The organism is Psychrobacter sp. NPDC064578 (assembly GCF_044901245.1).
Taxonomy (GTDB): domain Bacteria; phylum Pseudomonadota; class Gammaproteobacteria; order Pseudomonadales; family Moraxellaceae; genus Psychrobacter; species Psychrobacter cibarius_C.
This window is the reverse complement of sequence record NZ_JBJDPI010000006.1, coordinates 115,344-173,014: the sequence shown is the minus strand read 5'-3', so window position 1 is coordinate 173,014 and position 57,671 is coordinate 115,344. Positions and strand designations below refer to the sequence as shown.

The window sequence follows — 57,671 nt, the reverse complement described above, 5'->3', positions numbered from 1 at the left end:
GCTGATCCACCCCTAACTGTTCTAGCACCTTTACAATGCTTGCCAGTGTCATTAGTTCTGTCTGCTGATGAAGCACCCCGTAAAGACGCAACTTATCAATGGGATAACCTTGCTGAGTGAGCAAAGTGTGCAGCGAGAAAGCCAATTGCTCAATCTCATTACTGACTTGCTCTTTCACCTGTTCATCAGTTTCAGGCGTCAAAAATTGCAAAGTAGAATTTTCCATCAGCTCACTATCAGAGGCTTGGTCACTCGAAGCTGGAATAGGGTTATTCATGATAAGTACATCCTACTGATTAACGGGTTTTTAGATAAACAAGTGCAAAAAATACAAGACAGCTTATTTATTCATAGAGGCTTTGCGATAGGCTCAAGGGCTCTCTATCAGCAAACCTGTATTGGAATCAATCATATCAGGGTCATTAGAGATGGTATTCGAAAACCCATCAGATGCATCTTTAATAGAGTAGGTCACCATCTCTTGATTTTTCATACCTACAGGTTGAATCACCGCTCTATTGGATGTTTGCTGCGCAACATGCTGACCATTAAGCCATTTCTTTACGGGATCTATTGGGTGGAATATAGGTTCAGGCTGGCGACTTTGGTTAAACTGTTGCCATGACATCATGCCAAAATCAACTTGCAGTTTATAATAAGCAGCAATGATAGATGCTCGGGTGTCAACCAATTGTGCCTGATACTGGGAGTGCTCACGAACCGCATTCAGCACCTCAAGCCAAGACTTACGACCAGCGATGAATTGACGACGGTACGAGCTGACCACAATCTGAGCACCTGCAACTGCTGCTATCAATGAGCGCTCTTGATCTTTAGCACTGGCAAACTGTTGATACTGGGTCTGTATGGTCTCAAGTACCAAGCGCCTAGAAGCCTCTTTTGATTGAACAAGACTATTGACGCGTGATTCTGATGCTCTTGCAAGGGCTAAGTTAGATAGCCCTGCCCCTGGATCATAACTGAGCCCTACTGAGAACTCTCCACCATTATCCTTATCTTTATCACTCTCATGATAATAATCATACTCGTATTGTGCGTATATTATCGGATAGCGAGAGGACTGCAAAGACTTCAGCCCTTGCTTGGCCGCCTCAACTTGATAACTCTCTTTTACCACAGTAGGATTATAAAAACTGGCTTGATCAAAGGCTAGCTTCTCAAAAGTTTGGGAATAACTTCTGGCGCGTGCAACCATTTCACTTAAGTTTGGAACGGGTAGTTCTATCGCTGACACCTTACGACCGGTAATTTGCTCTAAACGAGCCATAGCGATACGTTGCTGCTCGACAGCAGACTGATAGGAGTTTTGTTCTTGCAAAATACGGTTAGTCACCAAGTCCATCTCAATGCGAGCGGAGACTCCTTGGCTAACACGCCGTTGCATCATGGCTTCAAACTCAGCAAGCAACTGCAAATTGTCATAATAGACTTGTTGTTTTGATAAAGCCGTAATATAGCTTTGCCACGCCTCTATCGTCGTTTTAGCCACTTGGTTTTGTTGCTCGTAGACATATTCTGTCGCCGCTTTATCATCAAATATCGCTTGATTAACATTGGCGGTCAGCTTGCCTCCTGTCCATAATGACTGGCGGAGCTGAAACTGGGAGACCATGCCGTCATCACGATCATAACCTGATGAAAAAGTAGGAGCAGGCAACAAACTAAGCTTCGCTGCACTAATGCTTTCAGTAGTCGCCTGTTGCTCTGCTCTTGCTGAACCCACCATAGGGTGAGTTTGAATCGCTTGATTAATAAGTGCATCCATATGCGCATCAGCGCTTGCTAACGCAGCACTGGATACCGTCATAAGTAGCAAACTTACATGTATACTATGGCATATTTTTTTTATGATATAACACCTCTTAGGCAACATATTTTTTGACAAGTTATTTTGGTAAACAGTCATCCAGTTACCTCAGTTTTATTTTGAGAGAATAAAAATTTTAGATGTTATATAGTAAGGTATGAAAATACTATCGTTAAATTTAGACATATTAAATACACGCTTTGTCAAAGCCTTAACTCATGATTGTAAGACAACTAAATCTAAGCATAAATTTAAAAATATTTCCAACTAACTGCCAACATAGATTCTTTTTTTATATTGATAGTTGAATACTCGCAGACAGCTTTAATGATTATAATCGCTGAAAAGGCCCTGCTCGCACATCCACAAACTACGAGTATGATGTTTAATTAATGGATTAAAAACTAGTGATGCCTTCATTACCACCTATTTCAACTAAAAAACAAAAAAACAGGAGCATGATAGCAATTGTGATGGCTATCATGCTCCATATTTTGATTGCAGTTATTGTCTATTTCAGTGTTTTTGATAAAAAAATTTCATCAACACTAGGGTCTGTATCAGATACTAATAGGCACCCTATATTAAAAGCTACAGAAGTAAAGCCACAAATATTACCTGCACTAATAGAAAACAAAAAGTCGCAAGCTCCCCAGTCTTCTGAACCGATAAGTAACTACGATACAACCAACTCTTATAAAGTAGCAACTGATACTCAACGTAAATTAATAAATACAACTGTGGAGATAACCACTAAGGAAGCAATACCCGTAAATAACACTCAAAGCCAAGCACAAGAAAAAAAATCAGTAGTGAGTCCGACAGACGAATCATCTATAGGGTCAATACCTGACAATCAAAACAATCGTGCTGAGTATACGCTTAAGCAGACCAAAGAATATGAAGCTCTAGATGCTGAGATCGATAAAGACAATGAACAGCTCTCAAAGTTGATCATTGAAGTCAAAAAGCATAATCAAAGTCAAATTCAACAATATCAGCTTCCTAGTGGCAATATTAATAATCAACCAACAGTTGAGTACGGTTACCCTATTACTCCCATCACCCCTTAACTGCCAAAAAAAGAACTCGGCTGTTGAGGCTTCAAACGCAGATAGATAAAAGTTTGCATCATTCACACTAAAAGCCTTGATTATCTAAAGCTTTTAGTGTGAATGATGCCATATTAATGCAAGAATTAATAATATAAGGTGCGCTTTGATAGCCGCACCTTATATCCATATTTTCAAGTTTCAGTCATCGTTTATAAAATCGTAATGTCGGTCTGAATCAATAACTCATGAGTGCCATTGGTATCAGAGAAGCTATAGACATTGTAACTATTGCCCCCTTGAGTAGTAGTACCGCTGTTCGTCCAATCGTTACCAGTTAGACTCACGCTATCAGCACTATCACCGTTGATAACCAAGCCTTTATTGCTCATCACCGTGTCATTGATTATATCTAGCACATCACTGGTACTAAGGTTGGTCAGCGTCTGCGCACCGTTACCAGTCATATCGATGGTTTCAATACTCTCAAATACAGTCGCATCAAAGCTGCTAAAGTCGATACTGGTATCAGCAACGTTAATGAGGAGCGTATCATTACCAGCACCACCATCCATTAAGGCGTTATCTACAGAGAATACAATTTTATCGTTACCTGCACCACCTTTCAGCGTATTGACACCAGTGCCACCATCGATTAAGTCATTACCGCTACCTCCAATCAAGATATCATCACCAGCGCCGCCTTTATAATTCACAGCTACAGACTGTCCAGAGGCATCAACGATATCATTCTCTGCTGTACCTACAAAGGTTTTGCTAAAAGCAATATCGACAGATATAGACGGTAATTCACCATTGTTATCTGTATAAACGCCAGACGTATCCGTCATAGCCCCTACGGTATCGGTAGTACTAAGAGCGAAGTCCAGATCGCCTTTTAGTGGTACAGAAGACTGAATTTGTAAATCATTGATTTGCTCAGGGGTGATACCAGTTATGGTATAGCTGTTAGCGGCATCATCCCACACGGCAGTCAACATTTCACCTGTACTTTTTACTCTAAAGCGTAAGACATCATCGGTCAAGCTAACGCCATTATCAGTGATGGCTATATTAACAGTCTCACTACCATCCGTGTCTTGCATAACTGCGTTTAGATTAAGTGTGGTCCACTTACCCTGATTACCGAGGATAGTAGAAGGATTAGCTGTTACCCCATCAGCGACTGGCGTCACATCGAGATCAATCACTAGAGGATCACTGATCATACCGCTGTCATTAACCACCTTCATCTCGATCCCTGTTACTTTATCGCTGCTATTTTCAGGTGGCATAATGAATATATTAGGCGTTTCACCCGCTGCGCCACTGTTAATATTATTCAGTTTAGAGGTGTCGATAGACCATGAGTTATTACCACCAGAATTACCATTATTGCTTGCCAACACTGTATCACCATTAGTATCAGTATAATAAACTAGATAGCCATTAGGGATATTGTCTAAGGTAATAGCGCTTGCCATATCACCTTCATCGATATTGGAGATTTTATAATCGATAGCAATCATGCTATCTTCGTCACCAATAGCTGTGGCTATTGACTCACCACTATTACTAGTGATATCTAGATTATCCGGCTGCGCTGAGACTTCAACGGTATATTCATGCTCATAGGTTAGCGTACCACTGTCATATCCTGCCTCATCTGTCGTTTCTTTGTGAGCAGCTTTTACGGTGATAGTGGCATTACCATCGGCGTTTTCGGCAGGCGTATATTTGACCGTAACGCTATCAGGAGAGTTAGTACCAACCTCTAGCTCATAGTAAGTGCCAGCAGGAATATCACCGACTTCGTTATCATTCAATACCACCTCGTTTAGGGGATTACCATTGGCATCAGTCAGCACTCCAGCAGGACCAGTACCTGTCAATAAACTAGATTCATCTACTTGAATATAGAGCTTGCCATTGATTAGTAGGACGTAATCACCATCAGCACTGTTTTTTAGGTTGATATTGATATCGATGCTAGTATCTTCATCCGTTGCCACCGTGGTTGATTTGCCATCAGCATCCATAGGATCAGTAACTGGCTTGATTTCGACATTGACGTCACTGACCTGCTCCCTTTCCTCGCCACCATCTTTATCCAAGACGGTAAAGTTGGCATTAAAGGTAAAATCTTGGGTGCCATCTGTCACGTTGGTACTAAAGTCTTTCGGCGGAGTCACTGTCACTCCATTAAGTGCTGCTTCTGGATTAAGATTACTGGCATCATTCACGCTAATAATCCATTTACCACCAATCTGCTGCACACTCACCGCTGGATTGGTACTCTCTAATACAGTACCTGTTGGCAAATCAGTCAATGAGAAAGTATAGGAGTCGACAGTATCAGCGGTCGCAGGGTTCAGAGTCGCATCTAATATATCGCCAAGAGTGAAACCAGTATCCTCTAATTGTGCTGGTATTTCTACCTTACTAGTAAAGCTATCTATTAAGTCAGGCTTGACAGGCGCATCACCCCCGCCCGTTCTGTCTAAGGTAATCTCAAAGTTCCCCTCTACACGCGCTTCGCTACCGTCACTACCTTGACCATTAATATCCTGCGTAATACCCGTCACTTTAATATTGAAAGAACCTTTAGGTATATTGACCGTGCTGTCATTACGCTCAAGCACTAACTCATAAGTCGGCGCCATAGTAATGATGACTGGGTCATTGGGCACATCAACGTACCAGATACCATCTGATAAGATACCACCCACTACATTCAGACCCTCTGGAACATCAGTAACTTCTAGGCGAGTAAAGCTCTCTGAGCCATCTTGGTCAGGTGACGATAGTGATACGGTGACAGAAGCAGTATTATCCGTACCGCTATTATTAATAGTGTCATCTGTCACATCCAAGGTCATGCTTGGTGCATCAGTGACCGCTTGGAAGGTCACATCTACCACTGCACTGCCTGTGTTAGATGTGCTAATCTCTGAACCATCAGTCAGTTCAGTGGTGTCAGTATAAGTGTAGTCAAATTCTATACTGACATCATCATCGCTATGGCGTTTATCGTCATCGTACATAATTTCGATTGTTTGATCGGGCGTAAATTTCAAAGTTGGTGGTGGATTAGTCGTTAAGTCCACTTCAATACCGTCGACACGTAAAATGAAGTCTTTAGCCATTAGATCAGTTACTGATAGTGTGATACTCTCAAGTGATTCTGTTCCTGTCGCTGAGTCACCCTTATCTGTCGTTGTAAAGGCCGATTCAAAGTCCATGGTCGCCCATAGATCTTCAGTAGCAACGACTTGAGGATCATTCATATTGCCATCAGCAGCATCAGGGGTCACTAGAATAGAAACGTCTTTACCATCATGAGTCACACTGTCACCAGATACTGTCTCTGTCGTGGTACCCGTGATCGTAAAGTTAATTTCACCAGCGAAGTTATCTGGTGTCTTTAATTGTGCAGTATTATTCTGTAGCGCCTCTAGGGTCACTGACCATACTCGATCAGAACCACTGCCACCTAAGAAGGTAACCCCTGCACCAGTTAAGTTGAAACCAGTAGGTAAGTTTTCAACTCGATACACTATCTGCTCAACAGCTGGGCTATCACCATCATATGCCTCGATATCCGCAACAGTAGCAAATAGGCTGGATAAGGCAATCTGATGGTTGCCCGTACTATCTAGCGTTGCCTCGTCAGTGACATAAGTATAGTCCTTACCATTGATAAGAGCTGTGCCGGTTGCCAATTTGTCATTTATTATCAGATCTGCCTTGCCAATGACCTTAACAGGTAGGTTGAGCATAGGACTTGCAGCACCGGTAGTTCCACCCTCTTGACTTACTGCCTGTACTTTTAGATTTACCGTACCGCTGAAGTTCTCGGCAGGCACAAAGTACAACCCAGTTACGCTATTATTGTAATCTTCAATCACTACCGTACCACCAGTAGTATCAAGTAAGAGTGTATCACCGTCTTTATTGGTGTAATAAAGCTGCCCATCTGCTGGTATCTCTGAGATGGTCACATCATAAGTCTCAGACCCGTCGTTATCACGCGAGCTTGGGCGGATATTGAGTACAATGCCGTCGGTAGGAATGACGTCAGTTGTCATGTCCGCAGCAGTATCACGATTATTACCACCGTTTATCGCCTGATCTTCGACCCCTTCGGCAGGATCAACAGCTAAAGTGGCTGGGTCGGCTACGCCTTTAACTTCAAAGGTTAAGTAACTTTCGCCACTGATGGCTTCATCTTTTGCGCCACCATCTTCGTCAACATCAACCGTTTTTGCCTCAACTTTTACTGCTGTCTCAGCACCACTGGTAAGGTTATAGTCGCTATAGTCTTGCGGCGGGGTCACTGTAACTGTATCTAAATACTCCATCGGGATATCGACACCGTTGCCGTTATCAGTCAGGCTAACTAAACCATTGCCGTCATTATAAGTAAATACCGCACCTTCAACTGAAGTGAAGCCGCTGTCACTCTTATTACCAAATGTCATATGAGCGAAAGTTTGTTCAGAGGTGTCCTGATTATTCCAATAGCCTTTTAGGTCAAACCCATCACTATTAAGATCAAATGCTGCATCTTCATTAGCGTTGGCTGCGTAAGTATGACTTGGATTGATGGTAAGGTCATCTATGGCATCACTATCACTACGTCCTCCAACGACTTCAGCAACGGGCGTTACGACTACCGTTTGCGTTAAATCTTGACTACCTGTTGCTGGTAGATCAATACCACCATCATCATCCGGATCTACCGTAGTTACTGTGAAGGTAAAATCAGCATCTCTGGATGAGTGTGCAGGCGGTGTAATAGAGAAGTCTTCCAAATAAGCATCTAAATCAGCATTATCTGCCGGCGTAATACCACTGATAATAATCGGTGTCCCGCCACTGCTACCTACTGTCGTTGTCCCTGCACTGTCCTTATAAGTCCAGCCTTCAGGTAAAACAAACTGTATCGTTGTAATGGTTTCTGGTAATAGACCGTTATCATCTTGTTTGTCCTGCACGGTAAAGCCAAATTTATCAAGGGTGACAACTGTGTCTTCTTTGGTTTCAACACCTTTATTAACAAGCTCAACTTGACCAGCTACTGGGGTGACGGTTAGGTCTACTTTGACGGTACCGATAAGATCTACAGATGTATTTTTAATAGCCGAATCAGGGTCATGGTCCTGAGTATATAGCGATATTTCTACACCATTCATATCTAGGGAATCAAACTTCCCAGTTTGAATAGTGATTTTAGGCTCTGAGTTACCACTGACTACAAAATCAGTAGAAGTTAAGCCAGCATTAATACCGATCAATACCTGACCATTCTCATCGGCGATGAATGGGGGAAGCGGCTCAGAGCTGCCAGCAGGTGTGAAATTAATAATGGCGCCAGGGACTAGACCTGTAATCACAAAGCCATAAGTCTCAGCATCGCCTTTAGCGGCATTACCTACTAAATCTCCAAATGTTGTGGTTATTGGTAACTCAATAGATTCACCTTCTTTAAGAGTTACGGTTAAAGTATCCCCAACAACTTCACTTTGATCATAACCAAACTTACTAGCATCATCTCCAGCGTCATGAGGGTTATCTGGATCATTAGGGTCGTTTTTATCTACGCTATCAGTGACGGCTTGGACATCAACCTCAATTTTAACTGTGCTAGTTGCACCCGCCACATCAACACCACCTACCTGTGCAACATTGCCGTTACTATCCATTTCATACTCAGTAACTGACATATCAAAAGATATATTAGTAGCATCGTTTGCAGGTGGCGTTAATGTGATTCCTTGAAAGTCTTCGCTAGTCATACTGGCAGTAGGTGTACCGTCAGCAACCAAAGACCCCGTATCAGTCAGCTGAATAACGATATTACCGTCTGCATTTGGAGTAAGAATATTACCTGAACCATCTTTTAACACTGCGCCTGCTGGAATATCGGATAAAGTGATGTAGCCAAGACGCTCAGGCGTATCATTGTCACTGCTCGTATCAAGATCAGTGCTATCGGTGATCGTAGGTACTTTTAGACCTAGTAAAACGGAGGTGTCTTCTTTGGTCTCGACTGAAACATCCTTTAACCCAGGGACATCTGATACTGGGTTGACGGTGATGGTTAGGGTCTCTGATCCTGTTTGTTGGGTAGTCGCATCAGGGCCATTCGAGACGTTAATAGTAATATCTGGTACTTGGCCACTATAATTGTCAGCAGGCACAAAAGTATAGCTGCCATCGCTATTAACCGTAATGTTACCAATAGAGTTTGTACCGTCAACTAAGATATCGCTACTTTCACCTGCATTTTTGGTTATCGTTGTACCATCAGCAAGCTCAAAAGTATAACTGTCAACAGTAAGCTCTTCATCATCATCAGCATCGGGAGTACCATTTTCGAAAATATTATCCGATATGTCAGTATCTTCTGGTGTAAACACTTCATCATCGACCAGTACAAACTTATTATCTGTCCCAGTAATGGTTACTTCTACATAACGGATTTCACTATTACTAAGCTCATTACCGTTGCCTGCGCTATCAATACCTGCATTGTCTGAAACCTGTACGGCATAACGAATGGTGATGGTTTCGCCAGCAGGGATGAAATCAAGCGCATTTTCTGGTGCATTAAATGTCCAGTCGGCGCTATTACCTATTCCATTGACATCACTGGGAGTACCATCTACATAGAACAAAGCCTTTAGTGCGGTTTCTTGAGGCTCGCTAAGTGTATAGCCGCTAGTGCCATTTACTGTAACAGTAGTAGAAGCACTTACGTGTTCAAGTTTTACTTGATCATTAAGGTCGATATCTTTGAAGGTTACCGTTCCAGTTTTGTTGACTACTGTATCAGGAGCTGGCTCAGAGAAGCTTTCTGAAGCAATAACATCCGTCCCAGTGACAGCATTAGTAATCACTGGTCTATCATTAGTGCCAGTGATGGTGATAGTTAAGGTTGCACTGCTGCTATCACCATCAGCGTCAGTGATGGTATAGGTAAAGGTTTCGGTTAGTTTGTCGTTAACTCCTAAAGCCTGTACTTCTGGATTATTATTAATAACATCATAGATGTAAGTGCCATTAGCATTTAGCGTTAGTTCGCCAAAATCGCCTTGAATTAGAGTCGGTGCTGTGCCATTAACTGTACTGGCAGTACTCCCAAACTCTACTGCCGTTACCATGGTTGCATCTGCACCTAAATCATCCGCTTGATCAGGAGCTGTACCTTTGATTACGTTACCAGTTGCTGTGATTTTGCCAGATGGCTGATCTACACTTACATCTTCTGTGACGCTATTCTTATCATTATTAGCATTAGGTGCGGTATCAATAATCTCAATATCTAAGGTGTCAGTGATGGTATCACCAATGCTATTGGTTAGTATTACATTAAACTGATCAACTACTGAACCAGCGCTATGATCCTCTGCATTGCCGTTTTCTGTATATTCGTAAGTGAGTTCACCTGTTGCTGCGTTGTAGTTAGTGATTACCAGCTTACCTAAACTAGTATTAATAGTGACCGATGTATTGGAAGCATTAGTAACGTCTAGACCGCCAACAGTTAGATCGGTGACGCTTTGTGGGTTGGTGATATTAATGGTGCCAGTTATTGTGTTACCCGTACCTTCGATGACGCTGTTGTCAGCAGGTGTTAATGCTACGTCTTCATCGACGATATCGATAGTTGGTGGTACGTCATTATCAATAATCGTACCAGTGGCAGTGCCCTGGGTTGGACTGACCGTAGCAAAGTCATCATCGGTGCTGATATCGAACACTAGGTCTTCGCTGTTCTCGAAGATGTCATCGTCTTTGGCGGTGACGGTGATGACTGGGGTAAAGCTGCTACCTGCTGGAATAGTCACGGTGCCAGTAGCTAAGAAGTCAGCTATCTCTTGTGTATCGGTGATGACCACATCAGGGCCGCCCTCAACGGTGTAAGAGATTTGATCAATGTCATCAGCATCTACGGTAGTGCCTGTGCCAAGGTTGACCGTGACGACGGTGTCAAAGTTGCTGACATTGTCTTGAGAGATGGTGAATTCTAAGGTGTCATTGCCCGTCTCGCCTTCAACGGCTGACGGTTCTGTAGCAATGATACTAACAACTGGTTTGTCGCCATCGGTGGTGCTGCCGTCATTAGGGTTGCCATTGTCTTCATCTAAGATGGTACCAGTGGCAGTGCCCTGGGTTGGACTGACCGTAGCAAAGTCATCATCGGTGCTGATATCGAACACTAGGTCTTCGCTGTTCTCGAAGATGTCATCGTCTTTGGCGGTGACGGTGATGACTGGGGTAAAGCTGCTACCTGCTGGAATAGTCACGGTGCCAGTAGCTAAGAAGTCAGCTATCTCTTGTGTATCGGTGATGACCACATCAGGGCCGCCCTCAACGGTGTAAGAGATTTGATCAATGTCATCAGCATCTACGGTAGTGCCTGTGCCAAGGTTGACCGTGACGACGGTGTCAAAGTTGCTGACATTGTCTTGAGAGATGGTGAATTCTAAGGTGTCATTGCCCGTCTCGCCTTCAACGGCTTGTGGTTTGGTTGCAATAATGCCAACCAAAGGTTTGTCGTCACCCACTGACGGATCATTAGGATCAACTGGTGTTTTACCGTCTGTGGTACCATCGTCATAGATTGTGGTATTGACGCTGTTTTCAGGACCAATTGTTGCGTTACCTGAAGTAATATCAGTAACGGTAACGGTAAAGTTCTCAGGGCCTTCAAATAGGTTGTCGTCCACAATCGGTACTTTGATGTCAACAGAGGTTTGACCCGCTGGAATCGTCACGTCTTGAGTGACAGGAGCGGTATAGTCAGCTGAACCCTCGGTACTGCCATCACTAATCGTGATAGTAACCACAGTGTCTTCCGTGCTTGGGTTGCTAATGCTAACCGTATAAGTCGCTTCATTAGCACTGCCATCAGCCGCGGTTTCATTCAAGCTTTTGGTGCCACTAATACTCACTATTCCTGGATAATCAACGGTGATCGTCGCTTGGTTAGATTTCTCACCTGTTTTATCAGACACCACATAATCCACTGGCGTTGGATCCGCTGTAAAGCCTGCTTCTGGCGTAAAGGTCACTTTGCCTGTACTGCCATCAACTGACCAAGTACCTTCGCCATCTACTACTACATTGGTGACTTCATTACCTGTTACAGGGTCGATTAGCTTGACTGTCGTTGGGTCTAAGTCGTTTTCAGGATCGCTGTCATTCGCTACTACGTCGATGATAACAGGCTGACCTGTTTCACCTTTGACTGTATCGTTTTCAGCTACTGGTGCCTCATTAACAGGAGGAGTGGTTGACGAGCTATTACTACTGCTACCAGCTACTATACCTATCAGTCCTAGACCAGCAGCAGCAGGCATCCACCAAGGTATAGCAGCAGCATACTCTTGGCCACCCAAAGCCTGCCCTTCAACCGCACCTTCTTCTAACTGCGTTACATAGTCATAGGTTTCGCCAGTGTCTGGTATATAATAATAATACTCTCCATCTTCAGAAATTCCAAGCAGCGCACTATCTGCATTATCGTAGAAACCTTCTATAATAAGGTCACTCTCTTTACCGTCTTCTTCAAATGAGACGTGTAAATCATTTTTCAAACGTTTAGTGATAATGTGGTTTGGTGCACGGCCTATAGCAGTATCATGAAACTCGTAATTCACTTTATCCATAGCTGTGATAATTGTAGGCTTTCCATTCTTAATCACTACTTGTACTTGATCTATGGTCTTAGTCGCATCATTGGTTTTCACTGTAATCGTATTCATTTTCTTACCTTCTATTTTTTCAAGTCAAATAATACAGATTGGCATATATTCATATTAAGCAGCTTTATTTGCCCGCAGATAGCATTATTAGTTATTTATGTACGCGCTCTTCAACTACGGCAACAACTCGACGATTGAGCTGGCGACCTTCTACAGTATCATTGCTTGCTCTCGGCTGCGACTCCCCATAGCCAACTGCATTTAAGCGCTCAACTGCCATACCGAATTGAGTAATTAACACCTCTTTTACTGCGTTTACTCGGCGTTGGGATAGGGCCTGATTATAAGCATCTTTACCGCGATTATCGGTATGACCTTCTATAACCACAACTGTGTTGGGGTACTTTTTCATAAATTCTGCTACTTCAATGATTTTTGAGTAATATTCTGGACGCACGATAGCTTTATCGGTTTCGAATAATACTTCAAGATCAATAACAATCTTTTCGGTTAAAACTGGCGGTTGCGTTTCTACAATAACTGGAGATACAATTTTGAGTTCTTCAGATACGATAGGTAGTGCACAGTTTGGAATAACTCGACTGACTTGATGATTTTGATAACGCTTATTAGCTAGGAATGTTAATGCACTTTCAGAGGTAATTTGCTTTAAGGTACTTTGTCCTTCTTTATTCATACTAATATGAAAAAAATAAGTTTGACCACCTGTTAGCTCATAGTCTTGTTTATCTGCTAATAAATTATTATTTTTAAAACCTGTTGCATGAGCACTTAGCTGATTCGTACCAACACATGAGTTAACAACAGTATAGTTGTCGGCATGTAAACTGACTTGGAATCTATTATTGACAGAAACATTAGCACTTGTTTGTTCAGAATAATCATCATTACTTCGAATGAATACTAACCGAGTTTTGTCTTTAGCGACTTCTTTTTCTAACACTTCGTTGATATCGGCTTTGACTTGATTGTTCCACACAACACCATCGACACGACGTGTGTCTCCTTCGTTTTGGACACCACTAACGGTAATACAAGAAGACATACCGAATAAGGTGATTGGGACAATCATAGCAATAATATTTCTCTTAACTACTTTCTTCATAGTATTATCCTGACTTCTAGCATTATTTAGTGGTTGATATTTTTTAATTAGAGATGATGTAAATCAAAGTTTTAATAATTTTTTATGAAATCTTATAAGCTTCACTCTAGTCATGTCTTTATCGTATCTTTACTATAATTATATTACATGATTTCAGTAACTTTCTGTAACCGCTCATACCTTGTTTCCGACCACTTATCAAACTCAGTCGTAATGACTTGTATAAATCACTTGAAAATTTCTTGGCAGTATATAGAAGATACTATTACTGAATATTTTGTAAACATAAATTAACTCTTAAGCGAACACGGCAACATAATACTGACCCAAAATGCAACATAACAACCGAGAAACTTGAAATCATCAAATATGATAATGGAGCTCATGTGAATCATACTTTTCATTTATGATGCAAGTAGACCTTTTTAGCATCAGAAGACCATTAAAAAAGCCACTTAAAGCTAAGTGGCTTTTTTAATGGTTTGAGCTATGCTTCAATTTTAGTACACCAAGCCGGCCCTGATATGAAGATACTACCTATATAAGTAGCCAATTTAAATTATCGCTCTACATGAATAGTAAGGTTTTGATAGGTTTTCGGTGTCATACCGAACCAAATTTTGAAAGCTTTGAAAAACTGACTATGAGATTTGTAGCCTAGTAAATGTGCAACATCCGTTGTTGATAATTTTTTTTCTATCAAATACAATTTGGCTAGTCGCTTTCTAATGTCCTCTAAAATCTCTTGGAATGAAGTACCCTCTTCACTAAGCCTCCTTTGTAGAGTACTCACACTCAGATTCATTGAAGTTGCTACATGAGTACGAGTTGGTGGGCTTACACCCATCACTGTATCAATGATAATCTCACAGCGGTGTCTGTAACTAAGCCCAGAAAACTGTGTGGATAGCATGTTAAATAGAGGGTTAATAAAAAACCTTCTACCAAGCTCTTCTTCAGAGTTTATCAATAAGCCCATGGCATTTTTATAGTGCTCTCTACACTTTAGGTCATATATTAAACTCGTTGTACTAGTAAGCTCAACAGGCACACCAAAGATAGATTGATAGTATTCTAATTCATAGGATGTCTTCCGATGTGCAACAGTTACTCTTTTTAATACACCAGGGCAAAAATCCTCTACGATTCTATAAAATAATACCATAGCACCATCAATTTGATTTTTATTCATAATTTCTGGTGCACTGGATATAAAGTCAAATCGAACCAAGCCTCTTTCTGCAATGAGTTTAAGATTGATAGACTGTGTAATCATAAAGAAAAAATGAAACACGATTCGGCTAACTAATAAGAAAGGCAATTCATTATTGGTATTGGAAAAAGGTCTTAAACATTCACTAATGGCTTTATAAAAAGGCAAAGATTCAATATTTACCAGCATGTTTAAATTTAAGCCTAAATAATTATCTTGTAGTGCATCAGATAAGGCTTGAACTTCCTTAATGACCTCTGCTGTAGGCACTCTTTCACCTTGATAATCGTCCAAAGATAAAAAGACCGCTGCAATTTTAGGGATGTCTTTTTCACGGTTTCTATCGAATAGGTATAAAGCGGCTGCTTCTCTTATGGCAAACAGTATACTTTTATGTGTACTTTTTTCAGCTTCTATCATTTTTCTCAACTCAATTACGATCAACGGTTACTTATTTTTGCTGACCTTCAAATGAATAGAATAAAAGGAGTTATTCTAGATAACTGGTTCAAACATGGAGATTTTACTACGCTTAAGCTAGCTGAGCTTCCTACTATTCTAGCTATGTGTTGTGCAAAAATTAGTTCAATTAATTTATCTATTTAGAAAAATCTATCTAACAATTTATATTAACTCAAATAATTAATCATTACGAGTTTTATTGAACCAATCTACCCACTCAAGGGTTGCCAGTTCAACATCGTTCACACCAGTCCAGCTCTCCTTTAGATACTCAATCACCTCAGACTTATAGAGTCCATTGACCGTTTCAGCCAGTGCATTGTCGTATGAATCGCCTGTTGTACCAACAGAAGCAATTACGCCAGAGTCCGTCATCTTATCGGTATAGCGAATAGATAAGTACTGAACGCCTCGATCACTATGATGAATCACGTCTTTGGGATTATTTCTATCTGTTATCGCTTGATTTAATGCTGCCATTACCATATCAGTGTTCATACGATTCGATACTTTCCAGCCGACAATAGCGCGAGCAAATGCATCGATGATAAAAGCGGTATAAACCCAGCCGCTCAATGTCTTGATATAAGTAAAATCTGCAACCCACAGCTGATTAGGACGATAGGCATTAAAGTTACGATTGACCAAGTCGTCAGCACGCTTTTGATCATCACGGCTGTTGGTGGTAATCTTACCCTTACCGCGCCAGACACCTTTTAAGCCGTGCTGTCTCATTAAGCGCTCTACGGTGCAGCGTGCGATATAAATGCCATCTGCCTTCATCTGCCGCCAGACTTTGCGAGCACCATAACGGCATTTGCTGACCTGCCAGATGCGTCTGATTTCACTGAGGTAAAAGTCGTCATGCTGACTGCGCAGTGAACGCTTTTCAGGGCAGCACTCTAGGTCTTGAGCACGATAATAAGTTGACGGGGCAATCGGTAGTACTCTACAAATCAGCTCGATCCCATAACTACCTCTATAGTCATCAATAAACTGAACCATTATCTGGGTGGACGGCCCTTCTCCGCCTGGGCGAAAAAAGCCGCAGCCTTTCTGATGATTTCATTAGCTTGTTTAAGCTCTTTATTCTCGCGTTCAAGCTCTTTGATGCGCTCTTTATCACTTTGAGCCTGCACTGAGGCGGGAATGGTTTGGTCTATGTGCTTTTTATGCCAAGATCGCAGTGTCTCAGGCGTACAGCCAATCTTTGACGCTATTGCTTGAATGGCTGACCATGTAGAAGGATAGTCGCTCGACGCTTCAATCAGCATGCGAACGGCGCGTTCTTTAATCTCAGGAGTGTAGTTTCGTGTTTTCATTGTCGTATTCTCTCAGAATGTTGAGTCTCCGACAATCCCGGGGCGGTTCACCTTTCGACCCAGTTGCTTTTATCTAGGCTTGGAATTGACAAACGTATCAATCCTGAGCAATCCTTTATCCAATACCAATAAGATCTCTTATGATTCGTAAAAACCCATCCGGCGACCTTCCTATCATCGATCAAACAGCCTATGTCGACCAAACCGCTATTATTTGTGGCAAAGTTATGATTGATGCTAATGTCCTTATTCGCCTGACCCCTACCCTGCTGTTAATCCCGTAGACTTAAACTTGGGAGATTCTGATCAGACAACTGGCGGAAGTTTTTTAGGTATACCTCACTGGAACCCATTAACAGACCACTCAAAATAGAATGTTATCGTGGAACTGCTTATGTTAGATCACTGAATTGATTGTACTTATTACAGCTTATTCGAATACTTTCTTGCTGTCATAGCAGACTTGAAAAATATGATGTTTATCATAAAACCAACTCATAACTCGTACTACGCCCAGAAGCCTCAGACTTTTTCAGCATCCCCTTCTCTATCAAATCATTGATATCTCTTAGTGCTGTGTCTATAGAACACTTAGTCTTCACTGACCATTTCTTCGTAGTTAGTTTGCCATAAAAGTCCGTTAGCAAAATATTGAGCATAGTGACTTGTCTGGTGTTCAAAGCATGCTGTCGATGGGTTTGCCAAAAACTCGCTTTATGAATAATTTTATCTGTGGTCATTTGAGCAGTAATAAGTGCTTGTTCTAGTGTTTGTAGAAACCAGACCAACCAATTCGTGATATCAGTATCGCCTTTTTGCGTGCGCTCCAGTATTTTGTAGTATTCATTGCGCTGTTTAAGAATCTGCGCTGACATACTATAAAAGCGCTGGGCACTGTTATCGCTTTGCGCTAGCATTCGTTCTGTGATTGCTCGTGTTAGTCGTCCATTTCCATCATCAAATGGATGCAAAGTCACAAACCATAAATGAGCAATACCTGCTTTTATGACCAAATCTATATCGTCTTGCTCATTTGACGAAGTATTAAACCACAATAAAAATTTGTCTAACTCATCTGGCAACCTATTCGCACTCGGGGCAACAAAATGAACCCGCTCGCGACCATACCCACCAGACACTACTTGCATTGGCCCTTTACTATCATCACGGATACTACCTGCTTGAATGCGATATAGCCCACTATATCCATCTGGAAATAATGCTCGATGCCATCCAAGTAAATCATCTAACAATAGCGGCTGTTGATAACGATAGGTAGCACTTAGCATCATCTCTACCACTACATCGATCTCACGAGTAGTGGTTGGCATACTGGCGTTATCTAACCCTAAATGCCGCGCAACTGAGGAATGCACTTGCTCGTTATTTAGCGTCTCACCTTCTATTTCAGAAGTTTTTATAATCTCCAAGGTCACCGCATCTAACTGTGCCTCAACATTCAGATCAAACCCTATTGTTAGCAGCTTTCCTAGTAAATGGCCTTGTAATATCCGCACACGACTCACCAATGGCAATAGTTTTTTATCTGACCATTGCCACTCAGTCCAGTCTTTATTTTCATGAATATAGGTAATATGCTTCATATTTTTCTCAGTTATATGCAGGGATTAAAAACCCTAATCTCCTTATATTATGCAGAAAAAAAACAAATAAGACAATTCATGCTAATTGAAAGAAGAAGAAAGCACCTTGAAAAACAGAATTAAAGAAGAGTATTTTGGATAGAAAACGCACTGATTTTGTCATAACCGAAGCTAAAGTGGAGGTAAAAATACTATAAAATTATAGTGCCCAAATACGTGCTAAACTTTATCTTATACTCATTCACCTTGCCCTTTTTTAAATATAGAATAGATAAAAGCCAATAGAATCAATACATGTAAGATAATGTCATATCATAATATTTGGTTGACCTACCTTGACATGGTAGGTTACCTATGCTATCAATCCTGTAGAAACTAGCTTGAGAGAGTCTAACTAACCAACTGGACAGTAAAATTCAAACCCCTAGCAAGTTTGTTCACAAGGCAACCTCGTAATTTGTACTACGCCCAGAAGCATCATATTTTTCCAACATCCCCTTCTCTATCAAGTCATTGATACTTCGTAGTACTGGGTCTATAGAACACTTGGTCATCACTGCCCATTTCTTAGTACTCAGCTTGCAATAAAAATCAGTGAATAAAGTATGACCTCTACCGTCAAATTCGTAGATTTAAACCTGAGATAATATTGATTTTAATAGGTACAAATACGATACTGGATATATTTCTAAGGTTTTGCCCTTCTCTCCCGAAATGGATATTGAATTTCCTATATAATGTGAACCATCTCTTTGTTGATAACCCCTTTAATTTAGGCTTTTTTCTTAGTAAAAAAATGCTTCTTATCAGGTAAAACGGTGCTTTATGTTTAACGCTTCCTCAACTCGTTTAAATAAATACATCAGCGAAAGCGGTATTTGCTCCAGGCGAGACGCTGACCGCTTTGTTGAACAAGGTAATGTATACATCAATGGTAAGCGCGGTCAAGTAGGCGATCAAGTGGTTGCTGGAGATACGGTAAAAGTCAACGGGCAACTCATTGAGCCGAGAGAGGCGGATGATTTTGTTTTTATTGTCTTGAATAAACCCGTGGGTATTGTGAGCACTACGGAAGCTTCAGAAAAAGATAATATTGTTGATTTCGTTAGACATAGTACACGTATTTTTCCGATTGGACGTTTGGATAAAGACTCTCAAGGTTTAATCTTTTTGACCAGTAATGGTGATCTGGTTAATAAGGTACTTCGTGCTGGTAATAACCACGAGAAAGAATATTTGGTGACGGTGAACAAGCCGATAACAGATAGTTTTATTGAGGGTTTAGCTGGTGGCGTGCCAATGCTTGGGAAGATGACCAAGAAATGTCCAGTTACTAAGGTGGCACCCACCGTGTTTAACATCACGCTAGTGCAGGGTTTAAACCGTCAAATTCGTCGTATGTGTGAGCATTTTGGCTATGAAGTGGTGAAGCTTGAGCGTACGCGGATTATGAATGTCAGTCTTAAAGGTACTCCCGTTGGAGACTGGCGAGATTTAACCGAAAAAGAGTTGTCTGTTTTACTTAAGTCCATAGAAGGTTCTTCTTCAGATGCCAGTAATCCGGGCAAGAAATCTCGTAATGCGCCACGAAAAAATGCTCGTACTGATGATTCATTAAAGACAAAAACGTCTTCGAAATCAGCGGGGGCAGCAAAGGGCAATAAAAAACACGCCAAGGATGATGCTAGAAAACCAGCGGGTTCTAAAGGTAAAGATAGACGTCCTTTTGGTAATAGCAAGAAGGCTGTAGGCAATGGCAAACCTGCTGCAAATGGTAAGCGCCCTGCAAAAGGTCGAAGTTCTAAGCGGTAGTGCAACCATAGATTGATGGTTAATGGTTAGCTAATTAGGATAGCTGATAAAAGATTCTGCACAAAAAGCCAGACAATTTCAGTTGTCTGGCTTTTTGTTGCCTGCAGATTTTCTCAACCAAATAATTTTTATTATAAATTCAACTCATAACTCGTACTAAACACTGAGGCTTGAAATTCTTGCGGCATCCCCTGCTCTATTAAGTCATTAATCTCTCTTAATGCGGTATCGATAGAACATTTGGTCATAATTGCTGCAGTGCAGCCATACTATAAAATCGTTGGCTACTATCATCGCTTTGTACCAAGACTCTCTCAGTAATCTCTCGTTAATTTCACGAAGTACCGTTGGTATGGGCGGACTAAAAATAGCAAAGTCTAAGACAGTTAGCAGATGTCATTATTTAAAAATTCGATTATAGTAGATATCGAATCATACATTTAAAAGTTGAGGACAAAATAATGAAGACACTAAGTTTATGTATTGCAGCAGGACTGGGTTTAAGTGCTTGTGCTGGTGGAATGACAGGGAACACGGGTCAAAACAACAATGTCAATGGCATCGTCACTCAATACCCTGTTGAGACTGCCATGCTCAACATCTATACCAAACAACGCAGTGATAAATTAGTTGCAGTTGTCGGCAGTCAAAGCGTGTCAGCAGAGATTCAAGTGACGCCTAAAGGCAGTATGGTATTTAATAATAAGTCTGTACAAGGTACCGAAATAAACACCATCAATAAGATGAATAATCAAATCACCAATCAATCAGTCGCTATCAATTACTTCACCCTGAATCCACTGATATTCCATGGTTTTACAGACGGTACAGGTAAATACTCACTATCTAACCAGACGACCACCATTCCTAAAATGGCGACGGTGGGCGCTTCTAGTAAGCTACTGATGGAAAATGTCTATGCCGATAGCAGTATGCGTAACAAGATAGGGACTTATAACCAAGACTGGTCTTTGTCGCGTGATACGAATAATACCGCATGGTTCTGTATAGAAACCTCAGGCAATCTATTACTCAGTTTTGACCCTGCAGGTACTTCATCAGAATGCTACAAAATCAATGCCAAAGGCGATATCTTAGCAAGCAAAGTGACACTGAGCCAGCCTAGTAGTAATGGTAGTACTAAGACGGTTACTTTAAACAGTCAGTAGTTATTATCATGGTGACATGCCCTTTATCATATAGCCTTGTTACATAGCTTTCGTCACATAGCAGTTGTTACATAACAACGAAACAAAAAAATAGCGCCTAGTATGGGCGCTATTTTTATATCAGTAAGCTGAACGATTAAGAACGATGTCCATGAGTATACTTAGCTTGATATTTGCTTTTTGCTTTGAGATGAGCCGCTGGTTTTTTTGATTGATGCTTTGACACTACTGCCTTTTTTTTAACATGCTGATGTTTATTATCAAACTTTGCATTGACCTTTTGATGCTTCACTTGAGCAACATGATGTTTAACAATTTGCGGCGCAGCACTTGCTTGGCTAACCATTGTGAAGCAAGCAGTAATGGCTAGCATTGAACTTATCATTATTTTTTTCATTATTTTTTCTCGTATAAAGTCATATTAGTTATGAGGTGTGGTTGAAACTGCCTTACTCAATATCAAGTAAAGCATTCACGTGATAAAAAGTATCGTGATAAAAATTTTCTCTATCGACAACGAGAATGATAAATGATTCAAACGTTAAGTAGATTTATGAAGATTAAAGAAAGGTAACCTTAATGAGGCAAGGTTTCTTAAGTGGTACGCTATAAGCGTCATATTGGCGCTTTTCTAGACGGACAAGTAATAGCGAATGAAAAGATATCTTATATATAAATTAGGATGACTGGCTTTGGCATATTTTTTATAAAACGTAGACGTTGTCACGATACTTTCATTTTCACCCTATAAAATGCGTTGATTATTCAAAGCCATTGACGATATGCCGCATCACAATAAAGACTTTTAAAGAGTAAATACCAAACTAAGTAGGCTAGATAAGTATTCTGCAAGGGTCGTTGGCATATGGATTTTTTTAAAGTAGCCAACTGATGGCCTTCTGAATAGTAATTTTGAAATAACTGAGAATCGATGTAATGAACCATTACTTATGTTTGACAGATTATGAAAAAAACTTGATTGATAGTGCTTTGCTCATTCTGATGAAAAAAAACATCCAATATAGCGATCAATCAAAAGAAAACTCAGTGCAGCAATACTATCAAGATTTTAATCTCACACTTTTTGAGCTATGTGCAAAAATAAAAGCACCTGATTTTGATAAGCAAATGGATTTATCCTCAAGAGAAATCAAAGCAATTAAAAAAGCCCTAACATCACTGTACAACCGTATCTATCAAAGAACCCTTAAGGATATAGAGGGCAATCAAGAAGATCACTATAAGAGCTGTAAATTACAGATTATAGAATTAGAGAGAAAAATCGATATTATCGAGAAAAACAATATAGAGAGCAATAGTTGTTAAATTGTTCTCTTTTACCGAAAAATTTCACTATTTTTAAGTCGCTACCACCATCAACATTGGTCACGTAAAACAAAAAATCGCACTCCGCATTACATTAGCCGATCTTTTCCGCTGGGTTTTATTAGCTCTTTCCCATTTGCTTGGTTATCGTCTAGCTACTTCAGTCATATAGTCTTCTCAGTACAAGATGAATAGGTACAGCAAAGGATAATACGGCAAATAGCAGGCTGAGCAAACATGACGACGCTGTGACCGATTTCTCTAGAATGCCCGATATATCTCTATACAAGACTTGTAAAGAGCATACCCCTTGTCTTAGAATGGCATTGTTAATGATAATGTCTATTTTGTTAAGTATTCTTTCTAAAATGCTTTAAACTGACGTTTCAAGTTAGCACACCTTCTTACTTATAAATGTTACCTATGCATCATCAGCATAGTAGTAATACGATGACCCTATCATGTCTACTAAGCGCCGTAAGCTTGTTTTACGATATTCATCACCGGTAACGATGTGGTTCGGCATGTTGGTCGCATGTTTTGCTTGGATCATGCACATCACGCTGTTGCTCACACCTCTATGGGATGATAATGCCCACTTAGGTCATGGTATCTGTGCAGAGCTTGCACCGATTGTATCGGCAGCTAAGCAGTATGAGCAAATACAGACTGATATTGCGCAAACGAATCACAACATACCCATTGATAGTGCCGCTCGTCATTTACTTCATCATAATGCATCCCTATCTTTAGCATCGCCTGCGACCGTTGAGCCAATCATAACGGTTGACGCAGCACCTTCACAGGAAGCCTTATATAGCAAAGATAAGGTTGCAAGCTCTGAATCTAACCCTGATGCCGTAAAATACACTGGCTGTGACCTTTGCACTGCCATGTCTGCGGCACTATTGCCAGTCGCTTTTACACATACTGACTCGGCTTTGATTGAGCTGTCTACTGTCTCAGTCACGTTTTTGTATCACTCACATACCTATTCTCCTAGTAATTTTTTACGACCCCTCGCACGCGCTCCTCCAGTCACACCCACATAACTATCTACATTTATAGTCCAATATTTTTAGGGCGTGTCCTCATTTTAAAAATGGTGATAAACATGAGATAAATTGCCGTCAAACAAGGAAAGTAGCGCAAATAATATCGAGATATTAATAAGCTATTTGATGATGTTTGGCAAAATTTAGCCATTTTTAGCCCATTTCAAAAGTAATCGATTGAATTGAGGACACGCCTTAGAGCATTAGTGACAATGCTCTCAATCAACGCGCTCATTTGACGCTCTGATTGAGGCACTTGTATGCGTTTGCCTAAAACATTGCGCTCAAAACTGTGCTCATAATATTGTGCTCAAAATACTATCTATTTATATCGGAAAATATTCGGCAAGTGCTTAGTCTAAGTCCATAAATGGCTTGGCTTACCTTGGCTTACATTGCCTCTTAGTAAAAACTGAATAACCGATTTCATAAAATATTTTTGCGAATTTCTAGGAAAGTAAGATGTTATCTTCATCAATGAACGCTGTACCTATTTTAAAACTAAGTGTTTTAGCTTTGTCTTTATTGCATATCAGTAGCGCTTATGCGGATTCCACAACTGTAAAGGCGCACATGCCTACTACTAATGATGAGCCACATATTCAATTGCCAGAAATCGTCGTTTATGCGACAGCAGCGGATAAGCGCTCTAGTACCAATGCACTCGGGACAGCAACCACCCTTGATCAAAAACTTCTTAACAGTAAACAAGTGGCAAGCAGTGATACGGCCACCATACTGACAAAAATACCCGGTCTAAATGTCCAAAGTGCCGGTGGTATCTCGAACTTGCCCGTGATAAGAGGCTTGGCGGACAACCGTCTGCGTATCTTAGTAGATGGCGTTGACTCAATCGCCTCCTGTCCAAACAGTATGAACTCACCCCTGTCTTATATTGCGCCAAGCGCTATAGAGAAGACCACCGTCTATGCAGGTGTGACGCCTGTGAGTGTCGGTGGTAATAGTATTGGCGGTACCATCGTCGTCGAAACAGCAGAGCCTATGTTTTCAACGGATAGCGACATATTAACTTCAGGTGAAATCGGCACATTTTATCGTAGTAATGGTGACGCTTATGGTGCCAATGTATCTACCACAGCAGCAAACGAGCAGCTTAGCCTCACCTATAAAGGCAGCTTTGCGCAGGCGGATAATTATAAAGCTGGTGGTGATTTTAAATCTTATACAGAGACAGGGAACGCTGGTAAAACCTTAGCAAAAGACGAAGTTGGTTCAACCGCCTATGAAAGCAAAAACCAGTCAGTAGATGTGGCTTATAAGAACAGCAATCATCTACTACAAGGCACTTATTTTTGGCAAAACGTCCCAAAAGAGTTATATCCAAATCAGCGGATGGACATGCTCGACAATCAGCTTGACCGCATTAATTTGCGCTACAAAAGCGAGTTAAATTGGGGACAGTTAGAAGCACAGGCCTATCATGAAGATGTCGATCACTATATGAATTTTGGGGAAGACAAACAGTTCGTGTACGGTAATGCCAAAGGTATGCCGATGTACACCAGTAGCGAGACCATCGGTGCCAATCTTAAAGGTATTATCGATCTAACCAACCAAGGCACGCTCAATATAGGTGCTGAATATCAAGACTACACGCTCGATGACACGTGGGCGGCATCTGGCGACGGTATGATGTCGCCAAACGACTTTCAAAATATCAACAATGGTGAGCGTCAGCGTATCGGTATCTATGGCGAGTGGGAAAAAGACATCTCATCTGACTGGAGCACCCAGCTTGGCGCTCGCTATGAAAACGTACGTAGCAGTGCTGATGAAGTACATGGCTATCAAATCGATGGTCAAAACAATATGACCAATCAGCTGCGAGATAGCGCTAACTTTAATGCTAGTAACCGCCGAACCACGGATAACAACGTTGATATTACTGCACTCGCACGCTACGACATTGATTCACAAAAAAATCTAGCCTTAGGTCTATCGCACAAAGAGCGCACGCCAAGCTTATATGAACGCTATACCTGGTCCACTTGGAAAATGGCGGCTATCATGAATAATACCGTTGGTGACGGTAATGGCTATTTTGGTGATCCTAATCTACGCCCAGAAAAATCTAACACCCTATCTGCCACCTTAGACTGGCGCGGTGCTGATGATAGCTGGGGCGTTAAAGCCACTCCTTACTATTCAAAAATTGATGACTATGTCGATGCCGTACAGTGGAACCCCATGGCAAACACAGCAGCTAGCACTCAAACAGCGAATCAATATAATGTGCTGCGCTATACCAACCAAGATGCTGAGATATATGGCATAGATATCTCAGCCAATCGGCAGCTGGCAGCAAATGCTTGGGGATACTGGGATATAGTAGGCTCCTTAAGCTATACCAAAGGGGAAAATAAAGACAGCGGCTCAGACTTATATAACATCATGCCATTCAATGGCAGTGTTGCCCTGAATCGGGAAAATAACGGTTGGACAAACCAAATCGAAGTGGTGGGCGTCGCGGCTAAAAATGATATCTCAACTCCTCGCAACGAAATTAAAACGGCGGGTTATGGTCTCTTAAATCTCAGTACAGGCTATCAGTTTAAAGAGGTAGCGATTGAGGCTGGTATCGATAACGTATTCGATAAAAACTATGCCCTACCTCTAGGGGGCGCATACATGGGTCAAGGCAAAACCATGTCGATGAATGGCGAAATAGGTAGCGGTTCTAATTGGGGTACTGCCGTTCCTGGCGCGGGACGATCATTGTATGTGGGTGTCAACTATAAGTTTTAGGTGTCATTAAGATAGGTCATTAACTGACTAGCATAACGATTAAACCTTCAACAGATTTTATTTATTTTATATCTTAGGAAGCACCTTCATGACTATGGCACTATTAATTGCAGCATTTTTAATGGGATTTTTTGGTTCGCCGCATTGCTTAGGTATGTGTGGCGGTATCGTCACCGCATTCGGACTATCGATGAAAGAAACCAGTCCAGCAAAAAAACGCGGCCTCATTGCGACTTACCATTTGGGGCGCTTACTCAGTTATGCCCTATTGGGCTTAATTGCTGGCGTGATTGGCACCACGGTATTAACCCCTCTGATGGTTGGCAATAGCACACCTCGCATTCTACTAGGGTTGGTCTTGGTATTTGTAGGATTAACCATGCTAGGGTTGCCTTTTTTAAACAGGCTTGAACGTCTTGGTATGCATTTTTGGCAAGCTTTATCACCTCTGCGGCAGAAAGTCTTCCCCTTAAACACCTTTCCTCGAGCATTGACGGCAGGTTTATTATGGGGATTTTTACCCTGTGGTCTCGTTTATGGCGCATTACTTATTGCGGTCGTCGGTCATGACCCGCTCACGGGTGCCGTATTAATGTTTGTCTTTGGTCTAGGAACCGTACCCATGCTCGTCGCCACGCACGAAACGGTCAACTGGATGCGCAATCAAATCGGGCGTTTTCGCCTAAGGCAAGTGAATGGCGCAATCATGATGCTATCTGGCTTAGCCGTCATAGCGGTGCCGATGGTCATGGCCAATATGCATGGTGGACACGGGCAAATGAACCATGAGCAAATGAACCATGAGCAAATGAACCATGAGCAAATGAACCATGAGCAAATGAACCATGAGCAAATGAACCATGAGCAAATGAATCACGAGCAAATGAATCACGAGCAAATGAATCACGAGCAAATGAATCACGAGCAATAAAAACGTCTCTCATGTACATAGGAGGCAATGATATTTTAAATTATGGATAGGGCATTTTTAGCGTGCCCTATTTTTTTATCTACTAATGCGCCAACCTCTGAATTTAGCAAAGAAACCTTTTAGCCTTTCAGAAAAGTTAAAAGCCTCTGACTCCGGCACTTCTTCAACATGATGACGAGCTGCCAGTATCGGCTGCTGCACCAATCTTTCGTGATGATCAAAAGCCCGATCAAGACTGATACTCATGATAGAGAAGTTAGTCGGACGTGGTAGACAGCGATATACCTGACCCTTATTAATTAAATCAATGACCATATGAGCATCTTTGAACTCAGTCAACATCAGCACCATCAGATCGGGCTGGATATTTTTTAAGGCATAAACGATGGGCGTAATATTTTCTTTATTGAGCGTCGAATCTGTAATCGTGACACCAAAGCGTTTTTTTTGTAATAACTTTGCGGCCTGTTCAAGGTTACTCGCCCAGCTCACGGTATAAGCGCTCTTAAAATGACTTTTTATTTGTTGATAGACACTCTCATCATCGTCTAGTACCAATATATTGCGATTGCTAACCGTGCCACTATTAACACGGTTTTGAGTTGCATCATTTTTCATAAAATTTTGTGTGATTTCTTGCGTTTGCTGAGCAATTTCTGTGGCTTTATTAACAATTTTTTTGAGTTCGTCATTTTGCCATGGCTTAGTGATATAGCGATAAATTTCGCCCTCATTCACAGAATCCATCACGGCATTCAGATCCGCATAACCAGTTAACAAGATACGAATAGTATTTGGTGAAGCTGCTTTGATGTCACTCAATACTTCTGTACCTTGCTTATCTGGCATGCGTTGGTCACTGATGACCACTTGTACTTCATTTGTGCTGACATATTCCATTAGCTCAGTGGCATCGGTAGTAATAAATACGTCATGTGACTGGCGAAAATGCATTTTTAAGCTGCGCAAGATACGCGGCTCATCATCGATAAAAGCGATTTTTGGTTTTTGCATGACGCTCTCTTTAAATAAATGGTTGGAAGTCTCTCAACTTTCAAATAAGGCTTGCGAAGGTTTCTTTTCATGAACGATAGACTGTATCGGTAGCATGAGGGTAAACGTCGTGCCCGCACTAATGACTGAGCTAACCTCAATGCGTCCACCATGTTGTTCGATAATTTGTGCCGTAATAGCCAATCCTAACCCTGTGCCATCGCCTGCTTTTTTAGTGGTAAAAAACGGCTCAAAGATATGCGTTAAAATATGCTCTGCGATACCGACACCATTGTCTATAATGCGTACCACGATATATTGCTGCGCCTCATCGACAGACGAGCTGACTTGCAATGTCCCTTTATGATCTGGCGGCATGGCTTGCGCGGCATTATTAAATAGGTTTAGTAATACTTGGTTAATTTGTGAAGGATTACACTGAATGAGCGGCAGCTCGGCTAGATTGGTTTTGACGTCTAAGGTTTTTAAATTATTGCGAGCCATAATCAATGAGGTATTGATGCAATCATTGATATCGATATCTTTTACTTTGGATTCGTCCAGTCGAGAAAAGTCGCGCAAGCTGACGACCAGTTCAGCAATTTGGTCGACGCCATAAAGTCCATCTTTGATTAAATCTGCCAAATCTTCACTGACTTCATCTTCTTTAATCTTTTCACAGCATTGTAAAGTCTCTTCTATCAGTATCTTGACTTGCTCTTGATTAATAGTTGGCGCTTTTAACGCCTGCAATAATTGATCGGTATGCTGTAGCAATTCATCAAAACGCACGAGATTATCACCGACCAGCTCCATATTACTACGCACATAGCCCAGCGGTGTGTTGACCTCATGAGCGACACCTGCCACCATTTGGCCTAATGTAGCCATTTTTTCAGAACGCACTAGATGCACTTGTGAGGCTTTTAACTCATCCATGGCTTGCTGCAAGTCTTGCGTACGGGCAGCGACTTGTTTTTCTAGATGGACATTGATTTCGGCAAGTGCGCCTTCATTTTCGACGACGCGGTCGATCAGTTGATTGGTCTGCTCGCTGATGATTTGAATCTCGCTGACATTTGAGTGTGGCAGTTTAAGCGCGCTTAATTGTTGATATTTTTTTTGCTCAATTAATGCGCCCATATCAGCCACTGCTAGTGCCATATATTTTAGCGGTCGCGTAAAGTAGCGACGGAACACCCACGCGGTCAACAACAGGATAGGAATAAAACCCAGTAGCATGGTTTGAATCAGTTGGTTCGACAACGCATTTGCTACGCTCATCATGTCATTATTGGGCTTGACGATGACCATCTTCCAATAGGTAAATGGCATACGAAACACAAAGGCGGTGGCGGACTGCTGCAACACAAAATCATTGGGCACAGCGATGGTCTCAATCAAGTGACTGTCTACCAGATTAAACGTTTGGTCAATATTCAATAGCAGCAATGCTGACAGCAACTTGGATTCTTGTTCGCTGATTTTATTCAGATTGGTCGTACTTAGAATACTACGTGCCGCGAGCGTATAACGACTTTCATCTTTGGCAACTGCCTCATCGATGAGTGTTTGATTAATGCTATCTAGGCTGTCCGCAATAGGGGCAAAGCTTGAATGTTTCTCGGCCAATTGATGCGCGGTTACCATTTCTCCTTGGGGATTATCTTCAGTCGCTTGCGTGACCATAGATTGATCAGGAAAGGTCAAAAATCGATTGTCCAAGTCTACCAAAAAGACATAACCACCCAGCTTATCTTGCCACTTTTTCATAGCGTCATCGAGGTTATCTAATAGCAGATTAAAACTCACTACCCCATCAAAAGCCTGATTGCGACTGTCATACAATGCCTTGGCACACGTCATCATCGGCTGATTGCTTTGCGGATCGACATACGCACGGCTCCAGACACAGTGGTCATGGCGTGCGTACATCGCAGGAATGTACCACCACTCTCTATAATAGGGACTCAGCGTTTGGCGCACTTGATTATACTGCTCTAACGGCTGCATGTTGCCTGCGTCATCACGCGCCCACACAAACGACTGACGCTCTCGGTTTTTAGCGTACATATTTGGATCAAACCACACGCCGCCGCCCACAATCCGTTGATCGGTCTGTTGCATGAGATTACCAAAGGTTTCTCTATAAAGACCGTCTTCTTTTGGCAAGCCGCCCGCCATCGCACTGGTTGCCTTTGCCAGTCCGTCGACATGGCTGATATTCGCCATAATGCTATTAATGGCTTCGTTACCCGTTTCAACCACTGTCTCTGAAGTCATCTCCAATATACGAGGCTTAGCTTGAGTCTCAATAACCCAATACACCATCAGGATAATTAGTAAAAAAGCCAATGCTAAAATAATCAGCATGCGTGTGGAAATACTACCAAGCCGACCAGCAACACTCATAGATAAACCTTATATTGATGCGTCTACCACCATCAATGCATCACTTAATGAATAAAGACATCAGTGATACGCAACCACCATTTATAGTGGGCTCAAGGATACGATGCCATCATGACAATATGATGACAAAAGTTTTGTTTTCTTATCTGTTGACCAGCACCTTTTAATTAACAACAGTTAGCTTGCCGTTGGTAAATACAACCTTGTACTCATTTAGCGCTGCTCTCTTTTTACCATCAATAACATCATGCAGCTTATTGAGCGCATATAGTCAGAGCACTTTTAAACCGCTACGGTGTTACCCGCCCTATATGTACTCAGTGTACTATCTGCGGTCGGTCGCCTTGTAGCGATTCTAAAATTCCTTGACTATAGCTGTACTATCAGCCATTGCAAGGCACAAAAAAGCCACTTATTTTTTAAGTGGCTTCTTCATATTCAAGTCAGTCGCTAATTTTTTTATTTATGTCATCAATATCTCTATGATTATAGAGTCTGCCAAGTTTATCTTGTTCTGTACTGTGAAATTTTATACATATGTTATATTAATAATACTAATATAGAGGGTGTGTTTGTATTTTATATAATATCGCGGATCACCGTCACTTATCACTGATTGCAAAGCTTATCTGTTGTACACTCAAAGCTTGATATCACTCGCTCATACAGCTATTCAACTAACCCTAAAGAAAGGCGCTCACAAAGTCTTTCTCTTTTAAATATTAAAGGAAAAGCGATGCGTCCTTTGTTTTTTAGTACTTTGTGCTTAGCAAGCAGTCTTTCACTAATGGCTTGTAGTAGTCATCAACCAACCACAGCAAAAGAATCAACAGCTATCATTACCAACACGGCAAAAGAGAACTCTGACGAACAGCTAAGCGTGGAGCCGTCCAGCCCCGAAGAACCGTTATCAGCGTTCACCGCTTTTGGTAATACAGAAAAAAGTTGGCGCACAGTAATTAATGGCAACCAACTTAGCATTGAAGCAGATTTTTTGAAACCAACAACCATCGTTGTCTCTCGTTCGACCTATGCCGAAGGTGTGGAATACGTGAGTACCGTTAGCGGCAAACCTATTATTATGAATATAAATAGCCAGATTTGTACCGATGATAATGGCTATCAAAATGAATTTACAGTGACGTTGACTTATGATAATAAAAGCTATCAAGGTTGCGCCGTTGCTGGAGCATATGAAACAGCGCCTACGTAATGGCATAGAATTTATTGTGGTTAGCAACCATCATAAATAGCCAGCCATTAGCCAATGGATAACGCATAATTTGGCAAATAAGTACTTATGTTCTTTTCAACCGATGTCATTATTGTTTAATAAAAACACACTATAGTCTGTCTATAAACCCTTCATTTTAGTCAAATAACCTTTTATATCAGTCTTACTAAATAAGGATGAACCTATGAAAATTATAAAGACTCAAATCAATAATCCGGTAGACCACGACACATTTATCCATCAGCCTGATGCCAGTAAAACCCGTGTAGCAAACATACCAGGCAAACGCTTACCCTTCCCTGATCAAATTGGTAATTATCAGCGCAATATTGGGACGCCCACTGACGCTTATCAGGACAGTAAGGTTTATATCGTTGGGGGCGGTATTGCAGGTTTGGCCAGTGCTTATTACTGCATCCGAGATGGCAAAGTATCTGCTGAAAACATTACTATTTTAGAGCATCTTGACGTGGCAGGTGGCTCCTTAGATGGTAGCGGCAATCCTGAGACAGGTTATATGGTGCGCGGCGGTCGTGAAATGGATTTCACTTACGAAAACTTTTGGGATTTATTCCAAGATATCCCCGCTCTTGAAATGCCTGCGCCTTATAGCACCTTGGATGAGTATCGCATAGCAAATGACACCGATCCCAATTACTCTATTGCACGCCTGATCCATAAGCAAGGTGAGATAAAAGACTTCAGTCAACTGGGATTGAGTAAAACCAACCAACTCGCGTTAATTCGTTTGCTATTAAAACCCAAGGAAGAGCTAGACGATATCACTATTGAAGATTATTTTGATGACAGCTTTTTGAGTAGCAACTTCTGGACATTTTGGCGAACCATGTTTGCTTTTGAAAACTGGCATAGCTTACTTGAGTTTAAGCTTTATACGCATCGATTTTTACACGCATTGGACGGTCTAAACGACATGTCTGCGCTGGTATTCCCAAGATACAATCAATTTGATAGCTTTGTTAAGCCACTACAAAATTATTTAAAAGATAAAGGCGTGCAGTTTCAGTATGACACGCTCGTTACCGATTTAGACATTGAATTTGAGCATGCTGATAAAGTAACAGGCACCAAAAAGGTCAAAGCCATCATCACGGAGAAAGCGAGTGAGCAAACCACCATTCCTATGGGTAGCAATGATTTCGTCATCGTAACGACTGGCTCCATGACCGAAGATACCCGCTATGGTGATGATCATACTGCGCCGACGCTAGACTTCAAAAAAGACAGCATGGGGCAATCGTCTGGTTGGAAAGTATGGAATAATCTGGCTAAGCAATCTGCAGTCTTTGGTCACCCAGAAAAATTCAATCAGCATGTGGATAAATCTGCTTGGATGTCGGCGACGTTGACCTGCCAGCCGTCTGCCTTTATTGATAAGCTCAAAACTCTGTCTGTCAACGATCCTTATACGGGTAAAACAGTGACCGGTGGCATCATTACGATTACGGATTCAAACTGGTTGATGAGCTTTACTTGTAACCGTCAACCGCATTTCCCTGATCAGCCAAAAGACACGCTAGTCGTATGGCTATATGCCTTGTTTATGGATAAAGAAGGCAATTATGTCAAAAAACCCATCCCAGAATGTACAGGCAAAGAGATCTTGAGCGAACTCTGTCATCACCTTGGCATCCTCGATGATATAGAGAATATCATGGCCAATACCATCGTCAGAACGGCTTATATGCCCTACATTACCTCGATGTTTATGCCTCGTGCTAAAGGCGATCGTCCTGAGATAGTCCCTGATGGTTGTGTCAATATGGGTCTAGTCGGTCAGTTCGTCGAGACACATAATGATGTGGTATTTACCATGGAGAGCTCTGTTCGTACTGCTCGTGTCGCAGTTTATGAGCTACTAAATGTACAAAAACAAGTCCCCGATATTAACCCATTACAATACGATATCCGTCAATTACTAAAAGCCGCGAATACACTCAACGATGGTAAAGGCTTCATTGGCGAAGGTCTATTAACTAAGCTTCTTAAAGGTACTTACTACGAGCACATATTGCCAAAAGCCAATCAATCCACCAACGGCAACGATTCAATATTTACTCAGCAATGGGAGGCAATCAAAGGGCTTTGGCATAAGTAGGTCTGGCATCAGTAATGTTAGTTTTGATAAAAGCGATAACGCTCTAGGGGATGCATTCATTTTAAAAATGCAGATAGAAATGAGATAAATTGCCGTTAAACAAGGAAAATAGCACCGTTACGAATACTAACAGTGCTATTTGACGATTTTTAACAAAATTTAGCCATTTTTAGCCCATTTAAATGTTCATTAATTGAACTAAGGACATGCCCTAGTCAGACTTGGATAACTGCTGTAACTGCTCAATCAGCCAACGGTGTATACCACTGTGACTGGTACGTGGGTGCCATGCTGCTATCACCTTAAATGTGGGTGGCAGGGCTTCCACTTTAAGCTCTTTAACTCGACTGTTTGGCAATAAACGCGAGGGATAAAATGCGATCATATCGGTTGTATAAAGGATGTCTGGCACCGCAGAAAAGCTAGGAACGGACATAACGATATTTCGTTTAAGACCTTTTTCTGCAAACCACTGGTCATGAGAACCACGTAAGTTAGCGCGTGAAGGTGACACCACCAGCTGCGAGTGTGCGGCAATTTGCGCCAGTGACAGCGGCTCTGTTGTAAAACTATTATTGCAACCAGTAATGCAGAAATGTTGTTCTTCAAGTAGCGTCACATAAGCCAAGTTATCAGGGATAAATTCTGGGAAAGTAATCAGCAGATCAAGCTCGCCTGCCGCAATAAGCTGATTGACATTGTCTGAGGCAAAATCACGCACGATTAACTTCAAGTCAGGCGCGTCGCGGCGCGTTATATGAAACAACTGCGGTAATAATGCCTGCGTCGCATAGTCGGTCGCACTAATCGTAAACACGCCTTTATAAGTCTGCGGCGAAAACACATCTGGCTCTAACAGTGCTTCTAACTGCTCTAATATACGACTAATGGGTTGCTGCATCGATAGCGCTTTGGGGGTTGCCACCATGCTATTGCCTTGACGAATAAACAAACGATCATCAAACAAATCACGCAGCTTACGTAATTGTTCGCTGATTGCCTGCTGTGTCAGCCCCATTTTGCGCGCGACTTGTGAGAGATTTTTTAGATCAAGCAACGCATGTAGCACTCTCAACTGCTTGATATCGAGTCGGTTAATTCCATTCATAATATGTACCATTTATAGTTGTATCTTAAACAACAAAATCCTGTTTCCGATTGTATCTATAAAACTCTATGCTTACCAACCTTACTTACGCAGTAATAAAGCATCAAAACAAGCTCAATGGTTTAAACAATAACCCCGTCTATTTGTTTTAAAAGAGAGTTTTATGGAACCATCTAATATCGATACCAGCCCGTTGTTTGCATCTGTCACACTTGGACCATATACGTTAAAAAACCGTATTGTCATGCCACCGTTGACACGCTCTCGCAGCACGCAACCGGACAATATTCCTAATGAATTAATGGCAAGCTACTATGCACAGCGCGCGTCAGCTGGATTTATGGTCACTGAAGGCACGCAAATTGAGCCAAGGGGTCAAGGTTATGCGTGGACGCCAGGCATACATTCGCATGCTCAAATCGAAGGCTGGAAAAAGGTCACTCAAGCGGTACACGCAGCAGGTGGTATCATTTTCGCTCAGCTTTGGCATGTGGGTCGCGTGTCTCATACCAGCTTACAACCACAAGACGCTCAGCCAGTGGCACCATCAGCTATCACTGCTGACAATGTAAAAGTATTTATCGAAACAGCACCAGGTGCAGGCGCGTTAGCCGATCCTAGTGAGCCACGCGCACTCAGTACTGATGAAGTTAGTGAACTGGTCGCTATGTATGCGGCAGCCGCACGCAATGCATTGGAGGCAGGTTTTGATGGCGTCGAGCTGCACTGTGCCAATGGCTATTTGGTGAATCAGTTCATCTCTGAGCATAGCAACACACGTGATGATCAATATGGCGGTTCGTTGACCAATCGCTTGCGTTTCTTAAAAGAAATCGTGGCTGCCGTCAGTGAAGTGGTTGGTGCTGATCGCTTAGGCGTACGTTTCGCACCGCTGTTTGCTAGCACAGATGAGACTCGCGTGTATTTAGGGCTAGTGGAATCAGATCCACATCATACGTATATTGAAGCGATTAAAGTACTTGAACAAGCGGGTATCGCTTATTTATCTATTGCAGAAGCTGACTGGGACAATGCCCCTGATTTACCAGAGACGTTTTATCAAGCCGTCAGAGCGGAGTTTTCAGGACGTATTATCTATGCGGGTAAATACACGACGGAAAAATCGGTGCATATGCTAGCTAAAGGTTATGGTGATTTATTTGCTTTTGGTCGTCCCTTTATTGCTAACCCCGATTTACCTGAGCGCATCGCCAATCATTGGCCACTCAATGAGGCAGATCCTACCACGATGTATGGTGGCACCGAAATTGGCTATAATGATTATCCTTACTATCAAAACTCTTAATATAATAAGGCCATTCGTGGCCTTATTTTTTTGCTTATGAATACGATATTTTTAATAGCTGATTCATATATATAGCCCTTATGATTCATCCGACTGATCAAACAACTTTTCGATAGGCTTGCTGTGTATCTTTGAGCTATTGAACAGCGACTTATTACCAGTATCCGCTTCTGTCCAAAAATTAATATTAAATTAGGCATCATCACTTAATTCTACGCGGTGCCAATATTGAGGCGGACTGACAGCGAACTGCCCTGCTTTAATAACAATGATTTTTTCAGGTTCAGTAGCGGCTTCATCAGCAAAGCCATAAAAAGTAACCGTGCCTTGCATGACACAAATTTGGCCGTATACGCCCTCTGCTGTATTGTGATGAGTCAGCAAGGCTTTTGGGACTTTATCTTTAGTAAAAAAGTGGGTCGAACGCTTTATTTTCCAATGGCTGGGTATGACAGGGTTTGAGGCGACAGTATGACTCATGGTAACTCCTTGGCTAATTTGATGGGTGTATCCCAATCCTTTTTATTAACAGCTTACTTGAGAATAAAATTTTATTGATAAACGAGAAAAGCACGCACAGTAATGGTTATTACTATAGCGCATCATATTTTCAAATGTATTGCTATCCTCATATAATCTTAGTTAACCATCAATATATAGGATATTAAAGCCACTTTTTAATCCCCATTAAGTAGTATGTGAAATGACATTCATACTGCTTTCGCCTAATGGTTAGCGAGCTTACTTATTGCTACATTAACTCCATCTAAATTATCCAGTTCGACGGTGGAGAATACTTGTCATGCATGCAAAAGAGCTACTTGAGGTTGAACGCCGTGATATAAGAGCGCTCCACTATACGTGGATTGCTTTTTTTCTGACCTTTTATGTCTGGTTCAATATGGCGCCACTAGCCACTTCTATGCTAGAGGCCGAAAGCTACTTAACTTCTGAACACATCAAATTATTTCTCATTGCCAACGTTGCTTTGACCATTCCAGGGCGAGTGGTAGTCGGCATGGCATTGGATCGCTTCGGTCCGCGTCGCGTGTTTTCCATACTGATGGTCGTCATGGCGATACCGACATGGTTCTTCGCTTTTGGTGATTCCGCGATGCAGCTTTTCATCGCTCGCCTATTTATGTCTATCGTGGGCGCAGGGTTCGTCGTTGGCATTCACATGACCGCCCTTTGGTTTAAGCCAAAAGACATTGGCTTTGCCGAAGGGTTTTATGCAGGCTGGGGTAATTTTGGTTCAGCTGCCGCAGCGATTACCATTCCCACGGTTGCGCTACAGTTCTTTGGTGGTGATGACGGTTGGCGCTGGGCAATTGCATTATCTGGCTTACTGATGGCCGCTTACGGGGTAGCCTACTGGTTTTTGATCACCGATGGTCCTACACAAGATACCCATAAAAAGGCACGTAAGGCAGGTGCTTTAGAGGTATCAAGTTGGAGAGACTTATTATTATATTGCCTATTTATTATTCCTTTATATGGCGTATTAGGTGTATTGGTTTATCGCACTAAAAACATGGGATTCCTGAGCGAAACAGGCGCTTGGGGGTTTTATACTCTCATCGCTGTGGTTGTTATTTATCAAATTTATAAAGCCATCAGTGTCAACGTACCCATGCTCAAAGCAGGTATTCCTGAGGATGACAAATACTCCTTTACCTCTGTTGCCGCCCTAAATGTTACCTACTTTGCTAACTTTGGCGCAGAGCTGGCGGTCGTCTCTATGCTACCGATGTTCTTTGCCGCAACGTGGAAGCTTGACCCTACCGTCGCAGGGTTAGTCGCATCGACCTTTGCTTTTGTTAACTTATGGGCGCGACCACTTGGCGGCTATATCTCTGACAAGGTTGGCAATCGTCGCTTGGTGATGTTGGTATACATGTTCGGTATCGGTATCGGCTTTGGATTGATGGGCTTGCTGAATGCAGAGTGGCCATTGTTTATCGCGGTCGTCTTTACGATTCTATGCTCAGTCTTTGTGCAAGGGGCAGAAGGTGCAACTTTTGGTATTATCCCCTCAATTAAACGGCGCTTAACGGGTCAAATTTCTGGTATGGCGGGTGCTTATGGCAACGTGGGCGCTGTGTTCTATCTATTTATATTTACCTTGGTCGAACCAAATCAATTCTTTTTTATCATTGCGATAGGTGCATTTATCGCTTGGGTACTTTGTTTCTTCTGGTTAAAAGAGCCTGAAGATGCCTTTGGTGACGAATACAAAATGTCCTCGGTCGATCGTCAAATTGCCGCTGAAGAAGGATAATTTGATTACCTTATAAAAAAAAGCCACCCAGCATCACTGCTCGGTAGCTTTTTTTTGACTTATATAGAGAGCTATCTAGACATGTCATAGGGGTTATTCAGATGACCCATGATTTTTTATAAAAAGTAACGATTTCAAAAAGTAGCATTTTAAAACAACAACCACTTCGATAAATAACCATTTTGACAAACGACTACTTTGACAAATGATTCACGGTCCATACCGCCGCCTCTACCCGTGTGCGTAGTCCAGTTTTGTTCAAAATATGCTTAACATGCACTTTTACTGTGGATTCTGCGATATCCAGTTTGTTGGCGATCATTTTATTACTTAAGCCTTCAGCAATCATTTGAATCACTTGCAACTCTCTAGTAGTGAGATTGCCAGCGATATCTTCAATGCTTGGTGTACGTAATGTTTGTGCCAGTATTGAGGCCAAATTGGGACTGATAACCAGCTCACCGCGCAACACTTTTCTAATATCGACGATGATTAACTCAGGCTCCATGTCTTTTAGCAAATAACCATCCACCCCTAATTTCAACGCTTCTTGTACGTCTTCTCCGCTGTCAGAAACTGTAAATAGCAAGGTAGCCACGTCAATATTTCTGGCTTTGATTTCTCTTAAGGTCTCGATACCAGTCAACACTGGCATTTTATGATCTAAAATAACCAGATCAACTGGATTTTTTGCCAAAAAATCCAACGCTTCTTGTCCGTTATTCGCCTCACCAACGACCGTTACATCACTTTCGAGACTGAGCAGTTCTGCGACACCGCGGCGCAGCATAGGATGGTCATCGACCAATAATAGCCGAGCAGGAGAAGCAGACGTATAAACTTTAGTAGTCATAAAATACTCACAAATTGAAAAATGCTACAAAAAATACAATGCAGTGGTTAAGAGCGTTTACTAAGCCAATTCATTTAGTTTTGCTCAGCCATATAATCCGTAAAGAAACTGGGTACAAACCTGACGATGACGCTGATACCTGCAGGTACATTATTAGAGATGATCAAATCACCGCCTAATTTATAGGCACGCTCTTTCATAATCATTAGACCATGATGCTGGGTCTGATTGACAGTCCCTGATATGCCAACGCCGTCATCATTAACCATCATCGCTACATAATTACTTTCATCATCATAAACCAAATCGATAGTGACGCAGTTAGCGTGGGCATGGCGACTGATATTCGACAGCGCCTCCCTTATAATTTGAATGAGATGCACTTGTTCGGTTGCCGTTAGATTCAAGGATAGGATTTGATTGTTGACCTTTATGTCAAACTGCCCTTTTACAGCAAACTCATCAGCCGCCTCATACAAAGCTTCATCAAAATTGCCGCTATCAATCGTCAAGCGAAAAGTCGTCAATAAGTCTCGCAGCTCATGATAAGCAGAGTTCAGACCCATTTTTATTTGACTGATATGCTGCCCAACCTTGATTTGACTTTGCTCATCAAATACCACCAGCCCACTGTCTTTATCAGTAGACAATTGCAGATGTTTTTCGAGCACGCTGACTTGTATTTTTAGATAAGACAATGACTGTGCTAAAGAGTCATGCAATTCCCTAGCAATGGTCGAGCGCTCTTCAAGTAGAATCAGCTGATGGTCTTGCTGCCTTTGTCTGCGTAGCGATAAGGCGGTGCTGACGAGATTGGTCAGCACAACGATCAACTCATTGTTTTTAGCAATTAAATAACTACTATCCACCTCTACTACTTTGATGCGTGTTGAATCTTCCTCGCTTTTTTTCTTATCTTCTGCATAAGCTTTATTGGTCATTAAGACAGATTTCGGTCTTACCTTTAACTCACCAAATTCTATATCTTGATGAATAATCGGAAACGTTTTGGTATAAACGTCTTCTTTAATAGAGCAGCTGTCACAAGTGAGTTTGGTACATAGCTCCTTCATCCTATCATCGTGCAGGGCTATAGAGTTTTTATTGGTGAGAATATTGCTTTGGATACACAGCGTAAAATCTAAATATGGGAATATACACCCAAAGCCAGTAATCAATTCATCAAGCCGATGTAAGCTCACAGGACTACTGGTCAATTGCTTTGAGAAATCATAAAACAACGATAAGGCTTGGTTGGCTTTTACCAGATGCTGAGTCTTTGTCTGTACCTCACTCTCAAGTGAGCGCTGATACCTCTCAATGGTACTGGCCATACCGTTAAAAGAATTGCCAAGCGCTTCAAATTCTCTATAACCGCTGATAGACACTCTCGTATCATATTTGCCTTCTTTAAACGCCCGATTGGCTTTAATGAGTTGTTGAATAGGCGTTAGCACTGAGTTCTGTAATCTCCGTACGCCTATCAGCATAATAATCATGCTCAGTATCAGTGATAGTATTTGTAGGTTTTGCTGCCATGTCTGACGCTGCTCATTTCTATCCTGTAACGCGCCAACAAAACGATTGACATCGTCAATATACTTGGTTGAATCACTATAAAAGCCTTGCTTGTCTTGTGCCAACAATGCTGGTTTTAAATCACGAAACCATTGTGATTTTATCTGGCTCCATTGCTCACTGATCGCCTTATCTCTGTTGGCACTGGTCAGTTGATACGCTTGTAATTTGTTGAGACGACTCTCCATGTCTTCAACCAGTATGTCTATTTTTTCAGACTCACTTTTATTGGAGAAATCCAGTCTGTCTTGCTTTTCTACCTGCGGCGCATTGTCACTATCTAAGCCATCTTGTTTGATATTTAGGCTTGAGCTAAAGGGATGGTTATCCGCAAAGTCAGTCGCTAGCTGAAAGCTAATGCGATACGTTGCCATGCGTATCGAGCCTGCGGTATTAATCGCCTCAGCATCAGACTTTGCGACCCAAGCGAGCGCACCGCTGCCTATCGCTGACATCAAAAACAAAGTAGCGATGATCGTAATAGCAATCCAAGTATGAAGGAACAAAGACTGCCGTCGTAGATTAGACATGATTAATAGCGCTCCCATCAAATACTTTCTGCACAAAAGATTTGAGATCTTAAAATTGAACGTCGCAAAGGCAAAAAATACACAGCATAAAAAATACTACAGCGCACTTATCCGTCCATCGACAAGCAAAACCTTAGTGATAAACCTGCCCGCAATATACCCCTTTTAGTCATCAGTATACCACTATGTATGAATACTCTTCATCGGGATAACACAGTACCGTGAGTTATCATTTTTTGATAGAGCAAGTGATTCATAGCGCTCATAAGCCAGTACGGCGGCTCTTTGTTATCAACAATAACAAGAGTAAGCGCTACGGTTTACTGTAAGTTTAGACAGCCATTTGATGATAAAAAATACTGAACATAACTAGGCATAGCTGATACTAAGTGAGGAATAACATGGGCAATAATTACAACTTCAAAGGTGGTAAGCTCATCACTGACTGGCGACCTGAAGTAGAAGAATTTTGGGAAGGAGGCGGCAAAAAAGTCGCTCGTAGAAATTTATGGATATCCATTCCATCGTTGCTATTGGCGTTTGCAGTATGGATGGTATGGAGTGCCGTCATCGTCCGTCTGCCAGAGATTGGTTTTGATTTTGATGATGGGCAGTTGTTTTGGCTCGCCGCGCTGCCCGGACTATCAGGGGCAACGCTGCGAATTTTTTATTCTTTTATGGTGCCTATCTTTGGTGGGCGACGTTGGACAGCGATATCTACCTTATCCTTGTTAATTCCAGCATTATGGATGGGCTTTGCGGTTCAGAACCCTGATACGCCATTTATGATATTTGCCATCATTGCCCTACTTTGTGGCTTCGGTGGTGGTAACTTTGCCTCCTCCATGTCCAACATCTCGTTCTTCTTTCCAAAAGCAGAACAGGGCACTGCTCTTGGGCTAAACGCGGGTTTGGGTAACCTTGGCGTGTCGGTCATGCAGTTCGTTGTACCGATGATTATATTGGTAGCAGCCTTTGGTAGCTTAGGCGGCGACCCACAAGTCTCTGCAAGTGGTCAGCTGTTTTATCTACAAAATGCAGGCTTTATTTGGGTACCCTTTATTCTGCTATTTTCAGCACTGGCATGGTTTGGCATGAACGATATTGCCACTGCTAAAGCCTCCTTTAAAGACCAATCCGTTATCTTTAAACGCAAACATAACTGGATCATGTGTATCCTATATATGGCAACCTTTGGCTCGTTCATTGGTTTTTCAGCCGCGTTTCCGATGCTGATTAAAAACTCATTTCCCGCCATTGATGCGCTTAAATTTGCCTTCTTAGGTCCTTTAGTTGGTGCGCTATTTCGCCCCTTAGGTGGTTGGATATCTGACAAAACCAGTGGCGCAAAAGTGACTTTTTGGAACTATATCGTGATGGTATTGGCGGTATTGGCGGTGATGTATTTCCTACCTAGCGAGACCCATGAGGGCAGCTTTGTCGGATACTTTATCTCCTTTATGGTGCTGTTTATTACCACGGGTATCGGTAACGGCTCTACCTTTACTATGATTCCCGTTATCTTCAGAACCTTTCATGAACGCCTTGAACCTCAAAAAGCAGGTACAGAGGAATTGTTTGTCGAGATACGTAAAGAGTCAGCAGCAGTGGTTGGCTTTACCTCAGCGATAGCGGCCTATGGCGCATTCTTTGTCCCAAAAATGTTTGGTTCAGGACTGGGTGTTGATGGTACTTTTATCGCTTTAATTGCCTTTTATGTGATCTGTATTGTGTTGACATGGTGGTATTACAGTCGCCCTAATGCTGAGATTCCTTGCTAAAGCAGCCTTGTATAAATCATTCTTTGAAAACAGATTTTCAAATTAAAAACATCTCTCTTTATAGTGCTACTTGCCAGCGTAAGTAGCACTTTTTTTATTTTTACCAATCCATATTCTGCTTGTAAATAAGCCCGACTTATAAATACTTAACGATTTTTTAAGCAAATTTTATCATTTACCGCTACTACTAAGGTGGTAGTGCTCTGCTCATGTTAGCGGATAGTAAGAGTGCGACGGCTTACTTAAAATAATACCATCGAAAAACATTTACAGCTTGGGCAAAGGGTTGTTTTTACCACGCCATTCAGCTTTAGATACCCCATAGGCAATAATACAGAGGATAGCGAAATGAGCCATTTACTCGACCAATTCCGTTTTTTTAAACGTAAAAAGGGCGAATTCTCCGATGGGCATGGTGAGACGCGCGATGAGTCTCGTGACTGGGAAAATGTGTATCGTAGCCGTTGGCAGTATGACAAAGTCGTGCGTTCAACGCATGGCGTCAACTGTACCGGCTCTTGCTCATGGAAAATTTACGTAAAAAACGGCTTGGTCACATGGGAAACGCAGCAAACTGACTATCCTGAAACCCGTCCAGATTTACCAAACCACGAACCGCGTGGCTGTCCTCGTGGCGCAAGCTACAGCTGGTACATGTATTCAGCGAACCGTGTGAAATACCCTAAAGTACGTAAGCCGCTTCTAAAATTATGGCGTGAAGCCAAAGCGCAGTATCCTGATCCAGTCGATGCTTGGGGCAGCATTGTCCAAGACCCTATCAAAGCAGAACAGTATAAATCCAAGCGCGGTTTGGGCGGTTTTATTCGCTCAACGTGGGCGGAAGTTAATGAAATCATCGCCGCTAGTAATGTCTATACCGCCAAAACTTTTGGTCCTGACCGTATCGTTGGTTTCTCTCCGATTCCTGCGATGTCGATGGTCAGTTACGCGGCAGGTAGTCGCTATTTATCACTTATCGGCGGTGTTTGCTTGTCCTTCTATGACTGGTATTGTGACCTGCCACCAGCGTCGCCAATGGTTTGGGGCGAGCAGACTGACGTGCCAGAATCAGCCGATTGGTACAACTCTGATTATATTATTGCATGGGGTTCAAACGTTCCGCAAACGCGTACACCAGACGCGCATTTCTTTACCGAAGTCCGTTATAAAGGCACCAAAACCGTCTCTATCACCCCTGACTATGCTGAGGTTTCTAAGTTAACTGACTTATGGCTAAACCCAAAACAAGGTACTGATGCGGCTGTGGCGCAAGCATTCTGTCATGTCATTATCAAAGAGTTTTATCTTAAGCAGCCAAGTGACTATTTCTTAGATTACGCCAAACGCTATACCGATTTACCAGTCCTTGTGATGCTAGAAGGTGCAGAAGGCGCACGCCGTGCTGGTCGCTATCTACGCGCTTCTGACTTAATCGATAATTTAGGTCAAGAAAACAATCCTGAATGGAAAACCATCGGTCTAAATAGTAATGGCGAGCTGGTTTCTCCACTCGGCTCGATTGGTTATCGTTGGGGCGAAAAAGGCAAATGGAACCTTGAGCAAAAAAATGGTACGACAGGCGCAGAAATTGACCTAACATTGACTTTGAAAGACAGTAATGAGACTTGCAAAGTCGGCTTTGATTACTTTGGTCATGTGGATCATCCGCATTTCACCTCAGTACCGGGCGAAGCAATACAGCAAAAAACCGTTCCTTGTAAAACCATTACCCTTGCCGATGGCAGCACCGCTATCGTTGCGACCGTCTTTGATCTAACCGTTGCCAACCTTGGGGTGGATAATGGTGTTGGCGGCGAGCATGTCACCGATGACTATAACGATGCCACCGTACCGGGCACGCCTGCTTGGCAAGAAGTCATCACCGGTCTAAGCCGTGAGCGCGTCATTCAAGTCGCGCGTGAATTCGCTGAAAACGCCCATAAGACTCATGGTAAATCGATGATTATCATCGGCGCGGGTATGAACCACTGGTATCACCTAGACATGAACTATCGCGGCGTGATTAACATGCTGATGCTGTGCGGCTGTATCGGCAAATCTGGCGGCGGCTGGGCGCATTATGTTGGTCAAGAAAAACTGCGCCCTCAAACGGGTTGGTTGCCATTGGCCTTTGCGCTTGATTGGCATCGTCCACCACGTCATATGAACGGCACGAGCTTCTTCTACAATCACAGCTCACAATGGCGTCACGAAACCATTTCTGCCCATGAGATACTCTCGCCTCTCGTCGATAAAAAGTTCTTCCCTGAGCATATGCTTGATTACAACATTCAAGCAGAACGCGCAGGCTGGTTGCCTTCAGCACCACAACTCAACCGTAACCCACTGACCATCGCTGCCAAAGCCAAAGAAAGTGGCAAAGGTGTGGAAGAATATGTGGTCGATTCTCTCGAAGATGGCAGCTTACGCTTTGCTTGTGAATCACCTGATAACCCAGCCAACTTCCCTCGCAACATGTTTATCTGGCGCTCAAACCTATTGGGCTCATCAGGTAAAGGTCATGAATATATGCTGCATTATTTCTTGGGCACCAAAAACGGCTTGCTCAATAAAGAAAATGCAGAAGGTCACCTGCAACCAAAAGAAGTCGATTGGGTAGAAAAAGGCCCGACTGGTAAATTAGACTTGGTTGTCACGTTAGACTTCCGCATGTCTTCCACCTGTTTGTATTCTGACATCGTACTACCGACTGCAACTTGGTACGAAAAAGATGACATGAATACCTCAGACATGCATCCATTCATTCACCCATTAACCGCCGCGACTGACCCTGCGTGGGAATCTAAGACCGATTGGGAAATTTATAAAGGCATTGCCAAGAGCTTCTCTGAAGTATCAAAAGGTCATTTAGGCGTTGAAACTGACGTTGTCACCTTGCCAATGCAACATGACACCCCGGGTGAACTAGCACAGCCATTTGGTGGCACTGACTGGAAAACGGCTGGCGAAAAACCTGTACCAGGTAAAAACTGCCCAATGATTAAAGTGGTTGAGCGTGACTATCCGAGCACTTATAAAAAGTTCACTTCTATGGGTCCTGCCTTAGAAAAACTGGGTAATGGCTCAAAAGGCTTGAATTGGGATATGAAAACCGAGGTCAAACAGCTTGGTGATTTAAATCATAGAGTGACTGATCCCGGTATTTCTGAAGGCAGACCAAGTCTCAACACCGCTATCAATGCCTCTGAAATGATTTTGATGTTAGCGCCTGAGACCAATGGTCATGTGGCGGTAAAAGGCTGGGCTGCACTCTCTGAGTTCACCGGTCGCGACCATACTCACCTTGCCACATCTAGCGAGCACGAAAAAATCCGCTTTAAAGATATCGTTGCACAGCCACGCAAAATCATCTCAAGCCCGACATGGTCAGGTATTGAGTCGGATCAGGTCAGTTATAACGCTGGTTATACCAACGTCCATGAGCTGATTCCATGGCGTACGATTACTGGTCGCCAGCAGTTTTATCAAGACCATCCTTGGATGCAGGCGTTTGGTGAGCAAATGCAGCAGTATCGTCCACCTATCGATACCAAGACCACTGAGCTGCTCAAAGACGCCAAACCAAATGGCAATAAAGAGATTGTACTGAACTTCTTAACCCCGCACCAAAAATGGGGCATCCACAGTACGTACTCTGAAAACTTGCTCATGCTGACCCTAAGTCGCGGTGGACCTTGTGTCTGGATGTCAGAAGTCGATGCGCAAAAAGCTGGCATCGTCGATAACGACTGGATTGAGCTGTTCAATGCGAATGGGGCAATCACTGCCCGTGCCATCGTCAGCCAGCGGGTCAAAGAAGGCATGACCATGATGTATCACGCCCAAGAGAAATTGGTCAACATTCCAGGCTCTGAGCAAACAGGCACGCGTGGCGGTATCCATAACTCGGTCACTCGGACGATTTTGAAACCGACGCATATGATTGGCAGCTACGCCCAGCAGTCTTATGGCTTTAACTATTATGGCACCGTCGGTTGTAACCGTGATGAATTTGTCGTGATTCGTAAAATGTCAAAAATCGACTGGCTAGAAGACAAACCCGATAACGAATTACCGCGTCCATTACCAACCAGCATTGAAGGGTAAAGCTGTTTCTTCTATCGAAAAGATATCCTGATTTCAGGATATCTAGGAAGAACATAAAGTTGCTTTTTTACTATTATTTGGAGCACAGATCCATGAAAATTCGTTCGCAAGTCGGCATGGTGCTTAACCTTGATAAATGTATCGGTTGTCACACCTGCTCAGTCACCTGTAAAAACGTCTGGACCAGCCGCGAAGGTATGGAATATGCGTGGTTTAACAACGTTGAATCAAAACCCGGTATCGGCTATCCCAAAGAGTGGGAGAATCAAACCAAATGGAAAGGCGGTTGGATACGCAATGCCAATGGCACCATCAATCCGCGCATTGGTGGTAAATTCAGAGTATTGGCAAATATCTTTGCCAACCCGGATTTACCAGAAATTGATGACTATTACGAGCCGTTTGATTTCGATTATCAGCATCTGCATACCGCGCCTATCAGTAATCATCAACCTATCGCCCGCCCGCGATCAGCCATCACTGGCAAGCGTATGCAAAAGATTGAATGGGGTCCTAACTGGGAAGAAATCCTCGGCTCAGAGTTTGAAAAACGTCGCAAAGATAAGAACTTTGACAACATTCAAGCGGAGATTTATGGCGAGTACGAAAACACCTTTATGATGTATTTGCCACGTCTGTGCGAGCATTGCTTGAACCCTACTTGTGTGGCGTCATGCCCAAGTGGCGCGATCTATAAGCGTGAAGAAGACGGCATTGTCTTGATTGACCAAGAAAAATGTCGCGGCTGGCGCATGTGTATCTCAGGCTGCCCGTATAAAAAGATTTACTACAACTGGAAGTCGGGGAAATCTGAAAAATGCATCTTCTGTTATCCCCGTATTGAAGCCGGCTTGCCGACCGTTTGTTCAGAAACCTGTGTTGGTCGTATCCGCTACTTGGGCGTACTGCTTTATGACGCGGACAAAATCGCTGAAGCAGCAAGCACACCTAACGAGCAAGACCTTTATCAAGCACAGTTAGACGTATTTTTAGATCCAAATGACCCTGCTGTTATCGCCCAAGCATTAAAAGACGGTGTACCGCAATCGGTCATTGATTCAGCCCAGCGCTCACCAGTTTATAAGCTAGCGATGGATTGGAAGCTTGCGCTACCACTACATCCTGAATACCGCACGCTGCCGATGGTTTGGTATGTACCGCCATTATCACCGATTCAAAATGCTGCTGAAGCAGGCAAAGTCGGTATGGATGGTTTGATTCCAGATGTCGACAGCTTACGTATTCCTTTGCGCTATTTAGCAAACATGCTTACCGCAGGCGATGAAGAACCAGTTCGTCTAGCATTGAAGCGCCTACTTGCTATGCGTAGCTACAAGCGTATGCAATTGGTTGAAAAACAAGAAGTCCAAAGTATCTTGGATGATGTCGGTTTGACCAAGCTGCAAGTGGAAGAAATGTATCGCTATCTCGCTATCGCTAACTACGAAGATCGCTTTGTGATTCCAACGGCGCATCGTGAAGAAGCATTGAGTGACGCTTTTGCTGAACGCAATGGTTGCGGATTCACCTTTGGCGAAGGCTGTTCAGGACATTCGGACAATAGCATGTTTGGACAACGCAAAACCAATCGCCGCGATTTCATCGATACTGTCCAAAAGTGGGAGTCATAAGATGCAAACTACTCAACTTAATAACAGCACTTCAGTGCATGAGCCAATTACCCAACCAACCATCGGCAACTCGGATTTGAAGCTACTCAAGGTACTCAGTCTACTTATCGACTATCCAAGCAATGAGCTGTTTCTCGGCGATACGCTTGCCGATTGCACCGAAATTGTCGCCAAATCAACGCTGATTAGCCCAGAAGTACGCACGCAAATCATCGACTTGATTGAAGATTTAATCGATACCGGCTCTCTTGAGGCGCAAGCGCGTTATGACGGTCTGTTTGAGCGCGGGCGTTCTTTATCACTATGGTTGTTTGAGCATGTACATGGCGAATCGCGCGACCGTGGTCAAGCGATGGTCGATTTGATGGGTCAATATCAAGAAGCGGGCTTTGAGATTAGCGTCAAAGAGCTGCCTGATTATCTGCCTTTATATCTCGAATTTTTAGCGTATCAAGCAACCATTATTGAAGACGACATTCAAATTCGTATGGATATCGCTGATGTGAGCCATATCCTCGCTTTGCTTGCCGCCAGATTAGAGGGTCGCGGTAGCTTGTATAAAGGCTGCTTCAATGCGCTATTGCAAATCGCTGGTAAACCGCTCGATATCGTTGAAGAGTATCAAGAAAAAATCAGCAAAGAGAAGCGTGATGACAGCTTTGAGGCATTAGACAAAGAATGGGAAGAAGAAGTGGTGACGTTTTTAGATGCGCAACAAGAAGAGCGTTGCCCGTCACAAACAAGTACCCAAAATCTTGCAGCAAAAGCTAGCATAAAAAATGCCTCTGCTACTAATGCGGTCGATGCTCCAGTGCACTGGGTAGATTTTAAAACCAACCAACCGGTTAAATCATAATAAGGAGAAAGGACATGAATATCGCAGATCCTAGTGTGCAGTCTTTAGCCAACCTAAACTGGCTACAAATTTTCCTTTTTGGCGTTTATCCGTATGTGGCATTGACCATCGCTATTATTGGTACTTGGGTACGTTTTGATTTATCTCAGTATTCATGGAAGACAGGCTCGACGCAAATGCTCAGAAGCAAAAACATGCGCCTTGCCAGCAACTTATTCCACGTTGGCATTATCGTGGTGCTCCTCGGTCATTTATTTGGCATGTTGACGCCGCATTTTCTTTATGACAGATTTATCAGCGCCGGACATAAGCAGATATTAGCGGTGGTCGTTGGGGGTATCGCAGGCGTGTTTTGTTGGTTTGGCTTGGTCATGCTCATGTGGCGACGCTTTACCGATGACCGTATCTCAAACACCTCATCGTTCTCAGACAAGCTGGTACTGGTGCTGTTATTTATCCAGCTGAACTTAGGTCTGCTGTCCATCTTTACGTCAGTGAAGCATTTAGATGGCTATACCATGATGAATTTGGCAGGCTGGGCACAGGACATCACAATCTTAAGACCTTTGCAGGCAGCGGCGCGCATTGAGCAAACTGACTTAATTTATCAGCTGCATATGGCGCTAGGCATCACCCTGATTGCGATATTTCCGTTTACACGGCTTATTCATATCATCAGCGCGCCAATTTGGTATTTCGGCCGTCGCTATCAAATTGTCAGACAAAAGAACTCTCAGTAAGGCTATAGAGCAGTATCTAAATGGAATGGCGTTTTTAACCCTATCCTCACCTAGATATTGCTCTTTCCTTTCCCTTACTTTTAATGATGAATCAACACGCGCTATATTTTAGAATTTCTATTACCAGAATCCTTAGTGGAGCAAAGCCATGACTGTCAGTACCTACAATCCAGCCGACCATGCGACCAACCAAAACGCTCATGTGCACAGTGGTAATCATCACAGCCATAGTAATGACAATCACAATCACAATCACAGTCATGCCGATCACACCTCTACTGGTCGCGGTGATGATATTCTTAGAGTAATGCCAACCTTGTCTGATTTGCAAAAACCGCATTCTGACCAAGAGTTCATCGAAAAAGCAATGGCAGAAGAGCGCAGTAACCATAAAAACCTGATTGCCTCTAGCCGTGATGAGCTGCCTTCAGTGACGGTCAATGGGGTGATGATAGATAGAACCAATATCGCCCAAGAGCTGCAATATCATCCAGCAGAAAACAAAGAAGACGCCGTCTTTTTAGCGACGCAAGCGCTGGTTGTGCGCGAATTACTGAGATTGGCGGTTTTAGATGAGCCAAGCCTTGGTGAAGCGGCATGGGAAAACGACGAAGAGCAAGCCATTTCTACTTTAATAGACAAAAACGTTCAAGCAACGATGCCAGATATGGCAACTTGTGAGCGCTATTATAAGCAGAATATGACTGACTTTAAAACTGATCCCATCATGACTGTACGCCATATTTTATTGGCATGCCCGCCTGAAGATGGCGATGAGCGCTTAAAACTTAAAAAGACCGCGTATGAGTTTATCGAACAAATCAAAAATAACGCCAATCCTGATGCAGAATTTATCCAGTTGGCACGCCAGCATTCGGCTTGCCCTTCAAAAGAGCAAGGCGGCGAACTGGGTGTGATTAGCAAAGGTCAAACCGTACCAGAATTTGAAGGTGTATTATTTAAGCTCAATAAAGGACTTGCGCCCAGCCCCATCGAAAGCCGTTACGGTTTTCACATCGTTGAGGTGCTCAATAAAGAACCTGGGATACAGATGACTTATGAGCAAGTCAGCCCTGCGATCCATAATAAATTGAGCCAACAAGCCTTTCACCAATCATTATGCGATTACCTGTTTACCTTAGCGCATGAAGCTGATATTCAAGGTATCGAGATGACACTTGAGCAAGAGAATATCTTCCGTGGCTAAGCAGTCCGCTGTCGGTCACTTAATTCTTATGTTATAAAGTAGCTGCTATGGTATAAAGGTTCTTAAGACATTACCTACCTCTTATGCTATGTGTCGTTCAATATCAATAACACAGTTCAATATTAATAAAATGAGTAGACGTTTATGATTACGGTTGCAGGACTTATCTCTGAAATACAGCAGCGCATAGAAACTTATAATACTAACGACTATCCGCTACACAAAAGAGTGGTCGAAAGCTACGACTTATTAGACAGCCGTCATCATATATTGGCAGAAGATATTGTCTCGCCTTTTGCAATACCAAGACAAAATCTATCGGCGATGGATGGTTATGCGATCGCTAAAGACAGCATACTCTCGGCAGACAGCACGATTGATATCGTGGGTGAATCACAAGCAGGCAGTCCTTATAGTGTCGACATCACAGCAGGACAAGGGGTGCGTATTTTTACTGGTGCGGTCGTTCCTGATAGCTGCGATACGGTCATCATGCAAGAAAATACCAACTTTGCCGCCATAAAAGACCGCATTGATAAATCGCAGCCCTATGCCATTACTCTCAGTCAAGACGCTAAGCATGATGATAATATCCGTAAGCAAGGCGAAGAAGTTGAAACTGGCGAAGCGGTTTTATTAAAGGGTAAACGCCTAAATCCTGCTGATATTAGCTTATTGGCTAATTTGGGCTTTGGTCAAGTGACGGTCTATCAGCCTTTAACCGTTGGTGTACTCGCAACCGGTGATGAGCTAGTGGCCATTGGCAATGAGCTGACGAGTTTGGCGCAAATCTATAACTCGAACACGCCTACCCTAAAAAGCTTACTCGCTGATTTGCCGGTGACTATTCGTGATTATGGCATTATCCCAGATGACTTAGATAAAACCACCGCCGCCGTAACCCAAGCCATGCAAGAGTGTGACGTCCTTATCTCTACGGCTGGTGTATCGGTTGGCGACTATGATTTTTTAACCACGGTTATTGAGCAGCTTGGGCAGATTAACCACTATAAAGTCGCGATGAAACCCGGTAAGCCATTTGTCTTTGGCGAGCTGACTAAAAATCTTGCCAAGCCAGTGCTATATTTTGGCTTGCCCGGCAATCCTCTATCGACCATCGTTGGTAGCCTACAATTTGTCATTCCAGCCTTGTGGCAAATGGTAGGCGCTGCGCCACAAGAGCGACCCATGCAGTTAAGCCTAACCGCAACGCTTAAAAATGATGTCAAAAAATCAGCGGGACGGATGGATTTTCAAAGAGGCATATTATCCCAAAACGAACTTGGCGATTTCCAAGTTGAAAGCTTTACCAAGCAACAATCGCACCGTATCAAACAACTAAGCCACGCCAATTGCTTTATTGTATTGGCACAAGATTCTGGCAATGTAGCCGCTGGTAAAACCGTAAAAGTGCAACCTTTCCCTTGGTTGCATCGCTAAATAATTGCTAAACAACAGCTAAATAATTGCATAATTAATAACGGTATAGCTAAAAAGCTGCATGGCTAATCAAGGGTGTAAAGAGTTACACAGTTAATAACTCTTTATACTGTTGATTAGCCATGAATCATGAGAAACTGCTTGGGGCGTATGTTGATTTTAAAAATCACAACCAAGTAGCATCTACTACTTTAGTGGTAGTTTTTGGGTCACTTACGGTGAATGGTTATTTGCGTGTAAACTGTCATAATCGTGTTTAAATAGAATTTCCCACTCACAACCTGAGGCAACGCCTAAAAGTACACACTATACTTAATATTAATGGTAATCATCTATGAACCATCTTGCCCCTACCGTAGGTAATGCGCAATTGTATGCGCCTGCCTCTGCACCCGTTATTTTTGATGGTGACTCATCATCGAACGTTGCAACGAAAGCTGCTAGCACGTCGACGTATTTTCCGGTCACGCTCTCTCAACCGTTAACCGATGGTTTCGCACGACGTCTCACCTATTTGCGTCTATCGATTACTGATTTCTGTAATTTCCGCTGTGAGTATTGCCTGCCAGATGGCTATCAAGGCAAACCCCCACAAAACGAGCTTAGCGTCACTGAAATTGCCACGTTAATCCGCGGCTTTGCCGAAGTTGGCACCAAAAAAGTCAGGATTACTGGCGGTGAACCCTCTATACGCCGTGATGTGGTAGATATTATTAAAACCATCAAAAATACCGAAGGCATTGAAACGGTTGCCATGACCAGTAATGGGTATAAGCTTGGTAAGCACTTAGCTAACTGGCAAGCCGCTGGGCTGAATCAGCTTAATATCAGTATGGACAGCTTTGATGCCGCGACCTTCCATAAAATGACTGGCTTTGATATGTTGCCACAGCTCTTGGCTGATATGGATACTTTGCTTGCGACCACAGATATTAAGCTAAAGATAAACAGTATTTTAATGGCTGAGACTGCTTTTGAAAATTTGATGGATGCTATCGAATATATCAAAAACAGAGCGGTCACTTATCGCTTTATTGAATTTATGCAGACCAGCGACAACAGCGATTTATTTTTTGCGCAGCATGCACAGTCCGATATTATTACCAATTACTTATTAAAAAATGGCTGGCAAACTCATATACGTGGTAGCAACGATGGACCAGCGATAGAATACAGCCATCCAGATTATCAAGGGCGTATTGGCATGATTGCCCCTTATGCTGCTCATTTTTGTGATAGCTGCAATCGCTTACGGGTTAGCAGTCAAGGCAAAGTACATTTATGCCTATTTGACCAAGGTAATTACGATATTCGTCAGTATCTAGAGCAAGATGATGTGGCAGGACTTGTTAATATCCTCCATAGCTTTATGCCAATCAAACCTGAACATCATCATCTTCACGAATCAAACAGCGGCATGATGAATAATTTGTCGATGATTGGTGGATAAAATCAATAATTTACCAATAATAAAAACTTCTATTTCCATAACAAGCGTATTTATTAAGGATTATTCATGAGTAAGCTGCAAGCACCCTTTACCCCGCTTAATATCGCCATCTTAACGGTTTCTGATAGTCGTACTCTTGCAGAAGATACCTCAGGGCAGTATTTGGTTGACCAACTGACCACAGCAGGTCATCAGCTGGCTGATCGTCAGCTGATTATTGATGATATTTATAAAATCAGAGCCGTCATCAGCGGTTGGATTGCCGACCCAGATGTGCACGCTATTATCACCACTGGCGGTACTGGCTTTTATATTAGAGACAGCATGCCAGAGGCGGTTGGCGTATTGTTTGATAAATCGGTCGATGGTTTTGGTGAGATGTTCCGCTTAATCTCAAAAGACGATATCGGCATGTCTACCATCCAATCTCGCGCTGTGGCTGGCATGGCAAATGGCACGGGCATTTTTTGCTTACCCGGCTCATCAGGCGCTTGCCGCACTGCGTGGGAAGGTATCTTACAAGAGCAGCTCGATAGCCGCACACGCCCCTGTAATTTTGTGCCACACTTTATGCGCACCAATCCAGGTCATGATTAATTGATGGTCGATGTTGCAGATAGATTAATCGAAGTAGATAAATGCAATCTCTTAGCAGGTATCGTTATTTTGGCGGGCGGCGCATCCAAACGTATGGGATCGCCAAAAGCTGAGTTGATACTCCCGACAGGTGAGCGTTTACTTGATTATCATGTCAGACAAGCGCTTGAATTGAGTGCTGCGATGATAAGCAATATACCTATTATGATTGCGGATAATGGACGCGGCTTTAGCATCAATCCAGATTTGCTTAAGAAAAACCCACAATCGCCAGTCTTTCATATTAATGATTATCTATCTGCTAACGATCTTTCTAGCAAGATTCTGTCAAGCAATGATGATAAGCCGATTGAAACAGGTGGCGCGTTGGTAGCGATTGAAGCAGCGCTGCAATCATTAAAGCGTTTGGCAAGTTCAAACCAATTAACGAAAAATGCAAACTGGCAGCAATCTTGGTTAATGGTCATTAGCTGTGACAGCTTAATTCCTGTCACCGATTTATGGCAAAAACTGCAACCTTATATCACGAAAAATCCTGATAAAACTGTTATTTGTCTCTCCGATGATCATCACTTATACCCACTGTTAGGTATATACCGTTTGAGTATTGAGCCTGATTTAAAGGATTATATTGACGATGGACAGCGGCAAGTGATGAAGTTTATTAAGCCGCTTGTGCAGCCCGTCCCTTTCGCAAGAGATTGGCAGTATTTGACCAATTTTAATACGCCTAAAGATTTTGAGCATGCCTGTTTAGCTTTAAATAACTTATAAACTAAACGACTTATAAAAAGGTTTATTGAGAGAAACTAGCTTTCAGAAAAACTGACCATTTAAGAGAAATGAAAATGAATAGCGACCAAGTAAACAACAATAATAAAAACAATCAATCCGGCTTATCGCATTTAGATAGCGACGGTGATATCACCATGGTCGATGTGAGTGGCAAAACAGCGAGCACCAGAGAAGCACATGCAAGCGGACAAGTGGTTTTTCCCGCGGACATTTATAAGCAAATCAAAGCAGCGGACGGTATGACCAAAAAAGGTAGCATCACCCAAACTGCTCATATTGCCGGTATCATGGCTGCCAAACGCACCCATGACCTGATTCCACTTTGCCATCCTCTGCCCTTAGATAAAATTAGCTTAAGCTTTGAATACGATGATGCAAACCATAGCGTTACTGTGACTGCCACGGTTAAAGTCACCCATAAAACTGGGGTAGAAATGGAAGCATTAACCGCTGTCAGTGTCGCTTGCTTGACCATTTATGACATGACCAAAGCCATCTCACATGACATTGTGATTGATAATATCCATCTCATGAAAAAAACCGGCGGTAAATCCGACTATCAACATGCCTGAAAGTAATTTGAAAACTATAAAGTTAAGCAGTTCATAAATAAGGGAGATTGCTATGAGCACTTTAATAGAAAGCAATACAGATTCAGAGATAAATACCATGATGAATATTAACGTCTTATATTTCGCTAGCTTAGCTGATGAAGCCAATTGTCATGAAGAAACAGTCACTGTGCCACAGCCAACTTCATTGACCGAGCTGTATGAACAGCTGAGCCAAAAGCATCGCTTTAGTCGTCCGCAGTCGGAGCTACGCGTGGCAGTAAATGATTACTTTGCTAAGTGGACAGATGAGATTTATGAGGGTGATAGTGTGGTTTTTATCACCCCAGTGGCTGGTGGTTAAAACCATTTAAATATCATTTGTATCACTAAGAATCTTAAAAATAATACGAGAAAATGGTTATGACAGACAATGTACACGGTCAATCGATGAGCATTAAACGTACCATTGATGAGGCGTACCTCATCGCTGAACGTGATGGTTTTGCGCTGTTAGATACCAATATTGATGAAAGTCGTCTTAAAAGCACCCTTGATAATGACAGTTGCGGCGCGTTTGTCTGCTTTGAAGGGCGGGTACGCAATCATAATAATGCCAGTAGCGTCAATCGTTTGACCTATTATGGTTATGAAGACCTTGCCATCAATCAAGGTCGCGCCATTATTGAAGAAGCCAAAAAGCGCTTTGAGATTACCCATGCC

Annotated in this window: 38 protein-coding genes, 2 pseudogenes and 1 other annotated feature (2 of these 41 cut by a window edge); of the genes and pseudogenes, 25 read left to right on the top strand and 15 right to left on the bottom strand. The window is 42.5% G+C overall.

The features are described from left to right. Together ACI2JM_RS08900 and ACI2JM_RS08895 are read right to left on the bottom strand one after the other, a co-directional pair. Window positions 1-277 carry the 5' end (the start) of a type I secretion system permease/ATPase gene (locus tag ACI2JM_RS08900; RefSeq protein ID WP_227678128.1) on the bottom strand. 2,036 nt of this gene lie to the left of the window's left edge, so the window shows 277 of its 2,313 coding nt (coding positions 1-277); its start codon is at window positions 275-277; the stop codon falls past the left edge of the window. 93 nt (window positions 278-370) lie between these two features. After that, the gene (locus ACI2JM_RS08895) at window positions 371-1,828 is read right to left on the bottom strand and encodes a TolC family protein (protein WP_404643640.1); all 1,458 of its coding nucleotides are present in this window, start codon (window positions 1,826-1,828) and stop codon (window positions 371-373) included. Window positions 1,829-2,238: 410 nt separating this feature from the next. Between ACI2JM_RS08895 and ACI2JM_RS08890 the strand changes: the two genes are divergently transcribed. After that, complete coding sequence (locus ACI2JM_RS08890; RefSeq protein ID WP_404643638.1) at window positions 2,239-2,901, top strand: hypothetical protein; 663 nt, start codon at window positions 2,239-2,241, stop codon at window positions 2,899-2,901. Between the two features lie 191 nt (window positions 2,902-3,092). On the opposite strand, the gene ACI2JM_RS08885 is transcribed toward ACI2JM_RS08890, so the two are convergent. The 4 genes and pseudogenes from ACI2JM_RS08885 to ACI2JM_RS08870 all read right to left on the bottom strand — a co-directional run. Next, entirely contained in the window at window positions 3,093-12,653 is a 9,561-nt protein-coding gene (locus tag ACI2JM_RS08885) for a VCBS domain-containing protein (RefSeq protein ID WP_404643636.1), read from the bottom strand. Between the two features lie 91 nt (window positions 12,654-12,744). Further along, window positions 12,745-13,719 (bottom strand): OmpA family protein, encoded by a 975-nt coding sequence (locus tag ACI2JM_RS08880; RefSeq protein WP_404643634.1) that lies wholly within the window; start codon window positions 13,717-13,719, stop codon window positions 12,745-12,747. 559 nt (window positions 13,720-14,278) lie between these two features. Next, on the bottom strand, window positions 14,279-15,352 hold the full coding sequence (locus tag ACI2JM_RS08875) for a helix-turn-helix transcriptional regulator (RefSeq protein ID WP_404643632.1): 1,074 nt from the start codon (window positions 15,350-15,352) through the stop codon (window positions 14,279-14,281). A 231-nt stretch (window positions 15,353-15,583) separates the two neighbouring features. Then, window positions 15,584-16,716 (bottom strand): annotated as a pseudogene (locus ACI2JM_RS08870) (IS3 family transposase); the annotation flags it as partial. Further along, window positions 16,325-16,441 (bottom strand) — a sequence feature (AL1L pseudoknot). (Overlaps the previous pseudogene by 117 nt.) A gap of 140 nt (window positions 16,717-16,856) precedes the next feature. Between ACI2JM_RS08870 and ACI2JM_RS08865 the strand changes: the two are divergent. Beyond that, window positions 16,857-16,967 (top strand): annotated as a pseudogene (locus ACI2JM_RS08865) (carbonate dehydratase); the annotation flags it as partial. Window positions 16,968-17,198: 231 nt separating this feature from the next. Here the strand turns inward: ACI2JM_RS08865 and ACI2JM_RS08860 are convergent. Then, entirely contained in the window at window positions 17,199-18,320 is a 1,122-nt protein-coding gene (locus ACI2JM_RS08860) for a Fic family protein (RefSeq protein ID WP_404643630.1), read from the bottom strand. Between the two features lie 825 nt (window positions 18,321-19,145). On the opposite strand from ACI2JM_RS08860, the gene rluF reads away from it, so the two are divergent. Next, a complete protein-coding gene (rluF, locus tag ACI2JM_RS08855) occupies window positions 19,146-20,132 on the top strand; it encodes a 23S rRNA pseudouridine(2604) synthase RluF (RefSeq protein ID WP_404643628.1) in 987 nt (328 codons plus the stop codon). A gap of 131 nt (window positions 20,133-20,263) precedes the next feature. On the opposite strand, the gene ACI2JM_RS08850 is transcribed toward rluF, so the two are convergent. After that, on the bottom strand, window positions 20,264-20,380 hold the full coding sequence (locus ACI2JM_RS08850) for a cell filamentation protein Fic (RefSeq protein ID WP_404643626.1): 117 nt from the start codon (window positions 20,378-20,380) through the stop codon (window positions 20,264-20,266). A gap of 213 nt (window positions 20,381-20,593) precedes the next feature. Between ACI2JM_RS08850 and ACI2JM_RS08845 the strand changes: the two genes are divergently transcribed. Beyond that, window positions 20,594-21,301, top strand: a complete 708-nt coding sequence (locus tag ACI2JM_RS08845) for a hypothetical protein (protein WP_404643624.1) — start codon at window positions 20,594-20,596, stop codon at window positions 21,299-21,301. Window positions 21,302-21,437: 136 nt separating this feature from the next. On the opposite strand, the gene ACI2JM_RS08840 is transcribed toward ACI2JM_RS08845, so the two are convergent. Then, a complete protein-coding gene (locus tag ACI2JM_RS08840) occupies window positions 21,438-21,698 on the bottom strand; it encodes a hypothetical protein (RefSeq protein WP_404643622.1) in 261 nt (86 codons plus the stop codon). 539 nt (window positions 21,699-22,237) lie between these two features. On the opposite strand from ACI2JM_RS08840, the gene ACI2JM_RS08835 reads away from it, so the two are divergent. The 4 genes from ACI2JM_RS08835 (at window position 22,238) to ACI2JM_RS08820 (ending at window position 27,379) form a co-directional block, all read left to right on the top strand. Beyond that, window positions 22,238-22,627: a hypothetical protein gene (locus tag ACI2JM_RS08835; protein WP_404643620.1), complete on the top strand. Its 390-nt coding sequence runs from the start codon at window positions 22,238-22,240 to the stop codon at window positions 22,625-22,627. Between the two features lie 461 nt (window positions 22,628-23,088). Further along, window positions 23,089-23,679: a hypothetical protein gene (locus ACI2JM_RS08830; protein WP_404643618.1), complete on the top strand. Its 591-nt coding sequence runs from the start codon at window positions 23,089-23,091 to the stop codon at window positions 23,677-23,679. 465 nt (window positions 23,680-24,144) lie between these two features. Then, on the top strand, window positions 24,145-26,448 hold the full coding sequence (locus ACI2JM_RS08825; protein WP_404643616.1) for a TonB-dependent receptor: 2,304 nt from the start codon (window positions 24,145-24,147) through the stop codon (window positions 26,446-26,448). 88 nt (window positions 26,449-26,536) lie between these two features. Then, the gene (locus ACI2JM_RS08820; RefSeq protein ID WP_404643614.1) at window positions 26,537-27,379 is read left to right on the top strand and encodes a sulfite exporter TauE/SafE family protein; all 843 of its coding nucleotides are present in this window, start codon (window positions 26,537-26,539) and stop codon (window positions 27,377-27,379) included. 75 nt (window positions 27,380-27,454) lie between these two features. Here ACI2JM_RS08820 and ACI2JM_RS08815 read toward each other — a convergent pair whose 3' ends face one another. Together ACI2JM_RS08815 and ACI2JM_RS08810 are read right to left on the bottom strand one after the other, a co-directional pair. Further along, window positions 27,455-28,393, bottom strand: coding sequence for a response regulator (locus tag ACI2JM_RS08815; protein ID WP_404643612.1), 939 nt, complete (start codon window positions 28,391-28,393; stop codon window positions 27,455-27,457). A gap of 33 nt (window positions 28,394-28,426) precedes the next feature. After that, complete coding sequence (locus ACI2JM_RS08810; RefSeq protein ID WP_404643610.1) at window positions 28,427-30,784, bottom strand: ATP-binding protein; 2,358 nt, start codon at window positions 30,782-30,784, stop codon at window positions 28,427-28,429. Between the two features lie 736 nt (window positions 30,785-31,520). Between ACI2JM_RS08810 and ACI2JM_RS08805 the strand changes: the two genes are divergently transcribed. Together ACI2JM_RS08805 and ACI2JM_RS08800 are read left to right on the top strand one after the other, a co-directional pair. Next, entirely contained in the window at window positions 31,521-31,997 is a 477-nt protein-coding gene (locus ACI2JM_RS08805) for a hypothetical protein (protein ID WP_404643608.1), read from the top strand. Window positions 31,998-32,202: 205 nt separating this feature from the next. Next, window positions 32,203-34,137 (top strand): oleate hydratase, encoded by a 1,935-nt coding sequence (locus tag ACI2JM_RS08800; protein ID WP_404643606.1) that lies wholly within the window; start codon window positions 32,203-32,205, stop codon window positions 34,135-34,137. A 211-nt stretch (window positions 34,138-34,348) separates the two neighbouring features. Here the strand turns inward: ACI2JM_RS08800 and ACI2JM_RS08795 are convergent, their stop codons facing one another. After that, window positions 34,349-35,245: a LysR family transcriptional regulator gene (locus tag ACI2JM_RS08795; RefSeq protein WP_270894287.1), complete on the bottom strand. Its 897-nt coding sequence runs from the start codon at window positions 35,243-35,245 to the stop codon at window positions 34,349-34,351. Between the two features lie 178 nt (window positions 35,246-35,423). Between ACI2JM_RS08795 and ACI2JM_RS08790 the strand changes: the two genes are divergently transcribed. Next, window positions 35,424-36,551 (top strand): alkene reductase, encoded by a 1,128-nt coding sequence (locus ACI2JM_RS08790; RefSeq protein WP_404643742.1) that lies wholly within the window; start codon window positions 35,424-35,426, stop codon window positions 36,549-36,551. Window positions 36,552-36,743: 192 nt separating this feature from the next. Here the strand turns inward: ACI2JM_RS08790 and ACI2JM_RS08785 are convergent, their stop codons facing one another. After that, complete coding sequence (locus ACI2JM_RS08785) at window positions 36,744-37,031, bottom strand: DUF1971 domain-containing protein (protein ID WP_404643604.1); 288 nt, start codon at window positions 37,029-37,031, stop codon at window positions 36,744-36,746. Window positions 37,032-37,353: 322 nt separating this feature from the next. On the opposite strand from ACI2JM_RS08785, the gene ACI2JM_RS08780 reads away from it, so the two are divergent. Next, window positions 37,354-38,832, top strand: a complete 1,479-nt coding sequence (locus ACI2JM_RS08780; RefSeq protein WP_404643602.1) for an MFS transporter — start codon at window positions 37,354-37,356, stop codon at window positions 38,830-38,832. A 193-nt stretch (window positions 38,833-39,025) separates the two neighbouring features. Here the strand turns inward: ACI2JM_RS08780 and narL are convergent, their stop codons facing one another. Next, entirely contained in the window at window positions 39,026-39,685 is a 660-nt protein-coding gene (gene narL, locus ACI2JM_RS08775) for a two-component system response regulator NarL (protein ID WP_404643600.1), read from the bottom strand. 74 nt (window positions 39,686-39,759) lie between these two features. Then, the gene (locus ACI2JM_RS08770) at window positions 39,760-41,793 is read right to left on the bottom strand and encodes a histidine kinase (RefSeq protein WP_404643598.1); all 2,034 of its coding nucleotides are present in this window, start codon (window positions 41,791-41,793) and stop codon (window positions 39,760-39,762) included. A 401-nt stretch (window positions 41,794-42,194) separates the two neighbouring features. On the opposite strand from ACI2JM_RS08770, the gene ACI2JM_RS08765 reads away from it, so the two are divergent. From ACI2JM_RS08765 to ACI2JM_RS08705, 13 genes are all read left to right on the top strand, one after another. After that, entirely contained in the window at window positions 42,195-43,574 is a 1,380-nt protein-coding gene (locus tag ACI2JM_RS08765; RefSeq protein WP_404643596.1) for a NarK family nitrate/nitrite MFS transporter, read from the top strand. Window positions 43,575-43,922: 348 nt separating this feature from the next. After that, entirely contained in the window at window positions 43,923-47,681 is a 3,759-nt protein-coding gene (locus tag ACI2JM_RS08760) for a nitrate reductase subunit alpha (protein ID WP_404643594.1), read from the top strand. Window positions 47,682-47,773: 92 nt separating this feature from the next. Further along, window positions 47,774-49,312 carry a nitrate reductase subunit beta gene (gene narH, locus ACI2JM_RS08755; RefSeq protein ID WP_055125087.1) on the top strand — a complete coding sequence of 513 codons (1,539 nt, stop codon included), beginning with the start codon at window positions 47,774-47,776 and terminating at the stop codon, window positions 49,310-49,312. Between the two features lies 1 nt (window position 49,313). Further along, window positions 49,314-50,168, top strand: coding sequence for a nitrate reductase molybdenum cofactor assembly chaperone (narJ, locus tag ACI2JM_RS08750; protein ID WP_404643591.1), 855 nt, complete (start codon window positions 49,314-49,316; stop codon window positions 50,166-50,168). A gap of 14 nt (window positions 50,169-50,182) precedes the next feature. Further along, on the top strand, window positions 50,183-50,908 hold the full coding sequence (narI, locus tag ACI2JM_RS08745; protein ID WP_045447153.1) for a respiratory nitrate reductase subunit gamma: 726 nt from the start codon (window positions 50,183-50,185) through the stop codon (window positions 50,906-50,908). A gap of 307 nt (window positions 50,909-51,215) precedes the next feature. Beyond that, window positions 51,216-52,115, top strand: coding sequence for a peptidylprolyl isomerase (locus tag ACI2JM_RS08740; protein ID WP_404643740.1), 900 nt, complete (start codon window positions 51,216-51,218; stop codon window positions 52,113-52,115). 144 nt (window positions 52,116-52,259) lie between these two features. Beyond that, complete coding sequence (glp, locus tag ACI2JM_RS08735; protein ID WP_404643589.1) at window positions 52,260-53,555, top strand: gephyrin-like molybdotransferase Glp; 1,296 nt, start codon at window positions 52,260-52,262, stop codon at window positions 53,553-53,555. Window positions 53,556-53,889: 334 nt separating this feature from the next. Next, window positions 53,890-55,005: a GTP 3',8-cyclase MoaA gene (gene moaA, locus ACI2JM_RS08730; protein WP_404643587.1), complete on the top strand. Its 1,116-nt coding sequence runs from the start codon at window positions 53,890-53,892 to the stop codon at window positions 55,003-55,005. A gap of 66 nt (window positions 55,006-55,071) precedes the next feature. Then, entirely contained in the window at window positions 55,072-55,602 is a 531-nt protein-coding gene (gene moaB, locus ACI2JM_RS08725) for a molybdenum cofactor biosynthesis protein B (RefSeq protein WP_201560306.1), read from the top strand. Between the two features lie 3 nt (window positions 55,603-55,605). Then, the gene (locus ACI2JM_RS08720; protein WP_404643585.1) at window positions 55,606-56,376 is read left to right on the top strand and encodes a molybdenum cofactor guanylyltransferase; all 771 of its coding nucleotides are present in this window, start codon (window positions 55,606-55,608) and stop codon (window positions 56,374-56,376) included. Window positions 56,377-56,450: 74 nt separating this feature from the next. Continuing rightward, the gene (gene moaC, locus ACI2JM_RS08715; RefSeq protein ID WP_201554486.1) at window positions 56,451-56,969 is read left to right on the top strand and encodes a cyclic pyranopterin monophosphate synthase MoaC; all 519 of its coding nucleotides are present in this window, start codon (window positions 56,451-56,453) and stop codon (window positions 56,967-56,969) included. Between the two features lie 52 nt (window positions 56,970-57,021). Further along, window positions 57,022-57,312, top strand: coding sequence for a MoaD/ThiS family protein (locus ACI2JM_RS08710; RefSeq protein WP_404643583.1), 291 nt, complete (start codon window positions 57,022-57,024; stop codon window positions 57,310-57,312). Window positions 57,313-57,371: 59 nt separating this feature from the next. Beyond that, a protein-coding gene (locus tag ACI2JM_RS08705; RefSeq protein WP_201554488.1) for a molybdenum cofactor biosynthesis protein MoaE crosses the window boundary here: on the top strand, window positions 57,372-57,671 show its 5' portion. It continues 192 nt past the right edge of the window; 300 of the gene's 492 nt are visible here — the first part of the coding sequence; the start codon lies at window positions 57,372-57,374; its stop codon lies beyond the right edge, outside the window.

What these genes read in the sequence shown, in the direction of transcription:
- ACI2JM_RS08895 (WP_404643640.1), bottom strand. Translation starts at nt 1,828, where the DNA reads ATGACGGTATCCAGTGCTGCGTTAGCAAGCGCTGATGCGCATATGGAT.
- ACI2JM_RS08890 (WP_404643638.1), top strand. Translation starts at nt 2,239, where the DNA reads ATGCCTTCATTACCACCTATTTCAACTAAAAAACAAAAAAACAGGAGC.
- ACI2JM_RS08885 (WP_404643636.1), bottom strand. Translation starts at nt 12,653, where the DNA reads ATGAATACGATTACAGTGAAAACCAATGATGCGACTAAGACCATAGAT.
- ACI2JM_RS08880 (WP_404643634.1), bottom strand. Translation starts at nt 13,719, where the DNA reads ATGAAGAAAGTAGTTAAGAGAAATATTATTGCTATGATTGTCCCAATC.
- ACI2JM_RS08875 (WP_404643632.1), bottom strand. Translation starts at nt 15,352, where the DNA reads ATGATAGAAGCTGAAAAAAGTACACATAAAAGTATACTGTTTGCCATA.
- ACI2JM_RS08860 (WP_404643630.1), bottom strand. Translation starts at nt 18,320, where the DNA reads ATGAAGCATATTACCTATATTCATGAAAATAAAGACTGGACTGAGTGG.
- rluF (WP_404643628.1), top strand. Translation starts at nt 19,146, where the DNA reads ATGTTTAACGCTTCCTCAACTCGTTTAAATAAATACATCAGCGAAAGC.
- ACI2JM_RS08850 (WP_404643626.1), bottom strand. Translation starts at nt 20,380, where the DNA reads ATGACCAAATGTTCTATCGATACCGCATTAAGAGAGATTAATGACTTA.
- ACI2JM_RS08845 (WP_404643624.1), top strand. Translation starts at nt 20,594, where the DNA reads ATGAAGACACTAAGTTTATGTATTGCAGCAGGACTGGGTTTAAGTGCT.
- ACI2JM_RS08840 (WP_404643622.1), bottom strand. Translation starts at nt 21,698, where the DNA reads ATGAAAAAAATAATGATAAGTTCAATGCTAGCCATTACTGCTTGCTTC.
- ACI2JM_RS08835 (WP_404643620.1), top strand. Translation starts at nt 22,238, where the DNA reads ATGAACCATTACTTATGTTTGACAGATTATGAAAAAAACTTGATTGAT.
- ACI2JM_RS08830 (WP_404643618.1), top strand. Translation starts at nt 23,089, where the DNA reads ATGTCTACTAAGCGCCGTAAGCTTGTTTTACGATATTCATCACCGGTA.
- ACI2JM_RS08825 (WP_404643616.1), top strand. Translation starts at nt 24,145, where the DNA reads ATGTTATCTTCATCAATGAACGCTGTACCTATTTTAAAACTAAGTGTT.
- ACI2JM_RS08820 (WP_404643614.1), top strand. Translation starts at nt 26,537, where the DNA reads ATGACTATGGCACTATTAATTGCAGCATTTTTAATGGGATTTTTTGGT.
- ACI2JM_RS08815 (WP_404643612.1), bottom strand. Translation starts at nt 28,393, where the DNA reads ATGCAAAAACCAAAAATCGCTTTTATCGATGATGAGCCGCGTATCTTG.
- ACI2JM_RS08810 (WP_404643610.1), bottom strand. Translation starts at nt 30,784, where the DNA reads ATGAGTGTTGCTGGTCGGCTTGGTAGTATTTCCACACGCATGCTGATT.
- ACI2JM_RS08805 (WP_404643608.1), top strand. Translation starts at nt 31,521, where the DNA reads ATGCGTCCTTTGTTTTTTAGTACTTTGTGCTTAGCAAGCAGTCTTTCA.
- ACI2JM_RS08800 (WP_404643606.1), top strand. Translation starts at nt 32,203, where the DNA reads ATGAAAATTATAAAGACTCAAATCAATAATCCGGTAGACCACGACACA.
- ACI2JM_RS08795 (WP_270894287.1), bottom strand. Translation starts at nt 35,245, where the DNA reads ATGAATGGAATTAACCGACTCGATATCAAGCAGTTGAGAGTGCTACAT.
- ACI2JM_RS08785 (WP_404643604.1), bottom strand. Translation starts at nt 37,031, where the DNA reads ATGAGTCATACTGTCGCCTCAAACCCTGTCATACCCAGCCATTGGAAA.
- ACI2JM_RS08780 (WP_404643602.1), top strand. Translation starts at nt 37,354, where the DNA reads ATGCATGCAAAAGAGCTACTTGAGGTTGAACGCCGTGATATAAGAGCG.
- narL (WP_404643600.1), bottom strand. Translation starts at nt 39,685, where the DNA reads ATGACTACTAAAGTTTATACGTCTGCTTCTCCTGCTCGGCTATTATTG.
- ACI2JM_RS08770 (WP_404643598.1), bottom strand. Translation starts at nt 41,793, where the DNA reads ATGTCTAATCTACGACGGCAGTCTTTGTTCCTTCATACTTGGATTGCT.
- ACI2JM_RS08765 (WP_404643596.1), top strand. Translation starts at nt 42,195, where the DNA reads ATGGGCAATAATTACAACTTCAAAGGTGGTAAGCTCATCACTGACTGG.
- ACI2JM_RS08760 (WP_404643594.1), top strand. Translation starts at nt 43,923, where the DNA reads ATGAGCCATTTACTCGACCAATTCCGTTTTTTTAAACGTAAAAAGGGC.
- narH (WP_055125087.1), top strand. Translation starts at nt 47,774, where the DNA reads ATGAAAATTCGTTCGCAAGTCGGCATGGTGCTTAACCTTGATAAATGT.
- narJ (WP_404643591.1), top strand. Translation starts at nt 49,314, where the DNA reads ATGCAAACTACTCAACTTAATAACAGCACTTCAGTGCATGAGCCAATT.
- narI (WP_045447153.1), top strand. Translation starts at nt 50,183, where the DNA reads ATGAATATCGCAGATCCTAGTGTGCAGTCTTTAGCCAACCTAAACTGG.
- ACI2JM_RS08740 (WP_404643740.1), top strand. Translation starts at nt 51,216, where the DNA reads ATGCCAACCTTGTCTGATTTGCAAAAACCGCATTCTGACCAAGAGTTC.
- glp (WP_404643589.1), top strand. Translation starts at nt 52,260, where the DNA reads ATGATTACGGTTGCAGGACTTATCTCTGAAATACAGCAGCGCATAGAA.
- moaA (WP_404643587.1), top strand. Translation starts at nt 53,890, where the DNA reads ATGAACCATCTTGCCCCTACCGTAGGTAATGCGCAATTGTATGCGCCT.
- moaB (WP_201560306.1), top strand. Translation starts at nt 55,072, where the DNA reads ATGAGTAAGCTGCAAGCACCCTTTACCCCGCTTAATATCGCCATCTTA.
- ACI2JM_RS08720 (WP_404643585.1), top strand. Translation starts at nt 55,606, where the DNA reads ATGGTCGATGTTGCAGATAGATTAATCGAAGTAGATAAATGCAATCTC.
- moaC (WP_201554486.1), top strand. Translation starts at nt 56,451, where the DNA reads ATGAATAGCGACCAAGTAAACAACAATAATAAAAACAATCAATCCGGC.
- ACI2JM_RS08710 (WP_404643583.1), top strand. Translation starts at nt 57,022, where the DNA reads ATGAGCACTTTAATAGAAAGCAATACAGATTCAGAGATAAATACCATG.